Here is a 43889-nt window from a genome sequence, read left to right as displayed (position 1 = left end):
TGCCTTGCGCAGCGAAATAAAGGAGGAGGCCGCAGGCCGGGGGACATTCGCGGAGAAAGGTACCCCGTCGGCGGGTGAGCGCCCTGAAGACGGCCCGCGACAAACAACAAGAACAAGAGAACAAGCACCCATCTTCATCCCTTGTTGTCCATCGCCGACCGCAACCCATCGGACAGAAGATTGAAAGAGATCGATGTGATGAAGATCATCGCGCCCGGCAAAGCAGCAACCCACGGCTGCACATAGATTGCAGTGCGCAGCGTGTTGAGCATCAGGCCCCACTCCGGCTCCGGTGGCTTTACGCCCAGGCCCAGGAACGACAGGCCCGATGCCAGGATCATCGACACCGCGATCAGGCTCGTGGCGTACACGAAGATAGGCCCGAGCACATTGCCCAGCACATGCACCCGCACGATGGTGAACGGGTTGGCGCCCGAGGCGCGCGCCGCCTCCACGTAGTCGCGCGTTCGCACCTGTGTGGTCACGCTTTCGGCCACGCGTGCAATCTGCGGAATGAACACGATGGTCAGCGAGATCAGCGAGTTGACCACGCCCGCGCCGAGCGTGCCTGACAGCGCAATCGCCAGCAGCACCGACGGAAACGCGTAGAACACGTCGATGGTGCGCATGATCAGCGTGTTGGTCAGGCCGCCAGCGTAGCCCGCGACGATGCCGATCACGGTGCCGAGCACGAAGGCGCAGATCACCGGCGTGATGCCGATGAACAGCGACAGCCGCGCGCCGACGATCAGGCGCGACAGCATGTCGCGGCCCAGCTCGTCGCTGCCCAGCGGCAAGCCCTCGGTGCCGATGGGCTTGAGCCGCTTGAGCATCGACGAGGCGTAAGGGTCGGCCGGCGCGAGCCAGGGGCCGAACACGGCCAGGCCTATGAGCAGCAGCACCATCAAGGCGGCACTCATGGCGACCGGATCGCGCGTGAAGCGCAGCAGCGCCGAAGTCCAGTAGCCGCGCGAGCGCTGCATCGGCAGCGGCTTTACATCGGCGGCCGCGGCAGGGGAGGGAATGGGAAGTGCGCTCATGGTGGTCAGGCCCGCGCAATCCGCGGGTCGAGCATGGTTTGCAGCACGTCGACCAGCAGGTTCAGCAACACGAAGAACAGCGCCAGCACCAGGATGGTTCCTTGCAGCAGGGGCAAGTCGCGCTGGAAGATGGCCGAGTTCAATAGAAAGCCGGTGCCGGGCCAGGAGAACACGGTCTCGATCAGGATCGAGCCGCCGAGCAAATAGCCCAGCTGCAGGCCCATCACGGCCAGCGCGGTGGGCGCCGCGTTCTTCACCATGTGGCGGAACACGCCGAAGTGCGTGAGGCCCTTGGCGCGCAGGCCGACGATGAACTCCTGATCCAGGATGTCGGCCACCAACGCGCGCACCGTGCGCGCGATGATGCCCATGGGAATCACCGACATGGTGAGGGCCGGCAGGATGAGGAACTGCACATGCTCCCAGTCCCACGCCCAGTCGCTGGAGCCGCCCGGGCCCGCGCCGGTGGCCGGCAGCCACATGAGCTGCGACGAGAACACGATCACCATCACCATGCCCAGCCAGTAGTGCGGCACGCTCACGCCCAGCACCGACAGCATCGAGGCGAAGCGGTCGATCCACGAGTTGCGAAAGTACCCGGCCACAAAGCCGAACAGGCAGCCCAGCACAAAGCCGATGAACGTGGCCACCACCGCGAGCCGCAGCGTGTTGCCCACGGCGGTGAACACCTCGCCCGCCACCGCCCGGTTGCTCGCGATCGAAACGCCCAGGTCGCCGTGCAGCGCACGCCAGATCCACATTGCGAACTGCTCGGGCAGTGAACGATTGAAGCCGTACAGCTCGCGCAACTGCGCCTGCAGGTCGGCCGAGGCGTCCGGCGGAAGAATCGACACCAGCGGATCGCCGGGCGCGATGTGCACGAGCAGAAAGCACACCAGCGCCACGCCGATCATGATCGGCACGGCGTAGACCACGCGGCGCAGCAGATAGGCCAGCATCAGTCCATCGTCATGGTTGCAATGTCGATGAACCAGCTCTTGGGCTGCACCACGTTCTTGACCTTGGCCGACATTGCGCGCGGGCCGACGTCATGCGCAATCCAGACGAACGGCGCGTCGTCGACGATGTGCGCATGCAGCTTGGCCAGCGCGCCGTCGCGTGCCTTGTCGTCGAAGCTGGTGCGCGCATCGGCCACCAGCTTGTCGACCTCGGCGTTGCCGTAGTAGCCCCAGTTGTTGGACACCGGCGGGAAGGTCTTGGTGCTCACGAAGCGCACCATGGCAAAGAACGGGTCCATCGCCGCGAAGCTCACGTTGGTGGCGTTGGCGCCGTTGGCCGACGGGTCCTTCACGCCCTTGCGCCAGTTGGTGAAGAGCGTGTTCCATTCGATCACGTCGAACTCCACGTCGAAGAAGCACTGCTTGAGCGACTGCTGCGCAAATTCGTTCATGGGCAGCGGCTGCATCTGGCCCGAGCCCGAGGCGGAGATCTGCACCTTCACCTTGATCGGCTTGGCGGCCGAATAGCCGGCCTGCGTCATCAGCGCCTGGGCTGCTTTCACGTCGTACTTGATGTCGAACTTGGGGTTGCCCCACCACGGGTGGCCGGGCGGCACGGTGCCCTTGGGCTCGGCCATCATGCCGCCGAGCAGCTGCTTCATGCCGCCGCGGTCGATGCACAGGTTGGCGGCCTGGCGCACGCGCTTGTCGAGCCAGGGCGAGCCCTCGGCGAAAGACAGCTGCCACGGCCACACGTGCGGCTGCGCGTTGGAATAGATCTTGAAGCCGCGCTGCGTGATCTGCGGCATGGCGTCTGGCGCGGGCGCTTCGATCCAGTCGACCTGGCCGCCCAGCAGCGCGGCGGTGCGCGCATTGGCTTCGGGCATCGGCAGCATCACGACCTTGTCGATCTTGGGCACGCGCCTGGCGTCCCAGTAGGTCTTGTTGGCGGCCAGCTCCAGCCGCTCGCGGGCCACGAAGCGCGTGACCTTGAACGGGCCCGAGCCCGCGGGGTCGGCGGCAAAGGCGGTCCATGCGGTCTTGGACTTGTCGGCGGGGGTGGCGCCGGCCGCGGCGTCGAACTTCTTTTGCCACTGTGCGGGCGAGGCCATGAACAGGTTCGTCAGGTTGATCGGCAGGAAGGCGTCGGGCTCGCTGGTGGTGAGCTCGACCGTCATATCGTCGACCTTGCGCGCGGTGCGCAGCGTGGGCATGCGCGATGCGGTCACGCCCACCTGGCTCGGGTCGAACTGCGGGGCGTCCTTGTCGAGCACCTTCTGCACGTTCCACACCACGGCGTCGGCATTGAAGGCCGAGCCGTCATGGAACTTGACGCCGGGGCGCAGCTTGAAGACCCACTTGGTCTTGTCCTTGGCGTCGACGGCCCAGGAGCTGGCCAGCGCCGGGATCAGCACGCTCGGCGCATCGGCCTTCGACAAGTCCCACTGCGTGAGCGAGTCGTAGATGGGAATGCCGGTGAAGCGGTTGCCCTCGAAGCCCTGGTCGGGCTGGCCCAGGGTGCGCGGAATGTCGGCCGCAGTCATGGCGATGCGCAGCGTCTTCTCCTGGGCCAGGGCCGGCGTTGCGAAAGCCAGGGTGGCGAGCGCCGCGCAGGCGGCCAGGGGGTTCAGGATCAAGGCGGGAACAGCACGCTTCACATGGAACTCCTAGGGATGAAAAGGCAAAAGGTGTCGAACCGGTGGTGAAGCACGACGTGTGCCAGCCGCGGTTTTCAGGGCCAGGCCCACGCCATCTCGCGGCGGGCGCAGCGCAGGTCCATCTCGTATTCCATGTCGACGATGGGTGGGCGCGCGAGGTGCCAGGTCAGGCCGGTCGTCAGGGCGCCGCGCTGCACGATTTCGTCGAACACCAGGGCGCCGATGTCGTGCGTGGTGTAGGCCTGCACGGCCGATGCGTCGCTCCAGCCGAAGCCCAGCGCCGCGAGCCGGCGCTCCATCTCGGTCATCACGTAGGCCAGCTTGTCGCGCATGCCTTCGGTGCTGGTGTCGCCCAGGCGGACCATCACGTCGCGGTAGCTCGCGTGGCCGTCGGGCGCCTCTCCGCCGCCGGACACCACGAAGCTCGGCGGGCCGGCGGCGTCGTCGGCCGGCACCGTGTACGAGAAGGCCTGGAACGCCGGCGTGGCGGGTGCGCCCAGGCGCGGGCAAACGTTGGTGCGGGCAACCGGGTTGCGCTCGCCGCGCACGATGCCCCAGCTTTCGAGCGTGCCGGCGTAGAGCCGGTTGAAGTCATGAAAGCCACGCTCGGAAAACGGCGCGGGCGAGCGCAATTCGCAGCCGCACAGCGCCGCGAGCGGCCGGCCGATGGCGGCCAGATGGTTGGCGATGGCGTCGAACCCGTCGGCCAGCGGCACCGCCTTCTGGAAGCGCACCCGCTCGATTGCGAACCCCGGCTGTGCGGCCACGCCGGCCGAATACTGGAACACGCCTTTCACGTAGCGGTAGCCGCCTTCGGGAAAATCCACCACCTCAGTCGCAGTCTTCATGCAGCCTCTCCAAGTCAGCGCTCAATGTAGGGAGCGCCGGCTCCGGCGGGAAGGCTGATTCCGGCACGCCGCTGTTGCCGGAATCAGAACAGGCGGGCGCGCCGCCGCCGTAGCGGCGCATGCTGGCCGACAGGGTCTCGAGCAGCGCGCGCGCAGCCGGGGAGAGCCGGTGGGTGGGCATGGTGAGCAGGCTGGTTGCCGTGGCCGCAAAGTCGCGCTCCTGCAGCGGCACCGCGCAAAGATCGCCGTTCGACACCTCGTGCAGCGCGGCGTAGCGCGGCAAGAAGGTGGCCAGGTCGCTGTTGCGCACCACGCCCTTGGCCATGTCCAGCGTGCTGGTCTCGATGGCGAGCTCCAGCGCAACCTGCGTCTGGCCGGCAATGCGGTCCACCAGGTGGCGGATTTGGAACGAGCGGTCGGGCAGCGCCACGCGCTGGCCCGCCAGCTCCTGGAAAGACACGCTGCGCCGCCGCGCGAGTGCATGCGTGGGCGCCACCACCACGCACAGCGGCTGCTCGAGCCGCGCATGCTCGCGGAACGCGTGGCGCTCCGGAAGGTTGAACGCCAGCGCGATGTCGATGCGGCCCTCTTGCAGCGCCTCCAGCACCGCGCGTGAGCCGACCACCGAGGCCACCACCCTGACCTGCGGATGCCGCTTCTGGAAGCGCGCGAGGTTGTTCGATAGAAAGTGGCCGACCATGCCCTCGATGCTGCCGATGCGCACCACGCCGCAGGGCTGGCCCACCAGTTCCTGCAGCGCGCCACGCAGGGCCGTGCTGTCCTGCAGCACCCGCTCGGCGTGCGCCAGCACCAGCTCCCCGGCCGGCGTGAGCACCGTGCGGTTGGCGCGGCGGTCGAGCAGCGCGGTCTGCAGCTCGCCCTCCAGGTTGGCGATCTGCCGGCTGATGGCGCTCGGCGCCACGCCCAGCTGTTCGGCCGCCCGGCGCAGCGAGCCGGCGCGCGCGGTCTCGCGGAAATAGAGCATCGCCGTGGAGAGCATCGTGGGTCCTCTTCTTTTCATTTGCCGGATGGCACGACCGGGCCGAACCATCGGCCCTTCCGCGCCGGACGTCAAGCAACCGCCGTGCCGCGGGAGGCCGATGCGACAATTGCCCTCCCATGACAGACACCCTCACCATCACCCGCCCGGACGACTGGCATCTGCACGTGCGCGACGGCGCCGCGCTCGAAGCCGTGGTGCCGCACAGTGCGCGCCAGTTCGGCCGCGCGCTGATCATGCCGAACCTGCGCCCGCCCGTGACCACCGCGGCGCAGGCCACGGCCTACCGCGACCGCATTCGCGCCGCGGTGCCCGAAGGCACGGCCTTCGAGCCCGTGATGTCGCTCTACCTGACCGACAAGCTGCCGCCCGAAGAAATTGCGCTGGCTGCCCAGGCTGGCGTGCGCGCGCTCAAGCTGTACCCGGCCGGCGCCACCACCAACAGCGATGCCGGCGTAACCGACATCCGCCACACCTACAAGACGCTCGAAGCCATGCAGAAGCACGGCCTGTTGCTGCTGGTGCACGGCGAAGTGACCGACCCGGCCATCGACCTGTTCGACCGCGAAGCCGTCTTCATCGACCGCGTGATGATTCCGCTGCGCCGCGACTTTCCCGAGCTTAAGGTGGTGTTCGAGCACCTCACCACGAAAGAGGGCGCTCACTACGTGCGCGACGCCGGCCGCTTCACGGCTGCGACCATCACCGCGCACCACCTGCTGTACAACCGCAACGCCATCTTCACCGGCGGCATTCGCCCGCACTACTACTGCCTGCCCGTGCTCAAGCGCGAGACGCATCGCGTGGCGCTGGTCGAGGCGGCCACCAGCGGCAGCGACCGCTTCTTTCTGGGCACCGACAGCGCGCCGCATCCGGCGCACCTGAAGGAACATGCGCTGGGCTGCGCCGGCTGCTACACCGCGCTCACCGCCATCGAGCTCTATGCCGAGGCCTTCGACAGCGTGGGCGCGCTCGACAAGCTCGAGGGCTTTGCGAGCTTCCACGGGCCCGACTTCTACGACCTGCCGCGCAACAGCGGCACCATCACGCTGAAGCGCGAAAGCTGGACCGTGCCCGAGACGGTGCCCTACGGCGACGCCACGCTCAAGCCGCTGCGCGGGGGTGAAACCATCGCCTGGAGACTCGCATGACGCCCCCGCTGCGCGTGATGCTGCTGATCGATGCCGACAACGTCTCGGCCGACGTGATCGAGCAGGCCGTGCAGCGGACCATGTCCGAGTACGGCGCGGTTCATGTGCGCCGTGCCTACTGCAACGCCGAAACCGCACTCAAGCAACAGGCGCTTTTCAAGCGGCTGTCGGTGCGGCCGATGGTCAATATCTCGGCCGGCAAGAACAGCACCGACATCGCGCTTGCCGTGGATGCCATCGACCTCGTGATCGCCGAGCGTCCCGACGTGGTGGTGCTGGTGTCTTCCGATTCCGACTTTGCGCCGCTCGTGATTCGCCTGCGTGAAAAAGGCTGCCGCGTGTGCGGCCTCGGCCAGCAGGGCAAGACCGGCGAAGAGACGGTGATGGTCTACGACGAGTTCACCGACCTGCGGCACCATGGTGCGCCGGTGGCACCGCGCGCCGCGCCGGCGAAGAAGGCCGCGGCCAAGGTGGCCGCCAAGCGGGCTCCCGCCAAGACCGAGAAGAAAAGCGCAGCCGCGCCGGCCCGCAAGACCGCGGCCAAGACGCCGGCCCGAAAGACCGCCAAAGCAGCGAAGCCGGCACAGGCGCAGCCGCCCTCCGAAGCCGCCGAATTCATCCTGCAGGCGGCGCCCGCACTGCGAAGCGGTGCCGATGTGCCGCTCAACGACGTGGCCCAGGCATTGCGCGCGGCCGGGCTGCTGGGCAAGCACGGCAGTTCGCTCAAGCTGTTCGACAAGCTCCCGGCGGAGTTCGCCGTGCTGCAGCACCCCGACCGCATCCGCTGGACTGGGGCTCCCGCGCCTTGAACCTGGCGGCGATCGACTGGGCGCAGACCTGGCTTGCGCCTTATCGCGCCATCGGCGAGGCTGCGACGGCCCACGCCGCACTTCACACCACCTCGGTGGCGGCCGCGCTTCAGCAGGGCGCGATGCCGGGCGCCTCGCCCGAGTTTGTGCCTCAGTTCGATCTGCCCGCAGGCCAGGCTTACGAAGCACACATCTTCCAGACCGGCACCGTGCCCACGCGCGACAACCTGCACGACTTCTTCAACGGCCTGGTCTGGCTCGCTTACCCAAAAACCAAGCGCCGCCTGAATGAACTGCAGTCCGCGGAGATCGCCCGCAGGGGCATCGCGTCCACGCGCGGCCCACTGCGCGATGCGCTCACGCTTTTCGACGAGAACGGCGCCGTGCTCGATGCACCCGTCGCGCTATGGAAAGCGCTGGCCGCACGCGACTGGCACACCCTTTTCGTGACGCAGCGCGCCCTGTGGGCCGAGGCGCGGCTGCTGGTGTTCGGCCATGCCCTGCTCGAGAAACTCGCCGCGCCGCGAAAGGCGCTCACCGCGCATGTGCTGCTGCCTTTGCCGGGCGCCGATGGGCAATCGGCGCTCGACGACCGGGCGCTTGCGCGCAGCCTCGATCCTGACTATCTGGTGCAGAAGCCCTTCGTTCCGCTGCCGGTGCTGGGCGTGCCGGGCTGGTGGCCGGAGAACGAATCGCCGGATTTCTACGACGACGCGAAGGTCTTCCGGCCCGGGCGGTAGAACTTTTGCTCCTATCATCGCTCTACCCGCGAGCCGCCGTGCAGGCCGCCTTCAGAACCAAACAACAACAACGGAAGAGGGCCACACATCGCACGGCTTGAAGAGGGCCATCCGGTCCTCATCTATGCGGCAGCGTTCCCCCACGGAGAATTCAACTTGAAACGTATCCTTCTGTTCGTTTTGACCAATGTGATGGTCGTTGCGGTGCTCGGCATCGTTGCCAGCCTGCTCGGCGTCAACCGCTTTCTAACGGCCAACGGGCTGAACCTGACGGCACTGCTCGGCTTTGCGCTGATCATGGGCTTTGGCGGCGCGATCATTTCGCTGCTGATCAGCAAGCCCATGGCCAAGTGGACCACCGGCATCCGCATGATCGACAACCCCCAGTCGCCCGACGAGGCCTGGATTGTCGGCACCGTGCGCAAGTTTGCCGACAAGGCCGGCATCGGCATGCCCGAGGTCGGCATCTTCGAGGGCGAGCCCAACGCCTTTGCCACCGGCGCGTTCAAGAACTCGTCGCTGGTGGCGGTATCGACCGGCCTGCTGCAGAACATGACGCGCGAAGAAGTCGAGGCCGTCATCGGCCACGAGGTGGCGCACATCGCCAACGGCGACATGGTGACCATGACGCTGATCCAGGGCGTGATGAACACCTTCGTCGTGTTCCTCTCGCGCGTGATCGGCTACGCGGTCGACAGCTTTTTGCGCCGCGGCGACGACCGTTCTTCCGGCCCCGGCATCGGCTACTACGTGAGCACCATCGTGCTGGACATCGTGCTGGGCTTTGCGGCGGCCATCGTGGTGGCCTGGTTCTCGCGCCAGCGCGAATTCCGCGCCGACGCCGGCGCGGCCGCGCTGATGGGCAACCGCCAGCCGATGATGAACGCGCTCGCCCGCCTGGGCGGCCTGCCGGCCGGCGAACTGCCCAAGGCGGTCGAAGCCATGGGCATCACGGGCAGCATCGGCAAGCTGTTTGCAACGCACCCGCCGATCGAAGAGCGCATTGCAGCGCTGCAGAACGCACGCTGATCACTGCGCAGAGGCACAAGAAAAAGGGGCTGGTGAATCACCAGCCCCTTTTTTCATTCACCGAACGGTCTGCCGTCCGATCAGAGATTGAGTGCCGCGATGGCTTCCAGGCCCTGCTTGATGTTGTTGCGCGCGGCACCTTCCACAGACATGCGCAGGCGGGTCGTGCCGACGAGCGAATCGAACGCGCCACCCGTGTAGGTCGACTTGATGACCTGGCGCATCGCCACCGACTTGTCAGAGGTCTTGATGAGCGACCAGCCCGCCTCCATGTCGACTGTGAACGCGGCGCCGAACGTGGGCTTGGTCAACTTGACGATCGAAACCGAGAGCTCGTAGTCGCCGCTCTTGCCCTTGACGACTTCCTTGAACAGGGCCGATTGCGTCACCGTCTTCTCGATGGCGGCAGCCAGGTCCTCGTTGGAGATATCCGAGCTCCACAGCGGGTTCGTTTCATTGCCGCCACCGGTTTTCACCGACAGCGAGTACGGCAGCTTCTTGCTCGAGGCGATGCTGGTGGGCGTCATGGCCTCGCGGTTGGCCGACGAAGCGCAGCCCGCGAGCACGACGACGATGGAAAGAACGGCCAGGGCGCCTGCGCGGCGAAGGGTGGTGGTGCTGATCATTTGGATTTTTCCGATTCTTTGAAGATGTTGCCGACCACCTCGTCGACCATTTCGGTCGGCGAGAGGCGTGTGAGGGAGGAGTGGAGCGAATTGCCGGTGGCCAACGGAAAGTCGGATTTCGGCTCGCGGACCGTGACGGTTAGCTCGATCAGGTACATCGTGATGTCCCACATCCACTTGTCGACGTACGTCACGACTGCATCGACCTTCTCGGGCGGCTTGGCGTCTTCCGACACCTCATACCCGCGTTTTCGCAGATTGCTGGCGATCAGTTTCTGGATCGTGCCGTCTTCACCCTCAAGCTTCCTGATCTGCACCACGCGCAGCTTGTCGAGATTCGCCGAGGGGTCGACGGTGGCTGTTGCGCGGTTGACGGCGCAGCCGCTCGCGAACACGGAAACAGCCACGGCTGCGAGAAGCAGCCTGATGACTCTTTTCAAATTAACTTCTCCTCCGCCCGAAATGGGCCGGAGAAATGTAACTGGAAATGTATAAAAACGTTTCCAGAGCGCCGATTTCTAGCGAAAAATTTCGCCGCGACCCGGTCAGCCTGCACAGTTGCGGCCTTCCGAGCGCTTCGGGCGTTCAATTGCCGGTGGCGGCGGGTTGGTCGGACCCGGTAGTGGCCGGTGCCGCTGCGGCGGCAGGCGCGGCGGTCTCGGCCGCAGCCAGTGCCCGCTTGTTGTCGTCACGCGCCCGTTGCAGCGTGCGCGTCACTTCTTCGGCGTCCATGCCGTACATCTCGGCAAAGGCCTGCTCGCTGTCGCGCCCGCTCGCCTCGAAGGCGCGCAGCAGCGCCTCGCGCTTGGCGGCTTGCCGGCCCAGTTCGGCCAGCGCCTCGTCGAGCACGGCATTGGTTTCTTCGTCGCGCGAGCGCACCAGCACCGCGTAGGCTTCGCGGTCGAGGCCCGAGGCTTCCACCGCGCGGGCAATGCGTGCCACCAGCTGCGGACGCAGGTCCTCGCCGGGGTTGCGCTGCGCACGGCGGCGGTGGAGTTCGAGGATGGCGTGGTGCACGTGCTCGGGTGCCACGGGTTCCACCACGTTGCCGTCGAGGTCGTGCCGCGCAAGGCCCGCCGCCACTGCCTCGAGGTAGCGCGTGGAGCGTGCATGCAGGCCGAGCGCAACCTTCAGCTCGTCCTTCTTGAAATCGTCGGGGTGCTTTTCGAGCAGGTCCTGGAACACGCCGAGCTTGAGCGGCAGGAAGCGCGCGCCAAACATGCCGGGATAAAGCTCGAACAGCTTCTCGAGCGCAGGGTGCACCTTGCGTGCGCGCTGCGGCTGTTGCTGTTGCTGCTGCGGCGCGGCTTGCTTGCCGGCCTTTTGTTTTTGCTGTTGCTGCTGCCGTGGCTGGCGCGGCTGCCGGGGCGGGCGGGCACCCTCGGCGCGGGGCTGCTGGGCAGCGCCCTCGGCTTCCGTTTGCTGGACTTCCTGGATTTCTTGAGGCGTGGCGGTGTCGGTCATCGGTCGGTTTTTGTCAGGTTGGCAGCAGGCAGAAAAAAAGCAATGTTCCCTCGCGCTCAGCGCGGTCGGAACATCTTGAAGAGATTGTCGGGGCTGATCTCGAAATAGTCGGCCGGGCCGCCGCCACGCAAGATGGGGCGCGCGGCAGCCGTGTCGTAAATGCCGTTCTTCAGCAGGTGCCGTGCAATGTGCACGCCCACCACTTCGCCGAGGATGAGCCACGTGGGCACCGGCTCGCCATCCACGCCTTCGAGCTGCAGCAGCTGCGTGAGCCGGCATTCGAAGGACACCGGGCTTTCGGCCACGCGCGGCACCGCAATGTTGCGCGAAGCCGCGGGGGTGAGGCCGGCAAGCTCGAACTCGTTCACCTCGGGCGGCACGGCCGCGCACGACTGGTTCATTTGCTCGGCCAGCGGCCGGGTGGCCAGGTTCCAGCCAAACTCGCGCGTCTGGCGGATGTTGTGCAGGCTGTCCTTGGCGCCAATGCTCGCAAAGCCGACGATCGGCGGCGTGTAGTTGAAGGCGTTGAAAAAGCTGTATGGCGCGAGGTTGAGCGCGCCGTTCTCGTCCTGCGACGAGATCCATCCAATCGGCCGTGGACCGACCATCGCATTGAATGGATCGTGCGGCAGGCCATGGCCCTTGGCGGGCTCGTAGAAGTGGAAGCCGTCTTCGCTGTTGTTGTTGCTGCTGGACATGGGCGTGGCTCCTTACGTTCCGGTGACGCTGCGTGCCACCGCCTCGGCCACCTTGATGCCGTCCACGCCGGCCGAGAGAATGCCGCCCGCGTAGCTTGCGCCTTCGCCGGCCGGGTACAGGCCGCGCACGTTGAGGCTTTGAAAGTCGTCGCCGCGCGTGATGCGAATGGGCGACGAAGTGCGCGTTTCCACACCGGTCAGCACCGCATCGTGCAGGTCGAAGCCCTTGATCTTGCGGCCGAAGGCGGGAAAGGCCTCGCGCATCGCCTCGATGGCGTAGGCCGGCAGTGCTTGGTGCAGGTCGGTGGGCGTAACGCCGGGCTTGTACGACGGCAGCACGCTGCCGAGTGCGGTCGAAGGCTTGCCCGCGATGAAGTCGCCCACCAGCTGGCCGGGCGCGCGATAGTCGCCGCCGCCAAGCACGAAGGCGTTCGATTCGAGCTCGCGCTGCAACGCAATGCCGGCGAGTGCGTCGCCCGCGGTCTCTGCCGTCCAGCCCGGAAAGTCGCGCGGGTCGATGCCCACCACGATGCCCGCGTTGGCGTTGCGCTCGTTGCGCGAATACTGGCTCATGCCGTTGGTGACCACGCGGCCCGGCTCGCTGGTGGCTGCCACCACGGTGCCGCCGGGGCACATGCAAAAGCTGTAGACCGAGCGGCCGTTGCTTGCGTGGTGCACCAGCTTGTAGTCGGCCGCGCCAAGCAGCGGATGGCCCGCATGCCGGCCCCAGCGCGCACGGTCGATAAGGCCCTGCGGGTGCTCGACCCGAAAGCCGATGGAAAACGGCTTGGCCTCGATGTGCACGCCGCGCTGGTGCAGCATGGCAAAGGTGTCGCGCGAGCTGTGGCCGAGCGCCATCACCACGTGGTCGGCGCGCAGCTCGCTGCTGGTGCCGGTGGCCTGGTCGACCACCGTAAGGCCTCTAAGCTGGCCGTCTTCGATGTGCACGTCGGTCACGCGCTGCTCGAAGCGGATTTCGCCGCCCAGCGCCACGATCTGCTCGCGGATGTTCTCCACCACCTTCACCAGCTTGAAGGTGCCGATGTGCGGATGCGCGACGTAAAGAATTTCGGGCGGCGCGCCGGCCTTCACGAACTCTTCCATCACCTTGCGGCCGAGGAAGCGCGGGTCCTTGATCTGGCTGTAGAGCTTGCCGTCCGAAAAAGTGCCGGCGCCGCCTTCGCCGAACTGCACGTTCGACTCCGGGTTGAGCACGCTCTTGCGCCACAGGCCCCAGGTGTCGCGGGTGCGCTGGCGCACCGTCTTGCCGCGTTCGAGCACGATGGGCTTGAAGCCCATCTTCGCGAGCATCAGCGCCGCAAAGATGCCGCAGGGGCCAAAGCCGATTACCACTGGCCGGGGCGCACCCTCGGGCGCATGCGCCGGAGGCGTGTAGCGCATGTCGGGCGCAGGCTGGACGTGCGGATGGCCGGCATGCTTTGCGAGCAGTGCGGCCTCGAGCTTGTCGTCGGCCAGCTGCACGTCGACGATGTAGACCTGCAGCAGCTGCGGCTTGCGCGCGTCGAAGCTGCGCTTGAACACCTTGAACTCGCGCACGCTGGAAACCGGCGTGTCGAGGGCGGTGGCAATGGCCTGGGGGAGCGCCGCGTCGTCGTGGTCGAGCGGCAGTTTGATTTCAGAAATTCTCAGCATGTCGGTGTGGCTTGTGGTTATCAAGCAGGCCGCAGATTTTACGCGCCCGGGGCGCTATGAAAGAGATAGCTGCTCAGGCTGGCAGGAAGCCTTCGACCGAGAGGTAGCGCTCGCCGGTGTCGTAGTTGAAGCCCAGCACCACGGCATCGGGCGCCAGCGTGGGCAACTTCTGCGCAATGGCTGCGAGCGTGGCGCCGGATGAAATGCCCACCAACATGCCTTCTTCCACCGCGCAGCGGCGGGCCATTTCGCGGGCCGGCTCGGCGTCGACCTGCAGCACGCCGTCGAGCAGCGAGGTGTCCAGGTTCTTTGGAATGAAGCCCGCGCCAATGCCCTGGATCGGGTGCGGCGAAGGCTGGCCGCCCGAAATGACCGGCGAGGCCACCGGCTCAACGGCAAACACCTGCAGCTTGGGCCACTTCTTCTTGAGAGTCCTCGCCACCCCGGTGATGTGGCCGCCGGTGCCTACGCCGGTGATCAGCACGTCGATGCCGTCCGGGAAGTCGGCCGCAATTTCTTCGGCCGTGGTGCGCACGTGCACGTCGACGTTGGCGGGGTTGTTGAACTGCTGCGGCATCCACGCGCCCGGCGTGCCGGCCACGATTTCCTCGGCGCGGGCAATGGAGGCCTTCATGCCGCCGGCGCGCGGCGTCAGGTCGAAGGTGGCGCCGTAGGCCAGCATCAGGCGGCGGCGCTCCATCGACATGCTGTCGGGCATTACCAGGATGAGCTTGTAGCCCTTGACGGCCGCAACCATGGCCAGCCCGATGCCGGTGTTGCCCGAGGTGGGCTCCACGATGGTGCCGCCGGGCTTGAGCGCGCCCGATTTCTCGGCGTCTTCCACCATCGACAGCGCAATGCGGTCCTTGATGGAGCCGCCCGGGTTGGCGCGCTCGGACTTGATCCACACCTGCTGCTTCGCATTGCCGAACAGGCGGTTGATGCGGATGTGCGGCGTGTTGCCGATGGTCTGGAGGATGTTCTGGGCCTTCATTGGATCTCCTTGGGCTTTATGGGGCAGGGCAGGTCAATCGAAGCGCCATTGTGAAACGGGCCGTCGGCGGATGCGAGGGGATCAGGCGATAATTCCCTTCGTGAAGCACGCCAGACCGCCGCTGGTGCAAGCCCGAAAGGGGCGACGCCGCAAGGCGCCGCGTCGAAAGACCGCACTGGAGGAACGTCCGGACTGCACAGGACAGCGCAGGAGTTAACGACTCTCCACCGTGAGGTGAGGATCAGAGCAACAGAGACGAGCCGATTAAGTTCGGGTGAAACGGGCAATCTCTGCGCGCAGCAACACCAAGTAGGCCAGTATCGAGGTGGTTCCGCTGAGCTGGCGGGTAGGTGGCATCGAGCCGTTTGGCGACAAACGGCCCAGAGTAATGGCGGTCACGTTGGGGGCAACCCCAACGCACAGAATCCGGCTTATCGGCGGGCTTCACACTTTTTCTTGCCCCGGGGCAGCGAGCCATTGCGCAGCTGCCGCGGAGCGCACGCTCAGCGCGTAAACAGCCATCCGCCCTTGGGCTGACGCATCAGCTCGTGCCGCCTGACGGAGCGCTCTTCGCCGTCGTCTCCCACGTACACCACGTCGAAGCGCAGCAGCTTGGGCGACACCATCTTCCAGTTCTGGATGCGCTTGACGGTGACGCAGGCTGTCCTGTCGTGGTACTGCATTTCCGCCATGGGGCCGCCCTGAAAGCCCGTTGCATCGAAAAGCCGCCCCGGCGCCGCAAAGGGGTTGAGCACGGCGCCGTTGCGGGCGGTGATGCAGCCTTCGGTCCGCACGAAAGATTCGATGGTCGGCGCCGCGCTTCGCACGATCTTGGCCACGGCCGGCGTCGGCGGCTTGGCGACGATCGCCTCGCGGATGCGCTCCACCTGCTCTTCGGTGATGGGCGCCAGTCCGCTGGGAGAAACGACCGGTGGCGGCGCCGGTGGCGCAGGCGGCGCCTGGTTGGGCAGCAATGGCGCGAGATAACTGCAGCCCGCCAGCGCAAGAGGCGCTGTGCAGGCAAGTGCGGCGGTCTTGATTCCGAACTTCATTTTTTCTCCTGTCCCTGTATCTGTCCCTGTATCTGTTCTTGTCCCTCGACAGCTTCTTTCTTGTTGTTGTCGTTGTCGTGTCAGAAGCGTTCGTGCGGCGAAAGATAACGCCACTGCCCGGGCTGCAGCCCCGACAGCGGCACGCGGCCGATGCGGATGCGCCGCATCGCAAGAATGCGCAGGCCCGCGTTGTCGCACAGATGCGCGATTTGCCCGGGCCGCGCGCCCTTGAGCGCAAAGCGCAGGCCGGTCTGCTCGTCGCTCTGCCGGCCGATGCTCACCCGCGCGGGCGAGCGCTCGAAGCGCACCAACTGCTCAGGGGTGACCGGGCCCGCCACGTCGACCATGACCTCGTGTTCGATCACGCCCGCGTCTTCATGCAGCTTGCGCTCGATGCGCCAATCCTGCGTGTACACGACGAGTCCGCTGGCGCCGGTTTCCAGAGGCGTCATGCAGTTCTGGCCCTTGGCGTGGGCCGGCAGAAAGCGCATGCCCGCGCGCTCGGGCTCGTGATGGTTGGCGGCCACCAGCAGCCGGTGCGCGTTTTCGGTCGGCATGCCGGCCGGCTTGTGCAGCAGCAGGGTGACGGGCAGTACCGGTTCAGGCTTGGCGCCGGCCTCGATCTCGACCTTCTGGTGGTCTTGCACGCGCGACTGCGGCAGCAGCGCCGGCACGCCGTCAACCCGCACCGCGCCGTTTTCGATGAGCAACTCGGCCTCGCGGCGCGAGCAGCCGGCGATGGCGGCCACGCGCTTGGCAAGGCGAATGCCTTCTTCGCTGGCGCCGGTCATTGGGCGGAAGCCAGTTGCCGGATGCGGGCCACGTGGGCGGCCAGCGAGCGGGCCGCCACGGGCCACATGCGCTCGGGCACGTCGTCGTAGGCAAGCGGCAGCCAGTCTTCAGGCGTGCCTTGGGGGAGTTTCTTCATGGCGGATGCAATCTTGGCTTCGCGCTTGAGGCGATGCGCTTTCAGTTGGGCGATGGCGGCGCGCGCGCTGCCGATGACGTAGCCGTGCGCCGGCAGGATGAAGTCGATGCCGCTCGCTTTGCATGCCGCGTCCAGCTTGTCCAGCGATTCGAGGTACGCGTTCATGTCGCCGTCGGGCGGGTCGACCACCGTGGTGCTTCCGTTCAGGATGTGGTCGCCGGAGAACAGCAGGCCGTCTTCCTCCAGCACCAGGCACACGTGATTGGCGGCATGACCGGGCGTGTGAATGGCGCGCAGCGTGTGGGTGATTTTTTGGCCTTCGGCGTCGGTGCCCGAGAGCACCAGGCGCTCGCCGTCGAGCAGTTCGCGCTCGGCGGCAAAGCGTGCAGACGAACGCGCCGTGGGCGCAGAAGAAAGCCCGAGGATCGGCGGCTTTGCCTTTTTGCACAGCGCCTGCAGCGGCGCCGCGCCGGGCGAATGGTCGGCATGCGAATGCGTGCAGACGATCATGCGGATGTCGCCCCGCGTGGCGCGCCAGAGCCGGCCGATGTGCGCGGCATCGTTCGGCCCGGGGTCGATCACCAGGTAGCCCGTGGCCGCATCGCCCACGATGTAGCTGTTGGTGCCCGGGCCGGTCATCGCGCCTGAATTGGGTGCGGTCAGGCGCTGCACGTTCTTGAGCAGCGGCACCGCGTGCTCGCTCTGCCAGTCGAGCGTGTGCAGCAATTGGCCGTCGGGGCACACCAGCGCAAGCTCGCCGTAGGGCGATTCGCCTTCCATGTAGCGCGCATCCTGTCCGCCGAGCAGCCCGGCGCGCGGGCAGCTGGTCCACAGCGGTTTTTCGCCGGCGCAGGCTTGCAGCACCGCATCGACCTTGGCATAGGCTGCCAGCCGCTGCAGCGTGCGCACCGTCGGAAAGATCATGAAGAAGCTGCCCGCCGCGTGGCGTGCCAGCGCATCGGCCGGCCGCACCCAGCAGGGCTCGAACTGCTCGCTTTCGTCGGCCGTGGGCGTCTGGCCTTCGGGCATGCGCGCCACCAGAAAGGGCACGTCGAAGCGCTTGGGCAAGTCGCGGTCGGTGATCCAGTGCGCAAGGGTGAACACCTGGTCGGAGGCAAGCAACAGCCCGCGTTGCTCGCACTGCGCCACAAAGGAAACGGGCGACGTGGTGCTGCGGTCCATCGAGGCGATGTCTTCCGCACTCACCGGCCGGCCGTCGGCATGGCGCGCAAGCAGCACGCCCAGTTCTTCGAAGCCTTCGCGAATGGCCGCGATGGCTTGCGTGAGTTGAAGTCCGCTCTGCGTCGGGCGGTGCGTGGCAATGCGCTGGGCAGCTTCGTCGGCCGTATCGATTTGGCCGCCGGGAAACACATAGGCGCCTGGCGCGAAGCTTGCTCTGTCCGAGCGGCGCGTCATCAGCACTTCGATGCCGGCTTCGGAATCGCGCAGCAGCAGCACGGTGGCTGCCGCGCGCACGGGCACCGGCTCGCGTGCGGGGTGGAGTTGTTGGGTGGGGCGGACCATGCGGCGATTATGGAGAGGTAGCGCGATGCGGGCGTGCCCCGCATAAGCTCATACCGGATCGGGCATGAACCGCGCGCCACAATCCCGGGCTGCACCGCCCGCATCGAGGAAAGACAGTCATGACTCATTCTCCCTTTTCACGTTCCTTCCGGCCCGGCCTGCTGCTGGCCGGCGCCGCCCTGTGCGTGGCCGCGTCGTCCGCCGCCTTTGCCCAGGCCGATTGGCCCCAGCAGCCCGTTACGCTGATCATGGGCTTTCCGGCCGGCTCCGGCGTGGACGTGGTGGCCCGCGCCATCCAGGAGCCGCTTGCAAAGCAACTCGGCAAGCCCGTGATCATCGACTACAAGTCGGGCGCGGCCGGCAACATTGCCAGCGAATACGTGGCCCATGCCAAGCCCGACGGCTACACGCTCTCCTTTGGCACCGCCGCCACGCACGGCAGCAACGCCGCGCTCTACAAGAAGCTGCCGTTCGACGTGGAGGCAGACTTCGTGCCCGTGGCGCCGGTGCTCGATGTTTCGAACGTGCTCACCATCAACCCCGAGGTGATCAACGCAAAGACATTGAAGGAGTTCGTCGATCTCGTCAAGGCCAACCCCGGCAAGTACAACTATGCGTCTACAGGCAACGGCGCCGGCACGCACATGGCCTTTGCCGAATTCAATTCGCGCCTTGGCCTGAGCATGGTGCACGTGCCCTACAAGGGCGGGCCCGAGGCCATCACCTCGGTGGTGCGCGGCGAAACCTGCTGCATCATGAACCAGGTGCAGACGGTGCTGCCGCACTACAAAGCGGGCAAGGTGCGCCTCCTGGGCGTGACCACGGCCAACCCGGTGGCGGCCGTCAAGGAGGTGCCCACCATCGCCTCGAGCGGTCTCCCCGGAACCAAGGGTTTCGACAGCTCGATCTGGTTCGGCATCTTCGCGCCCAAGGGCACCGATGCGCAGATCGTCAACAAGCTCAACGCCGCGGTGAAGGCGGTGCTGGAGCAGCCCGACATCCGCGAGCGCTTCGAAAGCCAGGGCAATACCGTGCGCATCGAAACGCCAGCGCAGTTCAAGAAGACCGTGCACGACAACCGCGTGAAATGGGCCGAGGTGGCCAAGGCCGCGAATATCAGCATCGATTGATGGCAGGGGCGGGGCCCCGCAGTGCTATTCGAGCAGCGCCCGGTGAACGCGAATCGCCTCGGCCGACACCGGGTTCAACGACCCGCTTCCATCCGCATCCAGGTGCGCGAGCAGCTCCCTGCGCATGCGCGGCTCCCAGAAGCGCTTGAGGTGCAGCGCCAAGTCCTGCAGGGCTTCGCCGCGGTCGGGCATGGCTTCGAAGAAGCTGCCCATCTGGTTCACCATGCGAATCAGCTGGTCTACATGCATTGCTGAAAACCTCAGGCAGTTGCGGGCTGGCCGTTCAGCCGCCCCGGGTGGGTGTAGATGACGAGGTCGTCGCCGCGCACGAAGCCGGCCAGCGTCAGTCCTGTTTCTTGCGCGACGGCCGTGGCCATCGAGGTTGAGGCCGACACCGCGGCCAGCAGCGGCACCCCGGCCGCAACAGTCTTTTGCACCATCTCGAAACTCGCGCGGCTGGTCACGGCGATGAAGCCGGTGGAAGCGGCCAGCGTGCTCTTGGCAAGCGCACCCACCAGCTTGTCGAGCGCGTTGTGCCGGCCAACGTCTTCGCGCACCAGCAGGGCCTCGCCTTCTGCCGTGCACCAGGCCGCCGCGTGCACCGCGCCCGTCACCTTCTGCAGCACCTGCAGCGACGCAAGCTCCCGCATGCCGCGGGCCACAGCGCTCTTCGAGAGCGAGGGGCCCGGCGGCAAAGCCGGCAGTGCGCGCGAGACATGCGCGAGGCTTTCGGTGCCGCACAACCCGCAGCCCGTGCGGCCGGCCATCGAGCGGCGACGCTCCTTCAGCCGCGCGAAGGCCGCGCTTGCAACTTCGAGCTTCAGGGTAATGCCCTCGGGCCCGTACTCTTCCTCGATGCCGTAGAGCTCGCCGCGCGCCAGCAAGATGCCCTCGCTGAGCGCGAAGCCCAGCGCAAAGTCGGCCAGGTCGGTGGGTGTTGCAAGCATCACGGCGTGCGCAATGCCGTTGAACTCCAGCGCAACCGGTATCTCCACGGCCACCCAGTCGCGGTTGTCGAAAGCCTGCCGTGCACGCACGCCGCGCACCGGCAGCAACTCGGCGCCTCCGGGCCGCAGCGGTATGTCGGCCAGGTTCATTTGGCCACCGCTGTTTCAGCCGCTTCGCCGAGCCGCTTGTTCAGCAGTTCTTCCTGCAGCGCGTTGAAGCGGCTGTACTCCTGCTGCCACTCCGAAGGCTGCATCACCGGCATCACCTGCACCGCGGTCACCTTGAATTCGGGGCAATTGGTGGCCCAGTCGGAGTTGTCGGTGGTGATCACGTTGGCCCCCGATTCCGGGAAGTGGAAGGTGGTGTACACCACGCCCGGCTGCACGCGCTCCGTGATGGTGGCCCGCAGCACGGTTTCGCCGGCCCGGCTCCGGATGCCGACCCAGTCGCCCTCGGCAATGCCGCGGTCCTCCGCGTCGGCCGGATGGATCTCGAGCCGGTCTTCGCTGTGCCACTGGTTGTTTTCGGTGCGGCGGGTCTGCGCGCCCACGTTGTACTGCGAGAGGATGCGCCCGGTGGTCAATATCAGCGGGTACATGCGCGTGACCTTCTCGTCGGTGGGCACGTACTGCGTGATGATGAACTTGCCCTTGCCGCGCACGAATTGGTCGATGTGCATGGTCGGCGTGCCTTCGGGTGCGGCCTCGTTGCACGGCCACTGCACGCTGCCCAGCTTTGCCAGCTTGGCGTAGCTCACGCCCGTGAAGGTCGGCGTGAGCGCGGCGATCTCGTTCATGATTTCTTCGGCGCTCGAATAGTTCATGGGGTAGCCCAGCGCGTTGGAGAGCAGCTGCGTCACCTCCCAGTCGGCATAGCCCGCCTTCGGCGGCATGACCTTGGTGACGCGCGAGATGCGCCGCTCAGCGTTGGTGAAGGTGCCGTCTTTTTCCAGGAACGATGCGCCTGGCAAGAACACGTGCGCGTACTTGGCCGTTTCGTTCAGGAAAAGGTCCTGCACCACGATGCATTCCATCGCCATCATGGCCTCGGCCACGTGCTGGGTGTTCGGGTCCGACTGCACCACGTCTTCGCCTTCGCAGTACAGGCCCTTGAAGCTGCCGGTGATCGCGGCATCGAACATGTTGGGAATGCGCAGGCCCGGCTCGGGCCGCAGCTCCACGCCCCAGGCCGATTCGAAGCTGCCGCGCGCGGTGCTGTCCGACACATGGCGGTAGCCCGGCAGTTCGTGCGGGAAAGAGCCCATGTCGCACGAGCCCTGCACGTTGTTCTGGCCGCGCAGCGGGTTCACCCCCACGCCCTCGCGGCCCACGTTGCCCGTGGCCATGGCCAGGTTGGCAATGCCCATCACCATGGTCGAGCCCTGGCTGTGCTCGGTCACGCCCAGCCCGTAGTAGATGGCGGCATTGCGCTTGCCGTCGTGGCCTTGGGCAAACAGCCGTGCCGCGGCGCGCAGGTCGGCGGCCGGCACGCCGGTTACTTCTTCCATGGCCTCGGGCGAGTTGGCCGGGCGCGCGACAAATTCGCGCCATTCGTTGAACGACTTGGGCTCGCAGCGCTCGGCCACGAAGGCCTCGTCGACCAGGCCTTCGGTCACGATCACGTGCGCCATGGCGCTGATGACCGCCACGTTGGTGCCGGGCTTGAGCTTGAGGTGATAGTCGGCCTTGACGTGCGGCGACCTCACCAGGTCGATGGTGCGCGGATCGACCACGATCAGCCGCGCACCGGCGCGCAGGCGCTTCTTCATGCGCGATGCGAACACCGGGTGGCCGTCCGACGGGTTGGCGCCAATCACCATGATCACGTCCGACTTTTCCACCGACTTGAAGGTCTGCGTGCCGGCCGATTCGCCCATGGTCTGCTTCAGCCCGTAGCCCGTGGGCGAATGGCACACGCGCGCGCAGGTGTCGACGTTGTTGTTGCCGAAGGCCGCGCGCACCAGCTTCTGCACCAGGTAGCCTTCCTCGTTGGTGCAGCGCGACGACACGAGCCCGCCGATGGAATCGGTGCCGTACTTGGCCTGGATGCGGCGGAACTCGCTCGCGGCGTAATTGACGGCTTCTTCCCAGCTCACCTCTTGCCACGGGTCGGTGATCTTGCTGCGGATCATGGGCTTGAGCACCCGGTCCTTGTGGGTCGCGTAGCCCCAGGCAAAGCGGCCCTTCACGCAGGAGTGGCCTTCGTTGGCCTTGCCGTCCTTCCACGGCACCATGCGCACCACTTCATTGCCCTTCATCTCGGCCTTGAAGCCGCAGCCCACGCCGCAGTAGGCGCAGGTGGTAATGGCGCTGTGCTCGGCCTGGCCCAGCCAGATGACCGATTTTTCTTGCAGCGTGGCCGTGGGGCAGGCCTGCACGCAGGCGCCGCAGCTCACGCATTCGGATTCCATGAAAGGCTCGTCCTGTCCCGGCGACACGCGCGACTCGAAGCCGCGGCCGCTGATGGTGAGCGCAAAGGTGCCCTGCGTTTCTTCGCAGGCACGCACGCACCGGTTGCACACAATGCACTTGGACGGGTCGTAGGTGAAATACGGGTTGGATTCGTCCTTGGCGCTCTTCAGGTGGTTGGCGCCGTCATACCCGTAGCGCACGTTGCGCAGCCCGGTCACGCCGGCCATGTCCTGCAGTTCGCAGTCGCCGTTGGCGGCGCAGGTGAGGCAGTCGAGCGGATGGTCGGAGATGTACAGCTCCATCACGCCCTTGCGCAGCTCCTGCAGCCTGGGGCTTTGCGTGCGCACCTTCATGCCGGCCTCTGCCGGCGTGGTGCAAGACGCCGGGTAGCCCTTGCGCCCGTCGATCTCCACCAGGCACAGCCGGCAAGAGCCGAAGGGCTCCAGGCTGTCGGTGGCGCACAGTTTGGGCACCTGCACGCCAGCATCCACCGCGGCGCGCATCAGCGAGGTGCCCTTGGCCACCGTCACCGGCATGCCGTCGATTTCGAGCGTGACTTCTTCGGTGGACTCGCGCTTGGGCGTGCCGTAGTCGATGTCTTGCGATGGGTTCAGCATGGGATGTGTCTCCTGTTCGTCTCGTCGGTCAGGCCGCAGCGCGGTCGGGGGCTTCGATGCCGAAGTCCTCGGGGTAGTGATTGATGGCCGACAGCACGGGGTAGGGCGTCATGCCGCCCATGGCGCAGAGCGAGCCGTGCAGCATGGTGTCGCACAGGTCGCGCAGCAAAATGACCTGCTGCGGCCGGTTCTGGTTGCTGGTGATTTTGTCGATCACTTCCACGCCGCGCGTGGAGCCGATGCGGCAGGGCGTGCACTTGCCGCACGACTCGATCGCGCAGAACTCCATGGCGTAGCGGGCCAGCTGCGACATGTCGGCCGTGTCGTCGTGCACCACGATGCCGCCATGGCCCACCACCGCGCCCACGGCGGCATAAGCCTCGTAGTCGAGCGGCAGGTCCCATTGCGATTCGGGCACATAGGCGCCCAGCGGGCCGCCCACCTGCACCGCCTTGATCGGCCGGCCGCTCGCGCTGCCGCCGCCAAAGTCGTAGAGCAGTTCGCGCAGCGTAAGGCCGAACGCCTTTTCGACGAGGCCCCCGTGCCGGATGTTTCCGGCCAGCTGAAACGGCAGCGTGCCGCGCGAGCGTCCCACGCCGTAGTGCTTGTAGAAGTCGGCGCCGCGCGCCAGGATGAGGGGAACCGACGCCAGCGTGATCACGTTGTTGATCACCGTGGGCTGGCCGAACAGCCCCTGCAGCGCCGGCAGCGGCGGCTTGGCGCGCACGATGCCGCGGCGGCCCTCGAGGCTTTCGAGCAGCGCGGTTTCTTCGCCGCACACATAGGCACCCGCGGCCTTGCGCACAATCAAGCGAAAGCTGCGGCCCGAGCCCAGGATGTCGTCGCCCAGAAAACCCGCCTGCTCCGCATTGCCGATGGCCTCGTTCAGCGTGGCAATGGCATGCGGGTATTCCGACCGCACGTAGATGTAGCCCTCGGTCGCGCCCGTGGCAAGGCCCGCAATGGCCATGCCCTCGACCAGCATGAGCGGATCGCCTTCCATCGTCATGCGGTCCGAGAAGGTGCCCGAGTCGCCCTCATCCGCATTGCAGACGATGTATTTCTGGCGCGCCTGCGCGGCCAGCACCGTCTTCCACTTGATGCCGGCCGGAAAGGCGGCACCGCCGCGGCCGCGCAATCCGGAGTCGAGCACTTGCTGCACGATATCCGCCGGCGCCATTGCAAGCGCACGGCGCAGCCCCGCAAAGCCTTCGTGCGCCTCGTAATCGGCCACCGACACGGGATCGGTCACGCCCATGCGCGCAAAGGTCAGGCGCTCCTGCTTCTTCAGGTAGGCAATCTCTTCCGTCAGGCCCAGGTTCAGCGCATGCGCGCCGCCGCCCAGAAAGCCGGCGTCGAACAGGCCGGCCACGTCGGCGCGCGTGACCGGGCCATAGGCCACGCGGCCTTGCGGTGTTTGCACTTCAACCAGCGTTTCCAGCCAGAAGAGGCCGCGCGAGCCGTTGCGCACAATGCGCACCGGCAGGTTGCGCGCAAGGGCTTCGGCTGCAATCTGCCGGGCCACCCGGTCGGCGCCCACTGCCAGTGCGGCGGAGTCGCGGGGAACATAAATGGTGGTGGTCATGAGGCTTGCCGCGCTTCCCCGACGATTTCGTCGAACAGCGCCGGCGTGATGCGCGCATGCACTTCGTCGTTGATTGCAATGGACGGCGACGAGGCGCACAGCCCAAGGCAGAACACCGGCTCCAGCGAGTACTGGCCGTCGGCCGAGGTGCCATGCACGCCGCAGCCCAGCCGTTGCTCGGCATGCTGCAGCAGCGCGTCCGCACCCATCGCCTTGCAGGCCTCGGCCCGGCAGACCTGCACCAGCAGCCGGCCCGCCGGCGCAGAGCGAAAGTGGTGGTAGTAGCTGACCACGCCGTGCACCTCGGCGCGCGACAGGTTGAACTGCTCGGCCACGAGCGGCACCGCATCGGGTGGCACGTAGCCCAGCGCGTCTTGTATGCCGTGCAGCGCGGGCAGCAGCCCGCCGGGCACGTCCTTGTGCGCGGCGGCAATGGATGCCGCGATGCCCAGGCCTGCCGTATCTGTTGTCTCTGTCATATGCTTTTCATCTCCTAATTTCGGAGTTGCCATACTCGTGGTTGCGCGAGTGTATGGAGCAGCATCAAGTGCCACAATATGATGCGACCAGCCCAATAAATATGCTTTGAAAAGCCTAAATCCATGCATGAAGTGCACATCAAGCCGCAATGGACCATTCGCCAGCCCGATGGCGCAGCCCTGGCGCCGCGGGTGATCGAGTTGCTGGTGAAGGTGCTGGAGCACGGCAGCCTGTCCAGCGCTTGCACAGAGGCCGGCGTGTCTTACCGCCACGCGTGGGAGCTCATTCGCCAGGGCGAAGCCATGTTCGGCCAGCCGCTCGTGGCCATGCAGCGGGGCAAGGGCTCCAGCCTCACGCCGCTGGGCGAAAAGCTGGTGTGGGCAGACCGCCGCATCACCGCGCGCCTGTCGCCCTTGCTCGATTCGCTGGCCTCCGAGCTGGGCGCGGAAATAGAAAAGCTGATTCCCACTGCGCCCAACTTGCTGCGCATTCATGCCAGCCACGGTTTTGCCATCGAGGCGTTGCACGGCTTCCTGGCCGCGGCGCAGGTGCCGGGCGATTTGCGCTACTGCGGCAGCGAAGAGGCTGTGGCCTCGCTGCATCACGGCAGTTGCGACGTGGCGGGTTTTCATGTGCCGCTCGGCGCGTTCGAGGCCGAAGCCGTCACCCACTATGGCGCCTGGCTCAACGCGGACACGCAGAAAGTCATCGGCATGGCAACGCGCCACCAGGGCCTGATGGTCGCGCCCGGCAACCCGAAAAAAATCTACTCGCTGGCCGACCTGGCGCGCCCCGATGTCCGCTTCATCAACCGGCAGGCGGGTTCAGGCACGCGCTACCTGTTCGATCTTCAGTTGCGCGAGCAGGGCATTGCGCCCGAATCGATCAAGGGCTACGAGCAATGCGAGTTCACGCACGCGGCCGTGGCCGCCTTCGTAGCCAGCGGCATGGCAGACGCGGGCTACGGCGTGGAAACACCCGCGCGGCAGTTCAAGCTGGACTTCATCTCCAACCAGGTGGAGCGCTACTTTCTGCTATGCGACGAACGCTCGCTCGCCGCGCCCATCGTGCAGCGGATGCTCGACATTCTGCGCAGCGATGCCTACCAACAGGCAGTGAACCGGCTGCCGGGCTACCAGGCGGTGAACTGCGGCCGTGTGCTGTCGCTCTCCGAAGCGTTCACTTCATTGGGCAATCAAGCCGCTTCGATCGAAAGCCGGGGCCACCGCTCGGCAAACCGCTTGGCCTGAACGCGCTCGCGGTAGGTCGCAGCGCTTGCCCTCTGCGGGTTGTGCCGAACGCGCAGCCCGAATAGATCGTCAAGCCCATGCGGAGCAACGACGCCCAGTGTTCCGTCGCCGTTCAGGTACACGCCAACGCACGTCGCGAACTCCGGCCACGTCGCAACGCCTTCTTCAAGCGAGGCGAGCGGCGCAACAACCTGGCCGAGGGTGTCGGCGAACCAGCGATGGACGCCGGCCTGGTTCGTTACTTCCCAGCAGAGGTTTGGCATGGCTGAGCGAAGCTGCTCTTCGAGGTACGCATCGTGCTCCGGTCCGGCATTCGCATCGAAGTAGACGACGTCCATGTCTTCGACGGGCGAGCGGTGGTCAAAGCCATGAAGGGTGTCCCAAACCAACGAGCGGATGACACCGGCGCCGATGCACCAGGACTGGAGTTGAAGCGAACGGACGGCATGCAGCGCGGCCATCAGCGGGTCTGATGCGGCCACCATCGCGGTGAGCCTGCGCTCGAGGTGCATCTGTTGGCGCTGCTGGCCTCGCGAGCGCTCCATCGCAACCGACGAGGTTCTGAAACCCAGCTTGGCAAAGAACTCGGCGGCTTCCGGTCTGCCCGCCCGCAGCACCCACGTGATGCTTGTCTCCGAACCTACGATGTGTTGGACGAGCGCTTGCCCGATTCCTCTCCGGCGGAAGGGCTCGGCGACCACAACCATGGACAGGTATCCGTTGGACAGGCCGTCGCTGATGGCGCGCGCAAAGCCGACAACCTCGCCGTTTGCCACAGCGATTGCCGACGTATGCGATGCCGAGATCAACTGGCCGAGGTACTCGGCACCAGAGATGCGGTGGGCCCATCCGTTAGCCGAAAGAAGCCGATAAACAGCCTCGACGTCGGAAGCAGCAACGCTGCGAATTTGCATATCTACTCCTCAAAGAACGAGCGGAACATCCCTCAAGAACACCGGCAAGTCCATGGTCGGAGGGCGAAGCGATGCCTGGTAGAGCATCTGTCGCCGTCGACCGCCAGTGATCGTCAGTTCGTGCTATTGCTCCAGAAAGAGATCGGAGATGACCGATCTCAGCCACCTGTTGGAAGGGTCATGTTGGTACCGCTCGTGCCAATGCTGCTTGATGGCGAAGCCCGCCAGCTTGAAAGGAGGCGCGAACACCTTCACTTCGGCGATTCGCAGCAAGGTTTCGGCCACGCGCGCAGGCACGGTAATCATCAGCTCCGTCTGCGCGATCAGTGCGCCTATGCCCAGAAAATCCGGCAGGTGCAGGCTGACGTTTCTCTGTATGCCAAGTCGCGCGAGTTCGCGTTCGACGAGTTCGTTGCCTGCTCCTGCCGCTGACACCACCACGTGGTTCTCTCGCTTGAACATGCCTGGAGTAAGGCGAGACTGGATACGAGGGTGGTCTTTTCGCACGACGCATACGAAGCGCTGGTCGAAGAGCTTTTGCTGGTAGAAGCCTGCCTCCAGTTCCGGCATGAAGCCCACGGCCAAGTCTGCATCGCCCGATTCGAGCATCTTTGGTGTCTGGGCTGAAATGTGGGTGATCTCGACGCGGATCGACGGCGCAACCGCATTCAGGCGGTTCATGAGGTCGGGCAGAAGTACAAGGTGGGTAATGCCAGTCATGCACACGCGAAAAGTGCGGTCGGCCTTTGCCGGATCGAAGATGGCCTGCTGCCGAGTTACGGCACGCAGCAGCTCCAGAGCCTGCCGGATCGGAGCCACCAATGAAGTGGCGTGCGGCGTCGGCTGCATGCCGTCGGACGTGCGAACGAAGAGCGGGTCGCCGAAGTGCCGCCGCAACCGTGCCAAGGCGATGCTGATGGACGACTGCGGCATGCCGAGGTGATCGCCCGCGCGAGAGACACTGCGGGTCTTGTAGACCTCGTCGAAGATGCTCAGCAGTTTCAGGTCCATTATTTAGATTCTTGATCAAATGTATTGAGCGTATGTCATAGCTTAAATACTTTGGCAGACCTAGCATCGTTGAATGACTCTGAAATTTCCGATGGTGGTTCTCGCCCTCTTGCCCCTCGCCATACCCGCAGAAGTTTTCGCGAAGCCGAGGCAGGCTGACCCGCCGGCCGTCAGTGCCTTCTATCGTCATCCAGAGCATTGCGCTTACATGGCGGGGTTGCCCGAGAACGATTCACCAGAGTTTCTTAAGCGCTTCGAAACCGATGTCAAAGCCGCGGTAGAGGCCCTGCAGATTAGGAATCCGTCGCTGAATCTGACGAACGCCCTTTTCCATCTCAAAACTGGGTGCGATCGGGCACTGGCAAGGGTCAGATAGAGCCACTGGCGGGACCTTCTCTTTCACACCGCATAAGCAGCGCAGGCCCGTCAGGCGTCATGACTTCGCCAACGCTCTTGAAGCCGACCTTTCTGTAGCACCGTATGGCACGTGCGTTCTCGGGCGAGGGGTCTGTCTGCACTTTCGAAACCGCCGTGTCCTGAAAGAGCCGGTCGACGAATGCCTTGATCATTGCGGTGCCCAGGCCCTGGTTCAATCGCGCGGCGTCTGCCAGGAACTGGTCGATGCCCCTCGCGCCGGCATCGGTTTCGTCTTCCCACCAGCCGTCTCCGGAGCCTTGCACCACATAGACCTGAATGAACCCGATCGGCTCATCGTCAAGGCTGGCGATGAACGCCTTGGTCGAAGACCTGCCGTCGAGCGTGGGCAGGTACTCGTCCTTTATGTCTTCCAGCGTGCTGGGCTCGCTCCACCATTGGGCGACGTGGGGCCGCAGAACCCATTCGTGGAGCATCGGAAAGTCGCGCTCTTTTAGTGGCCTGAATGAAAGTGTCGTGAACACGAGCGGTACTCCTTTCCAAGGTGAGGGCGGGTCTTTACTATAGGGCTCGAGTCGGCGTCGACCTGTACCAGGAGCTCACATGAACCGCGCTGCCGTATGCATGCTGCTGGCCGGTGCCCTTGTGCTGGGCTGCGCGCCGGGCCCGGGCCAAACCGATGCCGGGTGGGGCGCGCTGCGCAATGGCGATGTCGTTCTGTTTCGGCATGCCGAGGCACCCGGAATCGGAGACCCGCCCGGTATGCGGCTGGACGACTGCAGCACCCAGCGCAACCTTGACGACACGGGCCGCAAGCAGGCGCGCCGCATCGGCGAGCGGTTTCGCGAACGCGGCATTGCAGTGTCTACCGTGCTTACGTCCGAATGGTGCCGTGCGCGCGATACCGCTACCTTGGCCTTTCCCGCCATCAAGGCTCGTGTCGACAGTGCATTCAATTCGCTGTTCTCCGATCGATCGCGCGAACCCGAGCAGAGCGAGCGTGCGCGGGCGCTGCTCCTGGCTTGGCGCGGCCCGGGTGTACTCGTGGTGACCACTCACCAGGCCAACATCAGTGCGCTGACGGGCGTCGCGCCGGCGTCTGGCGAAGGCGTGGTCATGCGATCGCGCCAGGGCGCCTTGGCAGTGGTGGGCACGCTACCCACCGACGGGCAATGACGCCTGGGTCAGGTGAACGAAGCGACCCAGTCCCAAACCGCTTCGGGCGCCTCGATCATCACGTTGTGGCCGTGCGGCCCGAGGTCGCGTGCATCAGGGTCGAGCGCGCGGGTCTGCTCCATCGTCACCAAAGCATCGTCGCGTCCCCGGCCAAGGTGAACGGGACAGCGGGCCAGCGCCATCAGTTCGGACAGCGGCGGTTTGCCGACCGCATTGGCCCGTGGGTCCATCGCCAGGCGCCATCCATCGGCGTCGCGCTCCACGCCTCTTGCAGCGGAAGCCGCCGATGCATCGGCGATTCCCGCAAGGCCTGAAACCTTCAGGTACCGCTCCCGCGCCTCTTCTTCCGTGGAAAACTTCTTCGCGGGTTGCGATGCCAGCGTGTCCATGCGGCGCAGTTCATCGTCGCTCCATGCTGCCTTGATGCCGGCCCCAAAGATCCGGTGCGGTGCCACGCCGAACCAGCCGGTGGCCAGTGCGAGGGCGATCACTCCGCCCAGCGAATGCCCGAGCACCACCAGCCGCCCCTCGGGGCCGACGTGCGGCAGTGCGGCGCGCGCAACGGTCGCGGCGCATTGGCCAATTGCATAAGAGTCTTGCCGGCCGGAGCGGCCATGGCCGGGCAAGTCCAGGGCGAGCCAGCGGCCGGCCCAGCGCGTGCCAGCCATGCCGCACATGGGCGACCACACGGCGCCCGTTGCGCCCATGCCATGCAGCATGAGAAGCAGGTCGGGGCCTTCGCCGCCTTGTTCCGCATAAATGTTCGCTGTTTGCATCGCATCGCTCCTCAGGCGCGGCGCACTTCCATCACCCCATGCTCGCCGGCCTGCTCATAGACCGATGGCACGCGCGCGGCCAGGTGCAAAAGAATGCGTGGCGCCTGCTTCTTGACGGACCACCGCACCAGAATGCCGGCCACCACCAGCGGCCCGCCGATCCACGGATGCCCGGCCAACGCCGCGGCAATGCCGGGGCCGATGAGGGCAAGTGCCAATGCCGTCGCATGCATGCGGTGCGACACGAAGGGCGCCGCCAGCGCGGGGTTGACGATGACCCGAAAGCGCCCTTGCGGCAGCCCCTCGCGGAATTCCTCGAAAGGAATGTGTTCGGCGGTCTCCTGCGTGTCGTTATGTTGGCTCATGGGCGCATTCTGGCCAAATGGCTATGGGTCGGCTACTGCTGCTTTCGATAGCTCAGCGGCGGCCCTCGCTCTCCGGTGGGGCGTGTCCACGGATCTTCGACCAGTACTCATCGCGAGCGTCGTCGTCTATGGCTGGCTTGATGTGCGTTGCATACAGGGCGTCTTTCCCGTCCTTCCTGGGACCAGAGATCCAGTAGTGCTCGCCGGTTTCAACGTCGTAGTAGTTCGATTTGAAGCCGTCGCCCTTGAGGCTGCAGAACGCCTTGCCTCCGTAGTAGAGCGTTGCGCCAGATTTGGAACTGGTGACGCGGCCTATGCGGGCTGGTCCCGTCAGCCCGCCCGTCTTCGCTTCGATGTACATGACTCGGCTTTTCATCAGCGCTCACCCTTGGGAAGATCAAAGACATGCATCTCTTCCCAGCGGCCGGTCGAGTTTTCGATCAGCACGACCGAAGTGCAATTTGCGGTGACCGCACCGAGCGCATCGAGCCGGCTCTGCAACTCAGCGGCGACTGCGCTGGCTTCGGCCGCGTCGCCATGAGCCACTGTGAGGTGCGGAATGATGCCTTGGTGCTCTCCGCCGTAAGGCTGAAATTCGGGAAAAGCCTCCACGAGCGCTTTGGTCATTCTGATGAAGGGCTCGGCCGGTTGCGGTGCGACATACGCAGTCGTCGGAAAGCACGCCACGGTATTCAGCGAGAAGGAGAACGCGGCAACTCCGTTCAATACGCTTTGCGCCCGCTCCAATACGGCAGGTGTGATGTGCCGAGGGTCCATGAACGGCACGAGCACGGTGATATGCGCGGGCACTCCCAGCTCGGTTGTCGCATCGAAACGCCGGCGCAGGTCTCCAACGAGCGCTTCGGCCGAGGGCACCGGAACAATGAATGCGGATATCGACATGGCCCGATGATATTCATCAAGCCGCGTACTCCCATCGCCTCACCAAACTGCCGCCGATGAGCCGCCCCCTCCACCGCATCGCCTCATGCGAGATCTCCTGACGGCGTTCTGCAATCTTCGTTGGCATGGTGCGCCGATCATCGAGAGTCTGCGGGAGGAACACTTCGGCCTGCAACGAAACGTGCGCGCCCTCGGCCTACGCAAAAGTCCGTTGTCGGCTGTAGAACGCGGGACCGGCGCCAGGAGAGCCTTAGCCGCAGATTCAAATTCGAAAAGAAAGGCTTTCCATGCGCGCCAACGACAAATCGCTGCTCGGACCCGTTGCCGACGAACTGACGCCGCTGGAAATTTCCCAGGCCGTTCTCCAGGGCGAAGAAAACCCCAACACGGCACGGCCGCTCACCCCGCTCGAACAGGCCGCCACAGGCATCGGAACAGGCAGCGGACCACGCTCGTCGCTCGGCCGCATGCTGTGCAGCCCCGCGGTGGCTTGGGGCGCCGCGGCCATGGCGGGCCTGGGCCTTCTTGCCGCTCTGGCCTATGCAAGGCGGGAGCCCAGGCTCAGACCTTGACGCCGCCCGCGGCGATGGCGGGCACGCGGAACCTGCCTCACTACACTGCTGCGGATGAGCCTTTCCCCTCCACCGCATCGCGTGCGAGAAGACCACCTCGTTTCCTACTTCCTGAGCGGCGACGCCATGCGCAGCCGCAGCGTAGGCGATGTCGTGCTGTCCGGCACGGTCGATGTGCCGATGCCTCCTGCAAGGCTCACGGCCGATTGGGAGCGCGAGATATCTTCGCGCCTGGCCCTCGAGCCCGGAGACGTCGAGCCGCTGCCCTTGGCGCGGGCGCGTGCGCGCTGGCCCGACTACGCGCGCTGCGTGCAGGCCGCGGCGGAGTGGACGCGCGCGCTCGGCCTGGGTGACGTGCTTGCGTCGAGCGACGTTGCCCTCATGGCTTGCCGCGGTGCGAGGTACCACCACGATGCTGGGCAATACGGCGGTGCGGCGTTCTGCAATCTCTTCGTGAGCGAGGACAAGGGGCTCGACGTGCACTTTGCTGCCACGGGCCATCGCATTCCGCTAGCGCGCGGCACGGTCCTGGTCTTCGATACCGGCCAGCCTCATGCGGTGGTTCCGCGCGGCGGCAGTGGTTTCGATGCGGCCAGCTTCGGCCCGGAGAAAGATTGCACCCAGGTGTTTCTTACCTGGGAGCTGCCCATTGAAGATGCCGGCGTGGCGCGCGCACTCGGCGTTGCGTTCGACGTCGATTCTTCAGCCGCATCGCAACTGCATGAAGAGCAGGTGAGGGTGAACGGCAAGCGGGCAACCGTGTGCGCTGAATCTGGCCGATGGGCGCCGTTCGACTGAGAAACATCGGCAATGCATTACCAATGCATTACTGATTTGCCTCCAATGCCTACCAAGGTTCGCATCGCTGCTACATCGCGGTGTCATGGCTGCTCCGTACGCTTGATGCCGCCTTGATGCATTGGCGGCGGAGACACTGCCGGTCGTCAAAGGCCATTCAAATTGCCTCGGCGAAATCAGGAGTGACTCATCCATGCATTCACGGCTTTTGTATTTGCGCGCGCCGCTCGCGCTGTTGGTCCTCGCTTGCGCGTTGAGCGCATGCGGCGGTGGTGATGGTGGCGGCGGAAGTGGCGGCTTCAGCGCCAGCGCCACCGCAAAGGACAGCGGCGGCAACTCGGCCAAGACCGACCCCGCACCGACCACGCCCGACGCGGGCAACAACAGCGAACCCACCGTCAGCTACGCCCCCTGAAGGCGCGCGCATCATCAACACCTGAAACCGACCCACCATGACCACACGTCGCAAGTTTCTCCATAGCGCCACGGGCACCGGCATTGCAGCCGCCACGCTGGCCACCTTTCCGCCCAGCATTCGCCGCGCGCTGGCCATTCCGGCGCACCACGACACCGGCACCATCAAGGACGTGAAGCACGTCGTGCTGCTGATGCAGGAGAACCGGTCGTTCGACAGCTACTTCGGCACCTTCAAGGGCGTGCGCGGCTATGGCGACCGCTTTGCCGTTCCGGCGCCCAACGGCAAGACCATCTTCCACCAGACGTATACCAAGACGTCGCCGCCCAGCACCTATGTGCCCTACCGCCTGGACGAAAGCAAGGGCAACGCGCAGCGCGCGGGCAGCACGCCGCACAGCTGGTCCGATTCGCAGGCCGCATGGGACCACGGCCGCATGTTCAAGTGGCCGGACTCCAAGAACCTGCTGTCGATGGGCTACTACGACACTGCGGAAGTGCCGTTCCAGCGCGCGCTGGCCGAGGCCTTTACGCTGTGCGACCACTATCACTGCGGCATGCACACCGGCACCATTGCCAACCGCCTGTTCTACTGGAGCGGCACCAACGGCCCCAACGGCACCAGCCCGGTCGATGGCAGCAAGGTGCAGCTGGCGGTGCTCAACAACCAGTTCAACGCGGGCAACGACATTGGCGCCTCCACCGAAGGCTGGACCTGGACCACCTATGCCGACCGGCTCGAAAAGGCCGGCGTCAAATGGAAGGTCTACCAGAGCCTGATCGACAACTTCGGCTGCAACGAGATGATGAGCTTCAGGCACTGGCGCACCGCCGTCGAGCAGATGCCCGAAGCCCGCCGGCCGGTGTACGTGCCCGCCACCGACATCACGCAGCCGGTAACCGCCGCGGGGCCGTTTTATGACCCGGCCATCGACGACCCGCTCAGCCCGCTGGCCAAGGGCTTCGGCAACACCATGCCGTATGGCTTTCTCGAAACCTTCCGTGAAGACATTCGCAACGGCACCTTGCCCGCAGTGTCGTGGATCATTTCGCCGTCTGCCTACAGCGAGCACCCCGGCCCCTCGAGCCCGGCCAAGGGCGGCTGGTATGTGCAGGAAGTGCTGGACGCACTCACCTCCAACCCCGAGGTGTGGAGCAAGACCGTGCTGCTCATCAACTTCGACGAGAACGACGGCTTCTTCGACCACCTGCCTTCGCCCGCAGCACCGTCGCGCAACCCCGACGGAACGCTTGCCGGCGCCACCACCATGGCCGAGGCCGACGTGGCCGTTGAATATCACAACTACACGCCGGCCACGCCGCGGCAGCCCGCCATGGACGGCCGCCCCTACGGCCCCGGCCCGCGCGTGCCGATGTGGGTGGTTTCGCCGTGGAGCCGCGGCGGCTGGGTCAACTCGCAGGTGTGCGACCACACCTCGACGCTCATGTTCCTGGAAAAGTGCTTTGGCGTGGCCGAACCGCAAATCAGCAAATACCGCCGCGCCGTGTGCAGCGACCTCACAAGCGCCTTCAACTTCGAGCGGCCCAACGACGAGCCCTTGCCCACCCTGGCAGGCCGCAAGACCAAGGCAGAGGCCGATGCGCTCACCGCCGCGCAACAGGCCATGCCGAGCATCGTGCCCACGGCCGATGCCGCATTGCCCGTGCAGACGACCGGTGTGCGGCCTTCGCGCGCGCTGCCCTACGAGCTGCACACCAGCGCCCGCAGCGATTCGCTCAACGGCCGCGTTCAGCTGCTGTTTGCCAACAGCGGCAAGGCGGCCGCCGTGTTCCACGTGTACGACAAGCTGCACCTGTCGGACAGCCTGCCGCGCCGCTATGCGGTCGAGCCCGGCAAGCAGCTCGACGGCTACTGGAACGCCATGACCGACAACGCCGGGCTGTACGACCTGTGGGTGCTCGGCCCCAACGGCTTTCACCGCCAGTTCAAGGGCGACCTGAACCGGCTGCGCGCCGGCGGTGCGGCCGCGCCCGAAATTCGCGTGGGCTACGACGCGCGCCGTGGCGACATCTACCTGCAGATGCGCAACGACGGTCGGCGCGATTGCCGCTTTGCCGTGCAGTCGAACAAGGCCTACCCGCGACCCGACGCCTACCAGGCCGGAGGCAAGGGCCGCCATGAAGACCGCGAAGACGACGACAACGACCGCCGCCACGACAACAACGGAAACAACAACCACGGCGACCACGGCAACAACGGCATCTACCGCCCCCACCCCGACGGCTCATGGCGCGTTCGCGTCAAGGGCGGCGGCGACACCGCCATGCGCTGGAGCCTGGACGCCAGCGGCCAGTGGTACGACTTTGTGGTGACCTGCGATGCCGACCCGTCTTTCTACCGGCGCTTTGCCGGCCGCATCGAGACCGGCCGGCATTCGGTGAGCGACCCGGCCATGGGGCTGCCAGACCGCTTCTGACGGCGACAGCCGGGGCCTACTACGGCAGCAGCTTCGCGACCGAATCCGTGAACGACGGAATATCGGTTGCGGTGTGCGTGGTCGAGTAGGTGGTTTCTTCCACCGTCAGGCCCTGGTACACGCGCCCCTGCAGCCGCCTGAATATCGAGTCGACAGGGCCCGAGTTGCACTCGACCGGGTCGCTGCAGCGCGTAAGAATGAGCGTGGCGGGCAGGGGCCTGCCGTTGAGCGCGTCGTGCATTTGCTGCTCGAGGTTTTCGTACTCCGGCCCCTGGTACGAATACGCGCCTTCGAACGACAGGAAGTGCGAGAACGTCAAGCTGCCCGCCGCCCCTTCGAGAAAGAGCGCAATGCCCGCCATGCTCCCGCTCAGCGACAGGCCGGTGAGCATTCGCCTGCCTGTGTCGACGCGGTACTTCGCTTCGATGAACGGCACCAGCTCTTGCGTCAGAAAGTCGTGATACGCCCTTGCGCCGGGCAAGGTGTAGTCCTGCTCGCGGCGCGACGTGCCGCCAATGCCGACCAGGATTGCCTGCGTTCCGCGGCTTTCGAGAATGTCTTTGAAGTTGGAAAAGCGCGTGCCCGGCGGGTTGAAGATCGCGTCGCCGTCCATCGCGTAAATGATGGGGTAGCGCGTTGAGCTGCCGTCGTAAGAAGCGGGCAGGTAGATATCAAGCGGATAGCTTGCGCCGGTCTTGGCCGAGGCAATGCTGTCGGAAACCACGCGGCTGGTTGCCGGGGGCGGATCGACCGGCTCAGCGGGTGGGGGCGGCGGCGGTGAAGGCGGCGCGGCAGGCGTATCGCTCGGCGGCGGCGGGGTACCCACGGCCGCAATGGGAAACACCGCGCCACCACCTCCGCCACCCCCGCCGCCGCAGCTCGACATGCCGAGCACCAACGCCCAGCCCCCAACGAATACGAACGCGCGCAGCGTTCGTCCAAGTTGCCGCATCGCAACTCCTCGATCGAGTGTGGTTGAAAAGAAATGCCGTCAGGCGCCACGTCGACAAAGTGCGCGCGCAAACCAATACAGCCCCGCTTCAGAATGCCACACGAGCCCGCCGTTGCGGGCCAATCAAGGGGTAGCTCAGCCCTGAAACACTCGTATCAATCCCATGCGGGCGAAAGGCCCGCGGGGTCGGTCAGCCGCTCGCCGCGGTCGAGTGCCGCAATCTGCGCCATCTCGGCATCCGCCAGCCGCAACTGCTGCGCCTTCAGGTTGCTCTCGAGGTTGGTGCGTTGGGTCGATGACGGAATGACCGCGTAACCCAGCTGCATGGCCCACGCCAGCACCACCTGCGCGGTGGTTGCGTTGTGCGCCTTGGCAATCGCCTCGATCACCGGGTCGGCCAGCACCTTGCCGTACGCCAGCGTCATGTAAGAGGTGATGTGAATGCCCTGGCTCTTCGCAAACTCTGTCACCTTGCGGTTCTGCAGGTAGGGGTGCAGCTCGATCTGGTTGGTGGCAATGTTCTGCGCACCCACTGCCGCAATGGCCTCCTTCATCAGCGCGATGTTGAAGTTGGAAACGCCGATCTGCCGCGTGAGCCCCTGCGCCTTGGCATCCGCCAGCGCGCCCATGAACTCCGCCACCGGCACCGCGTTGCCGGGCGAAGGCCAATGGATGAGCGTCAGGTCGACATGGTCTGTGCGCAGCTTGGCAAGGCTTTCTTTCAGGCTGGGCACCAGCTTGTCTTTTGCGTAGTTGTCCGTCCAGATCTTGGTCGTGATGAAGAGCTTGCCGCGCGGCACGCCGCTTTCGGCAATGGCCTGGCCCACCTCGGCCTCGTTGCCGTAGATCTGCGCCGTGTCGATCAGTCGGTAGCCCAGGTCGAGCCCGTTCTTCACCGAGTCGATCACCACCTGGCCCTTCAGGCGAAAGGTGCCGAGGCCGAAGGCGGGAATGGTGTTGTCGGTTGTCATGATGTTGTTCGTCCTTGTGCGTCTTTAAAAAAAAAAAAGAGAAAGAAGAGGGCCGCTCAGTGCCCCACCGGCACCGGGCCCGAAGCCCGCACCGGAATGCCGGCACGTCGGTCGAGTGTTCCGCTCCACTGCGTGAGCGCCAGCGACACCAGCACCACCAGCGCGCCAATCCACGGCGTGTGCATCAAGCCAAGGTGCGTCACGATCAGCCCGCCCACCCATGCTGCGAGCGCAATGCCCAGGTTGAACGCCGCGATGTTCAGGCCCGAGGCCACATCGACCGCCTGAGGCGTAAAGCGCTCGGCCTGCTTCACCACATACACCTGCAGCCCCGGCACGTTGCCGAAAGCCACCGCGCCCCACATCAGCACCGCCACCAGCGCCAGCCACTTGTGCGGCGCTGCAAAGTTGAACACCAGCAGCACCGCGGCCAGCAGCGCAAAGATGATCTTCAGCGCCGGAATCGGCCCCATGCGGTCGGCCAGCCTGCCGCCCCAGATGTTGCCCACCGCCACCGACACGCCGTACACCAGCATGACCCAGCCCACAGCGCCCGCGCTGAAGCCCGACACCTCCGTGAGGATGGGCGCCAGAAACGTGAACGGAATAAACGAACCGCCGTAGCCGATGGCCGTCTTGGCATACACCAGCAACAGCCGCGGCTCCGCCAGCACCTTGGCCTGCTGCGCCAGCGAGGCCGGCGGCGTGTGGCGGATGTTGTTGGGCACGAACACCCAGCTGCCGACAAACGCAATGACGCCCAGCGCAGACACCGCCAGAAAAGTCTCGCGCCAGCCAAAGTGCTGCCCGATGAACGTGCCCAGCGGCACGCCCGTAACCAGCGCCACCGTAAGCCCGGTGAACATGATGGCAATGGCGCTCGCGGCCTTTTCCTTCGGCACCAGGCCCGTGGCAATCGTCGAGCCAATCGAGAAGAACACCCCGTGCGCCAGCCCCGTGAGCACCCGGGCGGCAATCAGCGATTCATAACTCGGCGCCTGCCACGCCAGCAGATTGCCGAGCGTGAACAGCGCCATCAGCCCAAGCAGCAGCGCCTTGCGCGGCAGCTTGCCCGTGAGCGCGGTGAGCACCGGCGCGCCGATGGCGACACCCAGCGCATAGAGGCTGACCAGCAGGCCGGCAGAGGGAAGGCCGATGCCGAGATCGGCAGCGACAGTGGGGATGAGGCCAACGATGACGAACTCGGTCGTCCCGATGGCGAAGGCGCTGAGGGTCAGCGCGAGCAGGGCGATTGGCATGAGGCACTCCTTCTTGGGTTAGGAGGAGTGTCTTGGGGTTGCCTTTGCGGATAAATGGGGGTTGGGGCAGAAGATAGTTGCGCTTCAATCAAGGATCAGCGAGGGCTTCGTTCTCGTTCGGTGGAACGAATGAGCCTGGAAAGATGAAAGCTCGTCGATATACTGCCCCGTCGCGTCCAATGGCGTGGCCGGGTTTGGAAGCCTGATGAAACCTCTGCGAACCTTGGAGACCATTTCATGGCTGAATCTTCCCGCGCGCGTCCGCAATCTCGCATTTCTTCTGCTTCTCTCGACGTCGAATTCGACGCACTCGCTCTGCAAGCCTGCGACGACGCCGGCGCCCTCAACGACGTAGTGCGCGCCTACACAGCACTCGAAAAGCTCATCGACACCAACGCCCTGAGCGACTGCGAAGTACTCCCTCCAAGTCGCACCGAACTGAGCGCCTTGCTGCGCCTGCTCAACGACGCACTGCTGGTCCGCATCAACACCGTCAACACCGCCACTGGCGTGGTTCACGAAGCGCTTCAACGGAACACTACCGGCGCCATGTAGCGCCAGCTTTTTCTCCACAACACAGCCGATGCCCGTTTCACCCGTTGCCGATGGCAAATCTGAAAGCGTTTCCGCCACTTGGGCACGCCTCCGAAACATGGTCGCGGCACGAGCCTCTTCAGACGGCCGCACCGACGCCCTCTACTCCGGCCTGCGCTACTACCGCTTCTCCCACCCCATCCGCTACGAGAAAAGCCAACGCCTCGCACCCGGCGTCGTGGTCGTCCTGCAAGGCCGCAAGACCGCGCACCTTGGTAATAGCGACCGCCGTTCGCTCGACTACGGCGCCACCCAATGCCTGGTGCTCGGCGCCGAGGTCGCGTGCCTCGGCACGGTCGTCGGGGCGAGCGCCGAAGAGCCGTACCTCGCCATTCACCTCGATCTGCCGCCCGACGTGCTGGTCAAGTCATTCGTTGCCTTGGCAGAAAGCGGCACGCTCGCGGCCGAGCCGGCCAGGGTGAATGAGAACTTCACGGCGCCGGTGGGGCAGGAGGTGGTCGAGGCCTTCGCGCGCCTGCTGCTGGCGGCGAACGACCCGGTGGATCGCCGCACGCTCGCGCCGCTGGCGGTCGAAGAAATCGTGCTGCGGCTGCTGCGCTCCGAGGCGGCGGCGGCCATTCGCAGCGCGAGCGCCGTCACCAAGGCGGGCGCGCGCATACAGGCGGCCATCGCCTTCATGCGCCGCCACTTGGGCCGGCCGCTGTCGGTGGCTGAAATTGCCAGCCACGTGCACATGAGCCCTTCGCACTTCGCGCACAGTTTCAGGGAGGTGGCAGGGGTCACGCCGATGCGCTGCATTCGCGACTTGCGGCTGGAAGAGGCGCGCATGCTGATGCTGGGCACCGGGCTGCGCCCCGGCGATGCGGCTGCGAAGGTGGGCTTCGATAGCGCGGCGCATTTCAACCGCGCGTTCCGCAGGCGGTTCGAGGCAACGCCCGCGGAATACGTGCGGCGCGTGCAGTCGGGTTAAAGGATGAGGGGGCTGCGGCAGCTTCGCAGCCATGGTCAATGTGTTCGCAGCTTCGCGTCTTGGCGCGGGGGAGGGCGCTGGCTAACCTGCCTGCTTCCTTTTTCTTTTGTTGAAAGCAGCGCGAAATTTCATGGACCCGATCAACGTCATCATCACTTTCGAAGCCAAGCCAGAGGGCGCTTCTGCATTCGCCGAGCTCATGAACCTGGTCAAGCAGTCGTTGCCGTCGGCCGATGGCTGCCGTGGCGTGCAGCTGTTCGGGCACGGCGACAACGCCTGCGCGTTCACGCTGGTCGAATCGTGGGAGTCAAAGCGCCACCATCAGGCGCATATCGATCGTGCGGTGGCGTCGGGCGCCTGGAGTGCGCTGGAAGCGCAACTGGCTTGCGCGCCTTTGAGCCGCTATTGCATGGAGCTTTGATCGACGGCTGGCCACCGGCGTGGGGTGCGGAGACGGCAAAATGCGGCGGATACGGCCGGCTCGGCCAGGAGCGGACATCTGTGCGTCCCCTCTTGACGGGCCTTTTTGACGAGAGAGAAGAACCATGAGCTACTACACCCGCTTAGAACTGCAGTGGGACGATGCCGACCACGCGTCTGGAAGTCTTACGCCTCAACTGATCGCCGAAGCGGCCGAGAGCTTTGTTGTCAGCAATGGTTGGTCGCTGGATGTCCTCAAAGACCTGCAGGCGTCTGCCGAAGGAAAAGGGCTTGATCGCCCGGGCTACAACTCCATCTATGCAGAACTTTTGATAGCAATGCTTCGAGAAGTCTCGCTGGCATTCCCGACGGTCACGTTCTTTGCGCGAGGTGTCGGCGAAGAAATGTTCGACACATGGGGTCGTGACTTTCGCGCTGGCGAAGTCCATCGGGAATTTGGTCCCTTTGAGCTGGCGGAGTAGTCTGCTCTCAGTCAAGCCCCGACCTTCGCGGCCAATCACGTCCATTCATGAACAGCTACGTCCTTGCTCTCGATCTCGAAGGCACCCTGATCTCAAACGCGATGAGCCAGATACCGCGGCCGGGCTTGGCTGAGTTCCTGGATCGTTGCGCTGAACTCTTTCCCCGCATCGTCATGTTCACCACTGTCAAGGAAGAGCGATTCAGAAAGATCGCGCGCCTGTTGGTGGAGGAGGGAATCGCGCCCTCCTGGTTTGCGGATATGGAGTACATCACTTGGCACGGCGAGACCAAAGACCTCCAATTCGTTCCTGGCGTAAGCCCACACCAAGTGTTGCTCGTCGACGATTTTGAGAAGTACGTCCATCCGGGCCAGGAAGCACAGTGGCTGGAAATTGAACACTTCGATCATCCCTATAGTTCAACGGATACCGGCCTCGCCAAGATGCTCAATACACTGGCGGCGCGTATTTGATCGATGATTTTTGTGCCGCCGTGCGGCAAGAATCTGCCAATAAGGGACCACCGCTCGGCGCGGTGGGAAAAGCAGAACTGACCAAGAAGAATTCATGGGAGTCGCACAAGCGGGAATCGTCTTTCGGCCAACCACCGAGATTGCAGACCTAAAGAGATTTGTCTCAGAGCTGCTTGACGACCGATATGAGGAGATCCCGCACCCGAATGTGCGGGAGTTTGATATCCGCCACGCCGGGGATGTGATGGTCCAGGATTTCGGTGGCGCCGTCTTCATATGCAGCGATGCACTGGCGTGGAAACATCTAGAGGATCAGAGCAGTGACCTTGGCTCGCTTCATCAGCGCCTCGGGTCTCCGGCGGCATTCATGATCTTTTGCAACTACGGTTCAGGCGGAAGCTACGGCTACGCACTTGTCGAAAATGGCTTGCGGAGGCGCTCTCGGCTTCAAACGACGGGCGTAGCTCGATTGCCACCCCTGCTTGAACATGGACAGCCAACCAGCATCGAGCAGAGATGGCTCTCGGCAAAGTGGTACCTAGAGGAGGACGACTGCCCGCCAGAAGAAAGGCAGCGTGTTTTCTATTTGGAGAATCCCAGGGTCGAAGTCGCAGAGTATTTTCTGACTCAGCAGATGCTTAGCGACATATTGATGGATCAGTATGGCGTGTGCCCTTGGGATACCACGACAGAGCCGATCTACCATTTTTTTAGGGTCCGCTCCAACATTCCGGATGCGGAGACCGAGCCGACATCTGAGAAGCTCCCCAGATCCGAAGCAGTCGAGCTCTCCAGCAAGCAACGACGTCCCTGGTGGAAATTTTTCCGTACGCGCTAGGCATCATTCCCTGAGAACCTCGTCCAGGGGCGGGTAATCGAAACCAAGGCAACGGCGCGCCATCCATGACCCTCAACGAATTGCGCAAATACCTCGTAGATCAATATCCTGAATCGACGCTTCAGTTGATGACGGAGGAGCGAAAAGCAGCCCTCCTTGTTGAGTACCCGAAGCTGCCCAGAGACTACGTGCAGTTTCTCTGCGAGGTCGGTTTCGGCACCATCGGACACGGTCGATATTCGGTTTATGGAGCACCAGTGGAGCCTTCTTTCGTCTTTGATCAAGTTACCGCAGATGGGCTGCGGGACGTGGTTCTGATCGGCGATGACTTTGCAGGTGGGCAAGAGGCTTTGCTGTTTGGAAACGAGGGTGCGGTTTTCGGCAGCATCGACAGCTTGAGCGGGCGCTTCGAGCCAGATGACGACGGCACGTTTTCACACTTTATCGAGCGATGGTTTGTTGAGCGAGCCTAGCTTGAAACCAGCTCGAGAGTGCTTTCACAGCAGGATCAAGACCGCAACACACCGCGGCGTGACCGCCCATGGTTAGGCTACATTCGGCCGAGGTCGTGTGAAAACACTTCGTTGATGGCTTCGCTCCAAATAAAATCTGCCAACCCGTCAGAACGAGGTG

Annotated in this window: 47 protein-coding genes and 1 other RNA gene; 19 read left to right on the top strand and 29 right to left on the bottom strand. The window is 65.1% G+C overall.

The genetic code is table 11. The features are described from left to right. Window positions 1-134: 134 nt before the first annotated feature. The 5 genes from V9L21_RS25370 to V9L21_RS25350 form a co-directional block, all read right to left on the bottom strand. Window positions 135-1040 (bottom strand): ABC transporter permease, encoded by a 906-nt coding sequence (locus V9L21_RS25370; RefSeq protein ID WP_337315553.1) that lies wholly within the window; start codon window positions 1038-1040, stop codon window positions 135-137. Between the two features lie 5 nt (window positions 1041-1045). Next, entirely contained in the window at window positions 1046-1999 is a 954-nt protein-coding gene (locus V9L21_RS25365; RefSeq protein ID WP_337315552.1) for an ABC transporter permease, read from the bottom strand. Continuing rightward, entirely contained in the window at window positions 1999-3657 is a 1659-nt protein-coding gene (locus V9L21_RS25360) for an ABC transporter substrate-binding protein (RefSeq protein ID WP_337315551.1), read from the bottom strand. The genes V9L21_RS25365 and V9L21_RS25360 overlap by 1 nt, the downstream gene beginning before the upstream one ends. A 74-nt stretch (window positions 3658-3731) precedes the next feature. Next, window positions 3732-4505, bottom strand: coding sequence for a 2-amino-5-chloromuconate deaminase CnbZ (gene cnbZ, locus V9L21_RS25355; RefSeq protein WP_337315550.1), 774 nt, complete (start codon window positions 4503-4505; stop codon window positions 3732-3734). Next, window positions 4489-5505 (bottom strand): LysR family transcriptional regulator, encoded by a 1017-nt coding sequence (locus V9L21_RS25350; RefSeq protein ID WP_337315549.1) that lies wholly within the window; start codon window positions 5503-5505, stop codon window positions 4489-4491. Before V9L21_RS25350 ends, cnbZ begins: the two co-directional genes overlap by 17 nt. Before the next feature lie 119 nt (window positions 5506-5624). Here V9L21_RS25350 and pyrC point away from each other — a divergent pair, with 119 nt between their 5' ends. From pyrC to htpX, 4 genes are all read left to right on the top strand, one after another. Then, the gene (gene pyrC, locus V9L21_RS25345) at window positions 5625-6656 is read left to right on the top strand and encodes a dihydroorotase (RefSeq protein ID WP_337315548.1); all 1032 of its coding nucleotides are present in this window, start codon (window positions 5625-5627) and stop codon (window positions 6654-6656) included. Next, complete coding sequence (locus V9L21_RS25340) at window positions 6653-7465, top strand: NYN domain-containing protein (RefSeq protein WP_337315547.1); 813 nt, start codon at window positions 6653-6655, stop codon at window positions 7463-7465. Before pyrC ends, V9L21_RS25340 begins: the two co-directional genes overlap by 4 nt. Further along, window positions 7462-8205: a DUF3025 domain-containing protein gene (locus tag V9L21_RS25335; RefSeq protein WP_337315546.1), complete on the top strand. Its 744-nt coding sequence runs from the start codon at window positions 7462-7464 to the stop codon at window positions 8203-8205. The genes V9L21_RS25340 and V9L21_RS25335 overlap by 4 nt, the downstream gene beginning before the upstream one ends. Window positions 8206-8361: 156 nt before the next feature. Continuing rightward, entirely contained in the window at window positions 8362-9234 is an 873-nt protein-coding gene (gene htpX, locus V9L21_RS25330) for a protease HtpX (RefSeq protein ID WP_126747554.1), read from the top strand. An 80-nt stretch (window positions 9235-9314) separates the two neighbouring features. On the opposite strand, the gene V9L21_RS25325 is transcribed toward htpX, so the two are convergent. The 6 genes from V9L21_RS25325 to cysK form a co-directional block, all read right to left on the bottom strand. Continuing rightward, entirely contained in the window at window positions 9315-9860 is a 546-nt protein-coding gene (locus V9L21_RS25325; protein WP_157611989.1) for a hypothetical protein, read from the bottom strand. Continuing rightward, window positions 9857-10300: a hypothetical protein gene (locus tag V9L21_RS25320; protein WP_337315545.1), complete on the bottom strand. Its 444-nt coding sequence runs from the start codon at window positions 10298-10300 to the stop codon at window positions 9857-9859. Before V9L21_RS25320 ends, V9L21_RS25325 begins: the two co-directional genes overlap by 4 nt. A 145-nt stretch (window positions 10301-10445) precedes the next feature. Continuing rightward, window positions 10446-11324, bottom strand: a complete 879-nt coding sequence (locus tag V9L21_RS25315) for a ProQ/FINO family protein (protein WP_337315544.1) — start codon at window positions 11322-11324, stop codon at window positions 10446-10448. A gap of 56 nt (window positions 11325-11380) precedes the next feature. Further along, window positions 11381-12022, bottom strand: a complete 642-nt coding sequence (locus V9L21_RS25310; protein WP_337315543.1) for a flavin reductase family protein — start codon at window positions 12020-12022, stop codon at window positions 11381-11383. Between the two features lie 12 nt (window positions 12023-12034). Then, window positions 12035-13675 (bottom strand): NAD(P)/FAD-dependent oxidoreductase, encoded by a 1641-nt coding sequence (locus V9L21_RS25305; RefSeq protein ID WP_337315542.1) that lies wholly within the window; start codon window positions 13673-13675, stop codon window positions 12035-12037. Window positions 13676-13748: 73 nt separating this feature from the next. Continuing rightward, on the bottom strand, window positions 13749-14669 hold the full coding sequence (gene cysK, locus V9L21_RS25300) for a cysteine synthase A (RefSeq protein WP_337315541.1): 921 nt from the start codon (window positions 14667-14669) through the stop codon (window positions 13749-13751). A 102-nt stretch (window positions 14670-14771) separates the two neighbouring features. On the opposite strand from cysK, the gene rnpB reads away from it, so the two are divergent. Beyond that, window positions 14772-15119, top strand: an RNA gene (gene rnpB / locus V9L21_RS25295) — RNase P RNA component class A. A gap of 53 nt (window positions 15120-15172) precedes the next feature. Here rnpB and V9L21_RS25290 read toward each other — a convergent pair. The 3 genes from V9L21_RS25290 to V9L21_RS25280 form a co-directional block, all read right to left on the bottom strand. Then, window positions 15173-15721: a hypothetical protein gene (locus tag V9L21_RS25290; RefSeq protein ID WP_337315540.1), complete on the bottom strand. Its 549-nt coding sequence runs from the start codon at window positions 15719-15721 to the stop codon at window positions 15173-15175. 80 nt (window positions 15722-15801) lie between these two features. Next, entirely contained in the window at window positions 15802-16512 is a 711-nt protein-coding gene (locus V9L21_RS25285; protein ID WP_337315539.1) for an RNA pseudouridine synthase, read from the bottom strand. After that, a complete protein-coding gene (locus V9L21_RS25280) occupies window positions 16509-18173 on the bottom strand; it encodes an MBL fold metallo-hydrolase (protein ID WP_337315538.1) in 1665 nt (554 codons plus the stop codon). Before V9L21_RS25280 ends, V9L21_RS25285 begins: the two co-directional genes overlap by 4 nt. Before the next feature lie 119 nt (window positions 18174-18292). Here V9L21_RS25280 and V9L21_RS25275 point away from each other — a divergent pair, with 119 nt between their 5' ends. Further along, window positions 18293-19303, top strand: a complete 1011-nt coding sequence (locus V9L21_RS25275) for a Bug family tripartite tricarboxylate transporter substrate binding protein (protein ID WP_337315537.1) — start codon at window positions 18293-18295, stop codon at window positions 19301-19303. A gap of 24 nt (window positions 19304-19327) precedes the next feature. Here the strand turns inward: V9L21_RS25275 and V9L21_RS25270 are convergent, their stop codons facing one another. From V9L21_RS25270 to V9L21_RS25250, 5 genes are read right to left on the bottom strand one after another with little or no spacing between them, the layout of a single operon-like run. Continuing rightward, window positions 19328-19552, bottom strand: coding sequence for a formate dehydrogenase subunit delta (locus tag V9L21_RS25270; RefSeq protein ID WP_337315536.1), 225 nt, complete (start codon window positions 19550-19552; stop codon window positions 19328-19330). A gap of 11 nt (window positions 19553-19563) precedes the next feature. Next, entirely contained in the window at window positions 19564-20400 is an 837-nt protein-coding gene (gene fdhD, locus V9L21_RS25265; RefSeq protein ID WP_337315535.1) for a formate dehydrogenase accessory sulfurtransferase FdhD, read from the bottom strand. Beyond that, a complete protein-coding gene (gene fdhF, locus V9L21_RS25260; protein WP_337315534.1) occupies window positions 20397-23279 on the bottom strand; it encodes a formate dehydrogenase subunit alpha in 2883 nt (960 codons plus the stop codon). The genes fdhD and fdhF overlap by 4 nt, the downstream gene beginning before the upstream one ends. Window positions 23280-23307: 28 nt before the next feature. Beyond that, window positions 23308-24864, bottom strand: a complete 1557-nt coding sequence (locus V9L21_RS25255; RefSeq protein WP_337315533.1) for a formate dehydrogenase beta subunit — start codon at window positions 24862-24864, stop codon at window positions 23308-23310. Further along, complete coding sequence (locus V9L21_RS25250; RefSeq protein ID WP_337315532.1) at window positions 24861-25343, bottom strand: formate dehydrogenase subunit gamma; 483 nt, start codon at window positions 25341-25343, stop codon at window positions 24861-24863. Before V9L21_RS25250 ends, V9L21_RS25255 begins: the two co-directional genes overlap by 4 nt. Window positions 25344-25466: 123 nt before the next feature. Here V9L21_RS25250 and V9L21_RS25245 point away from each other — a divergent pair, with 123 nt between their 5' ends. After that, window positions 25467-26594 carry a substrate-binding domain-containing protein gene (locus tag V9L21_RS25245; protein WP_337315531.1) on the top strand — a complete coding sequence of 376 codons (1128 nt, stop codon included), beginning with the start codon at window positions 25467-25469 and terminating at the stop codon, window positions 26592-26594. Here the strand turns inward: V9L21_RS25245 and V9L21_RS25240 are convergent. The 3 genes from V9L21_RS25240 to V9L21_RS25230 all read right to left on the bottom strand — a co-directional run bounded on the left by V9L21_RS25240 (window position 26540) and on the right by V9L21_RS25230 (window position 29418). After that, a complete protein-coding gene (locus V9L21_RS25240) occupies window positions 26540-27508 on the bottom strand; it encodes a nucleotidyltransferase family protein (RefSeq protein WP_337315530.1) in 969 nt (322 codons plus the stop codon). The two genes, V9L21_RS25245 and V9L21_RS25240, sit on opposite strands and share 55 nt — an antisense overlap. 123 nt (window positions 27509-27631) lie before the next feature. Next, complete coding sequence (locus V9L21_RS25235) at window positions 27632-28519, bottom strand: LysR family transcriptional regulator (RefSeq protein WP_337315529.1); 888 nt, start codon at window positions 28517-28519, stop codon at window positions 27632-27634. A gap of 368 nt (window positions 28520-28887) precedes the next feature. After that, the gene (locus V9L21_RS25230; RefSeq protein ID WP_337315528.1) at window positions 28888-29418 is read right to left on the bottom strand and encodes a GNAT family N-acetyltransferase; all 531 of its coding nucleotides are present in this window, start codon (window positions 29416-29418) and stop codon (window positions 28888-28890) included. A gap of 79 nt (window positions 29419-29497) precedes the next feature. On the opposite strand from V9L21_RS25230, the gene V9L21_RS25225 reads away from it, so the two are divergent. Further along, window positions 29498-30070: a histidine phosphatase family protein gene (locus tag V9L21_RS25225; protein ID WP_337315527.1), complete on the top strand. Its 573-nt coding sequence runs from the start codon at window positions 29498-29500 to the stop codon at window positions 30068-30070. 8 nt (window positions 30071-30078) lie between these two features. Here V9L21_RS25225 and V9L21_RS25220 read toward each other — a convergent pair whose 3' ends face one another. Genes V9L21_RS25220 through V9L21_RS25205 form a run of 4 tightly spaced genes read right to left on the bottom strand, consistent with a single transcriptional unit; the run spans window position 30079 to window position 32114 of the window. Next, complete coding sequence (locus V9L21_RS25220; RefSeq protein WP_337315526.1) at window positions 30079-30846, bottom strand: alpha/beta fold hydrolase; 768 nt, start codon at window positions 30844-30846, stop codon at window positions 30079-30081. Window positions 30847-30857: 11 nt separating this feature from the next. Next, a complete protein-coding gene (locus V9L21_RS25215) occupies window positions 30858-31211 on the bottom strand; it encodes a hypothetical protein (protein ID WP_337297435.1) in 354 nt (117 codons plus the stop codon). Window positions 31212-31263: 52 nt separating this feature from the next. Further along, window positions 31264-31572 (bottom strand): 1-deoxy-D-xylulose-5-phosphate synthase, encoded by a 309-nt coding sequence (locus V9L21_RS25210; protein ID WP_337315525.1) that lies wholly within the window; start codon window positions 31570-31572, stop codon window positions 31264-31266. 14 nt (window positions 31573-31586) lie between these two features. Next, window positions 31587-32114: a 2'-5' RNA ligase family protein gene (locus V9L21_RS25205; protein WP_337315524.1), complete on the bottom strand. Its 528-nt coding sequence runs from the start codon at window positions 32112-32114 to the stop codon at window positions 31587-31589. Between the two features lie 287 nt (window positions 32115-32401). On the opposite strand from V9L21_RS25205, the gene V9L21_RS25200 reads away from it, so the two are divergent. The 4 genes from V9L21_RS25200 to V9L21_RS25185 all read left to right on the top strand — a co-directional run bounded on the left by V9L21_RS25200 (window position 32402) and on the right by V9L21_RS25185 (window position 36336). Next, window positions 32402-32686, top strand: coding sequence for a hypothetical protein (locus tag V9L21_RS25200; RefSeq protein WP_337315523.1), 285 nt, complete (start codon window positions 32402-32404; stop codon window positions 32684-32686). A 54-nt stretch (window positions 32687-32740) separates the two neighbouring features. After that, window positions 32741-33484, top strand: coding sequence for a hypothetical protein (locus V9L21_RS25195; RefSeq protein WP_337315522.1), 744 nt, complete (start codon window positions 32741-32743; stop codon window positions 33482-33484). 193 nt (window positions 33485-33677) lie between these two features. Next, complete coding sequence (locus V9L21_RS25190) at window positions 33678-33899, top strand: hypothetical protein (protein WP_337315521.1); 222 nt, start codon at window positions 33678-33680, stop codon at window positions 33897-33899. Between the two features lie 37 nt (window positions 33900-33936). Beyond that, window positions 33937-36336, top strand: coding sequence for a phosphocholine-specific phospholipase C (locus tag V9L21_RS25185; protein WP_337315520.1), 2400 nt, complete (start codon window positions 33937-33939; stop codon window positions 36334-36336). 19 nt (window positions 36337-36355) lie between these two features. Here the strand turns inward: V9L21_RS25185 and V9L21_RS25180 are convergent, their stop codons facing one another. From V9L21_RS25180 to V9L21_RS25170, 3 genes are all read right to left on the bottom strand, one after another. After that, window positions 36356-37288 carry an alpha/beta hydrolase gene (locus V9L21_RS25180; protein WP_337315519.1) on the bottom strand — a complete coding sequence of 311 codons (933 nt, stop codon included), beginning with the start codon at window positions 37286-37288 and terminating at the stop codon, window positions 36356-36358. A gap of 155 nt (window positions 37289-37443) precedes the next feature. Beyond that, window positions 37444-38259, bottom strand: coding sequence for a 2,5-didehydrogluconate reductase DkgB (dkgB, locus tag V9L21_RS25175; RefSeq protein WP_337315518.1), 816 nt, complete (start codon window positions 38257-38259; stop codon window positions 37444-37446). Window positions 38260-38315: 56 nt separating this feature from the next. Further along, window positions 38316-39518 (bottom strand): MFS transporter, encoded by a 1203-nt coding sequence (locus tag V9L21_RS25170; RefSeq protein ID WP_337315517.1) that lies wholly within the window; start codon window positions 39516-39518, stop codon window positions 38316-38318. A 237-nt stretch (window positions 39519-39755) separates the two neighbouring features. On the opposite strand from V9L21_RS25170, the gene V9L21_RS25165 reads away from it, so the two are divergent. The 7 genes from V9L21_RS25165 to V9L21_RS25135 all read left to right on the top strand — a co-directional run bounded on the left by V9L21_RS25165 (window position 39756) and on the right by V9L21_RS25135 (window position 43729). Beyond that, window positions 39756-40073, top strand: a complete 318-nt coding sequence (locus V9L21_RS25165; protein WP_337315516.1) for a hypothetical protein — start codon at window positions 39756-39758, stop codon at window positions 40071-40073. Window positions 40074-40170: 97 nt separating this feature from the next. Beyond that, on the top strand, window positions 40171-41043 hold the full coding sequence (locus tag V9L21_RS25160) for an AraC family transcriptional regulator (RefSeq protein WP_337315515.1): 873 nt from the start codon (window positions 40171-40173) through the stop codon (window positions 41041-41043). Window positions 41044-41173: 130 nt separating this feature from the next. Continuing rightward, entirely contained in the window at window positions 41174-41464 is a 291-nt protein-coding gene (locus V9L21_RS25155) for a putative quinol monooxygenase (protein WP_337315514.1), read from the top strand. A gap of 124 nt (window positions 41465-41588) precedes the next feature. After that, the gene (locus V9L21_RS25150; protein WP_337315513.1) at window positions 41589-41945 is read left to right on the top strand and encodes a hypothetical protein; all 357 of its coding nucleotides are present in this window, start codon (window positions 41589-41591) and stop codon (window positions 41943-41945) included. Between the two features lie 47 nt (window positions 41946-41992). Then, entirely contained in the window at window positions 41993-42418 is a 426-nt protein-coding gene (locus tag V9L21_RS25145) for an NIF family HAD-type phosphatase (RefSeq protein ID WP_337315512.1), read from the top strand. A 94-nt stretch (window positions 42419-42512) separates the two neighbouring features. Beyond that, entirely contained in the window at window positions 42513-43256 is a 744-nt protein-coding gene (locus V9L21_RS25140) for a hypothetical protein (protein WP_337315511.1), read from the top strand. Window positions 43257-43321: 65 nt separating this feature from the next. Further along, the gene (locus tag V9L21_RS25135; RefSeq protein WP_337315510.1) at window positions 43322-43729 is read left to right on the top strand and encodes a hypothetical protein; all 408 of its coding nucleotides are present in this window, start codon (window positions 43322-43324) and stop codon (window positions 43727-43729) included. The last annotated feature ends 160 nt before the right edge of the window (window positions 43730-43889 follow it).

The sequence above is a fragment of the Variovorax sp. CCNWLW235 genome, from assembly GCF_037204085.1.
Taxonomy (GTDB): domain Bacteria; phylum Pseudomonadota; class Gammaproteobacteria; order Burkholderiales; family Burkholderiaceae_C; genus Variovorax.
Note: the sequence above shows the minus strand (reverse complement) of the source record. Positions and strands in the feature narration are given on the sequence as shown.

Excerpts from the sequence above, each read along its gene's own strand:
- V9L21_RS25370 (WP_337315553.1), bottom strand. The coding sequence starts at position 1,040 with ATGAGCGCACTTCCCATTCCCTCCCCTGCCGCGGCCGCCGATGTAAAG.
- V9L21_RS25365 (WP_337315552.1), bottom strand. The coding sequence starts at position 1,999 with ATGCTGGCCTATCTGCTGCGCCGCGTGGTCTACGCCGTGCCGATCATG.
- cnbZ (WP_337315550.1), bottom strand. The coding sequence starts at position 4,505 with ATGAAGACTGCGACTGAGGTGGTGGATTTTCCCGAAGGCGGCTACCGC.
- V9L21_RS25350 (WP_337315549.1), bottom strand. The coding sequence starts at position 5,505 with ATGCTCTCCACGGCGATGCTCTATTTCCGCGAGACCGCGCGCGCCGGC.
- pyrC (WP_337315548.1), top strand. The coding sequence starts at position 5,625 with ATGACAGACACCCTCACCATCACCCGCCCGGACGACTGGCATCTGCAC.
- V9L21_RS25340 (WP_337315547.1), top strand. The coding sequence starts at position 6,653 with ATGACGCCCCCGCTGCGCGTGATGCTGCTGATCGATGCCGACAACGTC.
- V9L21_RS25325 (WP_157611989.1), bottom strand. The coding sequence starts at position 9,860 with ATGATCAGCACCACCACCCTTCGCCGCGCAGGCGCCCTGGCCGTTCTT.
- V9L21_RS25315 (WP_337315544.1), bottom strand. The coding sequence starts at position 11,324 with ATGACCGACACCGCCACGCCTCAAGAAATCCAGGAAGTCCAGCAAACG.
- V9L21_RS25310 (WP_337315543.1), bottom strand. The coding sequence starts at position 12,022 with ATGTCCAGCAGCAACAACAACAGCGAAGACGGCTTCCACTTCTACGAG.
- V9L21_RS25305 (WP_337315542.1), bottom strand. The coding sequence starts at position 13,675 with ATGCTGAGAATTTCTGAAATCAAACTGCCGCTCGACCACGACGACGCG.
- cysK (WP_337315541.1), bottom strand. The coding sequence starts at position 14,669 with ATGAAGGCCCAGAACATCCTCCAGACCATCGGCAACACGCCGCACATC.
- V9L21_RS25290 (WP_337315540.1), bottom strand. The coding sequence starts at position 15,721 with ATGAAGTTCGGAATCAAGACCGCCGCACTTGCCTGCACAGCGCCTCTT.
- V9L21_RS25285 (WP_337315539.1), bottom strand. The coding sequence starts at position 16,512 with ATGACCGGCGCCAGCGAAGAAGGCATTCGCCTTGCCAAGCGCGTGGCC.
- V9L21_RS25280 (WP_337315538.1), bottom strand. The coding sequence starts at position 18,173 with ATGGTCCGCCCCACCCAACAACTCCACCCCGCACGCGAGCCGGTGCCC.
- V9L21_RS25275 (WP_337315537.1), top strand. The coding sequence starts at position 18,293 with ATGACTCATTCTCCCTTTTCACGTTCCTTCCGGCCCGGCCTGCTGCTG.
- V9L21_RS25270 (WP_337315536.1), bottom strand. The coding sequence starts at position 19,552 with ATGCATGTAGACCAGCTGATTCGCATGGTGAACCAGATGGGCAGCTTC.
- fdhD (WP_337315535.1), bottom strand. The coding sequence starts at position 20,400 with ATGAACCTGGCCGACATACCGCTGCGGCCCGGAGGCGCCGAGTTGCTG.
- fdhF (WP_337315534.1), bottom strand. The coding sequence starts at position 23,279 with ATGCTGAACCCATCGCAAGACATCGACTACGGCACGCCCAAGCGCGAG.
- V9L21_RS25255 (WP_337315533.1), bottom strand. The coding sequence starts at position 24,864 with ATGACCACCACCATTTATGTTCCCCGCGACTCCGCCGCACTGGCAGTG.
- V9L21_RS25250 (WP_337315532.1), bottom strand. The coding sequence starts at position 25,343 with ATGACAGAGACAACAGATACGGCAGGCCTGGGCATCGCGGCATCCATT.
- V9L21_RS25245 (WP_337315531.1), top strand. The coding sequence starts at position 25,467 with ATGCATGAAGTGCACATCAAGCCGCAATGGACCATTCGCCAGCCCGAT.
- V9L21_RS25240 (WP_337315530.1), bottom strand. The coding sequence starts at position 27,508 with ATGCAAATTCGCAGCGTTGCTGCTTCCGACGTCGAGGCTGTTTATCGG.
- V9L21_RS25235 (WP_337315529.1), bottom strand. The coding sequence starts at position 28,519 with ATGGACCTGAAACTGCTGAGCATCTTCGACGAGGTCTACAAGACCCGC.
- V9L21_RS25225 (WP_337315527.1), top strand. The coding sequence starts at position 29,498 with ATGAACCGCGCTGCCGTATGCATGCTGCTGGCCGGTGCCCTTGTGCTG.
- V9L21_RS25220 (WP_337315526.1), bottom strand. The coding sequence starts at position 30,846 with ATGCAAACAGCGAACATTTATGCGGAACAAGGCGGCGAAGGCCCCGAC.
- V9L21_RS25215 (WP_337297435.1), bottom strand. The coding sequence starts at position 31,211 with ATGAGCCAACATAACGACACGCAGGAGACCGCCGAACACATTCCTTTC.
- V9L21_RS25210 (WP_337315525.1), bottom strand. The coding sequence starts at position 31,572 with ATGTACATCGAAGCGAAGACGGGCGGGCTGACGGGACCAGCCCGCATA.
- V9L21_RS25205 (WP_337315524.1), bottom strand. The coding sequence starts at position 32,114 with ATGTCGATATCCGCATTCATTGTTCCGGTGCCCTCGGCCGAAGCGCTC.
- V9L21_RS25200 (WP_337315523.1), top strand. The coding sequence starts at position 32,402 with ATGCGCGCCAACGACAAATCGCTGCTCGGACCCGTTGCCGACGAACTG.
- V9L21_RS25195 (WP_337315522.1), top strand. The coding sequence starts at position 32,741 with ATGAGCCTTTCCCCTCCACCGCATCGCGTGCGAGAAGACCACCTCGTT.
- V9L21_RS25190 (WP_337315521.1), top strand. The coding sequence starts at position 33,678 with ATGCATTCACGGCTTTTGTATTTGCGCGCGCCGCTCGCGCTGTTGGTC.
- V9L21_RS25185 (WP_337315520.1), top strand. The coding sequence starts at position 33,937 with ATGACCACACGTCGCAAGTTTCTCCATAGCGCCACGGGCACCGGCATT.
- V9L21_RS25180 (WP_337315519.1), bottom strand. The coding sequence starts at position 37,288 with ATGCGGCAACTTGGACGAACGCTGCGCGCGTTCGTATTCGTTGGGGGC.
- dkgB (WP_337315518.1), bottom strand. The coding sequence starts at position 38,259 with ATGACAACCGACAACACCATTCCCGCCTTCGGCCTCGGCACCTTTCGC.
- V9L21_RS25170 (WP_337315517.1), bottom strand. The coding sequence starts at position 39,518 with ATGCCAATCGCCCTGCTCGCGCTGACCCTCAGCGCCTTCGCCATCGGG.
- V9L21_RS25165 (WP_337315516.1), top strand. The coding sequence starts at position 39,756 with ATGGCTGAATCTTCCCGCGCGCGTCCGCAATCTCGCATTTCTTCTGCT.
- V9L21_RS25160 (WP_337315515.1), top strand. The coding sequence starts at position 40,171 with ATGGTCGCGGCACGAGCCTCTTCAGACGGCCGCACCGACGCCCTCTAC.
- V9L21_RS25155 (WP_337315514.1), top strand. The coding sequence starts at position 41,174 with ATGGACCCGATCAACGTCATCATCACTTTCGAAGCCAAGCCAGAGGGC.
- V9L21_RS25150 (WP_337315513.1), top strand. The coding sequence starts at position 41,589 with ATGAGCTACTACACCCGCTTAGAACTGCAGTGGGACGATGCCGACCAC.
- V9L21_RS25145 (WP_337315512.1), top strand. The coding sequence starts at position 41,993 with ATGAACAGCTACGTCCTTGCTCTCGATCTCGAAGGCACCCTGATCTCA.
- V9L21_RS25140 (WP_337315511.1), top strand. The coding sequence starts at position 42,513 with ATGGGAGTCGCACAAGCGGGAATCGTCTTTCGGCCAACCACCGAGATT.
- V9L21_RS25135 (WP_337315510.1), top strand. The coding sequence starts at position 43,322 with ATGACCCTCAACGAATTGCGCAAATACCTCGTAGATCAATATCCTGAA.